The organism is Bacillus sp. IT-79MI2, from assembly GCF_949768135.1.
Taxonomy (GTDB): domain Bacteria; phylum Bacillota; class Bacilli; order Bacillales; family Bacillaceae_G; genus Bacillus_A; species Bacillus_A pseudomycoides.
Map to the genome: position 1 here is coordinate 1 of NZ_CATKPV010000073.1, position 57,671 is coordinate 57,671.

Here is a 57,671-nt window from a genome sequence, read left to right on the forward strand (position 1 = left end):
TGGCGCTGCCCCAAGAAGGGACTCGCTTTTCGCGATCCCCTTCCACTGTGCTTTATAAGCTCAAAGTCGAGCATATCTTTTTAGAAGTCCAATTTATCCAATAAAAAAAGCACTCATTAAAGAGTACTTTTAAACGCATTATCAATAAAATGATATCTAAAATAAATAATTACTTTAATGAATAAGTACAAGAATTACCATTATTCACAAGGCGTAACCTATTATTATCTCTTATCATTTTAACAGTAGTTTTTTCTTCTTCACTGCTTTCTGTTGTTTTTCCATTAATCTTAAGATCAGTAAGTTTTACTTGGAATTCATCCTCAAATATTCTTGTATATTGTAACTCCGCAGTTTTCTTATCTCCTTCTTTAGTGAGTCCTTTCCATACCATCTTATCTTTCCCTGAAAACACGATTGTAGGTGGACATTTTGTATTAGCCTTGTCTATCAATTCCCAGGTACCATTAAACCTATACCCATTTTTACTAGATTCATTATTATTTCCACATGCACTTAAGATTAAAATATAACCAACTGATATAGCAATTAGTTTCTTTTTCATAATACGCCTCCAAATATAAATTTGTACCAATTATGAAAATAACTATTCACTTAAGAACATATTATTATATTTATTCTTCCATTTATCTATTTATTCCCCTATATAGTTTGTCCATAGTGGACAACGTCCTATAAGAAACTCTATTTATTTTTAACGAAACTAACAGAAATATGATCAAAAATTAGTTTCCAAACCCATTACTTAAAAACAAAGTACTATAACAAGCATTAGATACTGTCTATATAACATCCTTAACGTACGAAATTGTTCACTGTTTATTCAAACTACAGTGAACAAAAAAATGAACCAAAACAATCTTATTCTTCAAGACTTTAGGACAACTTATTTTCGAAAAGGTACAATACCACATTTTAAAACAAAAAATAGTTATATATTGGAATTCCCATCATATATCTGTCTTATGCTCTATATAGGAGGGACTGTTGAAAAATGGGGAATAATCACTTTCATAATGTGTTTACTGTGAAACAAGAACATTTGGGACAAGTTCTTAAATTAAAGAAATTCTTTGAAGAATTGGATATGGATTTTAATGATTTCACTGATCCTCGCACTCTAGTCAACGTGCTAGAATCAAATCGTGATATAAACTTTTTGAAGTCGTCACAGGAAGCAATCATCGGAGGAGAAGCACTTCAAATTTCAGAATTGATTGAGAAAATTAGTAATCTGATTATTAAAGATATTTTAGCATTTCCTACTTATCATTGGGGAGAAAGTATAAACCAAGATATTGTAAGTCAGGTGACCGATGCTATTACTAACATGTTTATTAATTTAAATAAGCAAGATGCTGAACCATGGATCTTCTGGTATAACACTGGAAGTGTTTTTCCAAGATATACTTATAATATTTTAATCGCTATAGATACTCAGGACAAAGACTATCTTACAGACGTTTTAGCCATTAGTTTTGATGTTTTGGTTGTAAAAAAAACTAAACAGGAAGTTTGTTCTTTCACAGTTAATGATAGTGCACAATGCCTTATAATGATGAAACATATGCTTGTTGGGATTAAATTTGAAGATGTTTATCCCTCGTAACCCCCACCCCTCTACTTATAAATAGAGGGGCGGTTTTTTTTTGCTACACTCTTATATATTTTGAATCACATAGACCTTCATATATATAGCTCTTCCTGGAATGGATGGTAAATGCTCTAATCCGGACTGATCAATTACAACTTCTGACGCTGTAGGTGTAGGCAAACGGAATCCCAACTTAGCATTGGCCATTTGTTTTACAACTCTCGGTAATGTATCACCAGTTGGATATTGTGTACAAAAGACGATGCGGAAACCAAGTGCTCCCCCAACTCGTGCGATATGACTGAGCATATATTGACATTTCTCTAACATTTGGTTTTGTCCTCTTGGTAACCCTTTTGAAGGCGCAAGTACTGCTCCTTCGTCTACTACAATGAAATACCGGTCTTTTTCTTTTGTATGGACAATGTTCTTGATTCCTCGTTCTTTCATATATTTACCATGCTCACTCATCTTCTCCATAACTTTTATCAGCATAGCATGAGCTTGTTCAGGTGTTTCCGCAATGGATTCGACTTGTTGTAATTTCTTGTATTCGCTAAATTCTAGCCCTTCTTCCTTCAAATCGATGAGATAGAAATGAGCATGATTCGGATTCGCTGATGATAAGGAAGCAAAAGTTGTTGAGGATGCAAAATTACTTGAGTCTGGGGCAAGAAGTTATATAACCCAATATGATGACGGACTTGTGCATGTAGAAAAAATGTATAATGAAATTAGAGCTTCAACTTCTGATGTTTCAGGAATTGTTAAAAATACCGGTTGGAAAGAAGCAAGAATCAATCGTATTAAAGAACATCTTTTATGAAAGAACATGATCTTGATCGAGGATTAGATAGGTTTGACCCTGATTTTGGAATTGCAAGAGCTTGGCAACGGTTAGAAAAAGGTATTCATCATGAAAATGACATAGAATTACCTAAACATGAATACTTTGAATCTCGATTTGAAGGAATTTTTAAAACTAATTATAGAACAGCGCATGATAGAACAGTTGATTCTGGAAGACCATGGGAGTCCCCAGAAACTGAACCTATGGTACCTTTTGATGAGCATTTAAAAATTCCTCTTGATAAAGCATTTGATTAAGGAGTGTTAAAAACAATGGGAAGATATCCAACAATTGTAGTAACTAAAGAAAATGAAGATAAAGAAAGTGTAATTTATAGTTTTGGCCCACATATTGAATCTTGTAAGAATTATCCAGATCGTTATAGCAGATGGAATTTTAAAGTTTTAAAGAATGAAACTAACCCCGATGAAGCATTTGTTTTACTAGATGATATACCGGAGAAACATATTTCTCTGTTGTATAAATGTGTTCATAAAGTATATACTCATGTACTAGAAAATGGTGGTATAGAAAATATGAATAACATTGACTTTCCGGAAAATTTTGAGTTTATCGTGTAATATTTATAATCATTAAACATTTGGCATAATAATTCTAAGAAACCGACTCTTTAATAGGAATCGGTTTCTTTTTCATGCCGTTGCTAGGTTAATAGACGTTTACATAGGCTTCGTTTGCAGTAACATAGTATGTTTTGCCCTTACTGTTGTGTACTTTGTATTGTGGTGAACCATTAATAGTTACCTTTGCATCGATTATAAATACTATACCCACCTCTACTATTTAAGCCATATCTAATCTCTTTATCTATCATTTCATTCCTGGCAAAGCCCTTTCTCTCATTATGAACTCTCCCCCACCGACTGAAGACTGTAAAAACACACATGTTATAAAAAGGAATTTTCCAAGGAAAACATAGCCAATTATTGCTATAATTAAATTCGCAATATTTTCCCAGGAGTGTTCCTATGAAGAACATTAGGATAATAGACATACATACTAGGCACTCCCCTTCCTTAATACGTTCATAGAAATATAGAAAGGGTTTATGCGATGGGACAATTTCAAAGTAATTTTCAAGAGGCACAACAAATCGCTACGCAGATGAGAGCAGCTTCGAATACGATCCAAAGTGCGATAAATCGTTCTATAACAAAGGCGACGCGTACTACGCTATCTGTTAATTCCAAAGCACAAGAAGCGAACCAACAAGCTTTAGATTTAACGAAACATTTTTGTGCCGCCTTTCAACAAGCGGTCGATAATATTCATTCGGTAGCCAAAGAGTTCGAGAGAATGGATAACGAACTTCACAACACTTTTCGCTAATGTGACAACCTACGTAAAGGTAAAACGGTAGGAGGAAAAAAATGAGTCAAGATATCGAAAAACAAATCAATCAATTAAATCAAAAGTAAGTCATAGAAGATTTATTGAAAATGGAATTGTTACAGGGAAACCAAATCAAGTTCCAAAAAAGTAAAAGGAGAATTATATGGATTTAATAGATTTTAAGGACAAAGGTCTTAAGTATGATTGGAAAACTATTTATACTGGTGTAAATAAAAAATATTTTGAACCGAATGTCATTTCTGTTTATGCGGTGGAACTAATGGAAGCTGGTGATGATGATGCTTTTGTTAATGAACTAGCTTGGGGAATAGATTCTAATGATTTAGATAAAATTTTGTTTGAAATTAAAGATTCCTATTTTCCTAATTTAGAAGAAAATAGTGAAGAATTACAGAATGAGAATAGGAAACCAAGATTTGTTTACTTATCTAAGTTAAAAGAAAAGATTACTGATGAAGATGAACTATTAAATAGAATTGCAGAGTTTTATGATAGACATGATTATCCTGAAGATATGACAAGTTTTATTACTTATATGCCCCAAGATACCCCAACTACGAAGAAAGATTTACTAAATAGGTTTTATAAATTTTTAGATTCAGAGAAAAAATTTATTGACTAACTATTTTGCTAGATTCTGAGGGCAAGAAAAGAACTTTTTGAAGAACAAGTCTTCTTTAGGATTGGATATTTCAATGAACCATGTTACCTGGCTTGGAGTAAGTGAAGAGAAAGTTACAAATGGACAATAATAGTAGACATTGGTCCCGATCCTGAAACGGGCAAAAGACGCCAGAAATGGTTTTCAGGATATAAAACGAAAAAAGAAGCACAAACCGATATGGCTAAAAGAATCGTAGAAATAGAAGAAGGCTCGTATATCGAGCCCACAAAAATGAGAGTACGTGAATTCTTTATTCAATATCTTGAAGCTAGGAAGATAAATCTTAGAGAAACCACGTACTATAACTCTAGTAAACATATTAATAATCGTAATATACCAAAACTCAGTAACATTCCAATGCAAAAATTAAAGGGTATAGATCTTGAAAAATTTTATAGTGATCTATCAGAAAGTATGAAGCCCACTACGGTACGAAGTATACATCAGATTATTCGTACTGCCCTTTCTTATGCAATGAGACATAAAATTGTTTAAAAAAATGTTGTGGATGTTGTAAGTCCACCTAAAGGGGTAGAAAAAACAGTAAACACTTGGTCTGAGGAAGATGTACTGCGTTTTTTAAAAAATGCTCAGGATAGTCGTTATTATGTAGCTTATCTTCTTGCAATCACTTGTGGAATGCGTAAAGGTGAAATACTAGGTCTACAATGGAAAGACATTGATTTTGAAAGAAGAACATCATGAACGAATAAATGTAGAAAAAGAACGGCACGGAAGTGAATATAACGACTATGATTTAGTCTGCCCTACCATTAACGGAAATCCTTGCAATTTCAGAAGTTTGACACAGCTCTGGAAAAAGCTTATAAAGAAAAGTGAGGTTCCTGATATTCGGTTCCATGATCTAAGGCATACTCATGCAACTCTAATGTTGAAACAAGGTATTCATCCGAAGATTGTAAGTGAACGTTTAGGACATAAAAGAGTAGGCATCACATTAGACACCTACTCACATGTCGTACCAGGACTTCAAGAAACTGCGGTGGACCAATTTGCAAACGAATTGTTCGGAAATAAAACCGTTCGTTAGAAATTCGTTAGAAGTTTCGATTTTTTAATGAAATTACCACCTAAAAAAATACAAAATAAAACAATTGTAAAGGGAGCGAAAAACATGAAAGAAATCAAGTCTGAAAAGGAATTCAAGGACATTATCGCAAGCGAGGAGCCGGTAGTAGTTAAGTTCTTCACTACATGGTGCCCAGATTGTGTACGTATGGACAACTTTATCGGAGATGTAATGGAAGAGTTCCAGAAATTCGAATGGTATTCTATTAATAAAGATGAGTTCCCAAGTATTGCAGAAGAGTATCAAGTAATGGGAATTCCTAGCTTATTAGTGTATCAAAATGGTGAAAAACTTGGTCATTTACATAGTGCGAACGCAAAAACAGAAGAGCAAGTTACTGAGTTTTTAGAAGCATACTAAAATAGAAGAAGTGCCTCTGAAATATATTCTTTCAGAGGCACTTTTTCTATTTTAATGATTTTCTTTCGTAATTACTTAGTCATTTCTTCAGAAGTGTAATAGGTTATTTCCTCCTGACCAATATACATTAGGGTACTTCTTTCTCCTTCATCTCCAAGATACATCTCCATTTTTATATGTAATTAACAAATCATATAGCAGATTACTAATCCCCTTTAATTTTTGTTCATCTTCATTCAATATTCATACAATAATCTTCATTTAAACCGCCAAATCCTTTCGAAATAGATATCGATAGCATAGAAATATCTTGCTTCCTCATTGGACGACTTACACCCTGTGATACTAAGGATCGTAAAAAGCAGATAATATTTTTCGCATCTCCCCCCTTCCTTATATCGTAAAGGAAATCCGATGAAATTTTCACCTTTTCTCCCTTTGCACTTTGCACTTTGCAACATATTTTTCCTTTACGAAACTTTGTTATCCTCTACTTAAAAAGCTATAAAGCGTCAACAATGTTTGTATAGACCCACACGAGTTTCGTTTGATACTCTATTAATAGAAAGAATTTCCTAACAGAAAGGTGAGTGATCGTTATGAATTCACTTTCTAATAAAGAAGCTGATAAAGGAGCTATTGTCAGCATTATCGCCTACATATTTTTATCATCACTGAAAATCGTAATTAGCTACATTGCCCTTTCCAGTGCATTACGGGCGGATGGTTTAAATAACTTAACAGATATTGGTGCTTCTTTAGCTGTATTAATTGGTCTTAAAATTTCTCGTAAGCCCCGTGATCCAGATCATCCATATGGACATTCACGTGCAGAACAAATCGCTTCACTTGTTGCCTCTTTTATTATGGCAACGGTTGGTTTAGAAGTTATCGTAAGTGCAATTCAATCGTTTTTCAATCCGCAAAAAACCGCACCAAATGTACTTGCAGCATGGGTTGCCTTATTTTGTGCTGTCGTCATGTACGTCGTGTACAAATATAATAATAAAATTGCGCAGCGAACAAAAAGTAAAGCATTAGAAGCCGCTGCAAAAGATAATTTATCAGATGCTCTCGTGAGTATAGGTACAGTTGTCGGCATTGTAGCATCACAGTTCCACCTGTCTATCCTCGATCCAATTGCGGCGTTAATCGTTGGCCTTATTATTTGCAAAACTGCGTGGGACATCTTTACAGAAGCTTCTCATATGTTAACTGACGGCATTGATCCGGATAAAATGGAGGAATATTCACAAGCTGTCAGACTCGTTTCTGGTGTTGAACATATTGTTGATATTCGCGCACGTATGTATGGAAACCAAACCTATGTGGATATTACGATTGAAGTAGATGCCCATATGGACGTGAGTAAAAGCCATCATATTACCGATACAATTGAAGAAATGTTAGAACGAAAATTTGGAATTTTACACACTCATATTCATGTTGAACCTATGCAAAAAGAACCTATGATGACATAGGTTCTTTTTTGATGAATGCTTGATGAAACATAATACATAAAACAAGCCAACTTCCACCCGCTGCCCAACCCGCTAATATATCGGATGGATAATGGACACCGAGATATACACGGCTAACAGAAATAGAAAATATAACAAAACATGTAATAAAAATAAGCAACAACTTTTTATGCAGTGTAATACGATGTTCTGTGATTGTTACATAGGCGATAAACCCTAAAAATGCTGTAGCATTCATCGTATGGCCGCTCGGAAAACTATACCCTGTAGCTGTAACAAGCTGCGTGACATCCGGTCTTGGGCGTTCGTACCATAATTTTAAGAGGCTGTTAAGATAACGGGATCCATAATAATTAACGATTAAAAATAACGCACTTAACAACTTTTTTCGAATGAGAAAGTACATTACAACTATGATTAATAATGGAAAATATATTTTTTTTGAACCAATATAAGACATCCAGGTAAAATAAGCTGTCAAATAATCGTTCCGAAAACCTTGAATAAATTTGGAAATAACATCATCAAATCTCTCAACACAAGCGGTATGATACGAAAGTGATAATCCGACAAAACAAATGAGTAACGTACTTAACAAGTATACATGTCGATATCGTTTCACATACATAACCTCACTATATAAAAATAAGAAATGGAGCGGTTGTTTTAGTTTTCCTCTCCATTTCTTTTTTATGCATCATTTATTAAGAAATATAACTGTTAATTTTTTGCTGCATCGTTGGAATGTCTTCACGTGTTACAGTAAAACGAACAACTCTTTCATCTAAGTCTAATGCTTCTGAAAATAAACCTGCTAACCCACGTGCTTTTCTATCAACTTCCATAACAATATCCAGTCGATCATAAGCACTTGGTAAAATTAATAATTCCAATTCATCCAATTTGCCATAATATTGTCCGGAAACTGGAATGAACTCAAACTCTTGCGCAAATGGAATATTGGCACGTAAATGACGTGGTAATTCTTCACACTCCGCTTGACGAAGCCTAAATCCTAATTGTTTTACGCTATCTAAAACACTGTTTAATAACACATTCGGTAGCACCTGAATGTAATCACGATTACTCGGGTCAATACTGTGCTTAATATCAAGACCTGTATGAACCCAAACCGTTTTCATTCCAAATGTAAGTGGCGCTTCAATTGGCATTGAGAATGAAAATGGAATTTCTACTTTTTCATTTGGAGATATCGCAATAGGTTCGGTTAAACGTACTCGTTCTAGATCGAATGTAGCACTTACTTTTTTATCATCTACTTCTCGTATATACGATGTCGATAGTGTTAAATAAATGCTTTCAATTTGTTGATTGACTGATCCACCCGTAATATGAACCACACCTACAATTTCTTCTCCTACTAGATATTCATCTTTCTCAAGAACTGTATCCACTTTTGCATTTCCTATTCCAACGCTTGCTAAAAACTTTTGAAACATGTATCCCCCATCCTTTCTAATACATGGCGTACATCTTCTCTAACTTCTTGTATATTTTCATAATAAGGAGGCTTCATCCGTAGCATTCGCATAATAATCTCACAGTTTTCTTTCATTAGCTGTAACTCTTCATACCATGGCCTTTCTTCTTTTGCAGTAGATTCATAGCCAGAGTATAATAAAAATAATGTAAAGTGGCCTAGCGCATAAAAATCACTACGATAGTGAATTTCTCGCATATAGGCTTGTTCTCCTTCATAGGTAGATGCTCGTTCATCGATTTCTTCTATAAATCTGGCTAATCCAAAATCGATAATACTAATCTGCCCCTCTTTTATTAAAATGTTAGGAATTCGTAAGTCTCGGTGAATAATACCTTTACTATGAAAATAAGAAACTGGCTCAAGTACTTTATATAAAATCTGAAAAACCTCACGCTCTTCATATACATGTCCATCTTTGAAAATGAAGTCTTCAAAATTCTTACCTGGCATGTACTCCATTACAAAAAACGGCTGTTTTTTCCATATAAAGCCGTCATATAAGCGCGGTATTGCCGGATGATTTAACTGCTCTAAAATCGCTTGCTCCTGTGCGAATGACCTTCTACCTGACATATATTTTTGCTTACTTTGTCTTAACTGTTTCAAAACCCTTTTTTCTTTCGTTTGCAAATCATAAACGATATATGTAAAGCCATAGCTGCCCATTCCAATTACTGATTCAATTTTATAGCGCTGCGAGACAATTGTATCCATACGCAGCGGTCTATCAAACCAAGCGAGTATATCACGCCATTTCATCAACTACTTGAAAAAAAGCTGCGGCTTTTACGCTTTCTTTTATAATGCTGATGTCCATAGCCATGAGAATTTCTCCTCTTGTTATAATCACTACTTGAATACGAACGACCTCTATGACGATAATCACTACTTGAGTAGGAACGATATTTATTCTTCTTTCCTAGTAAAGAATCAATAATTTTTTTGAACATCCCTTCACCTCTTGTTTAAAATTTTCTTTTTATTATATCAATAATTACGTTTTATGTTTGTGACAAGTTTGTAAAGAAAGAATTTTGAAATGTAAAAAACGACGAGTAGATCCCGTCGTTACTTTCACCCTTCATCCTCATCAAACACTTCATCAATCATACATTTTTCTAGTAAATACTCAAATGTAATATCAGCGAGATCTTCAATCTCTTCTCGCTTTGGTACATACCCTCTCTCAATTAGTTGCTCATAAAAAAACTCCGCAATTTCTTCCGTATCAATTACGACTTCAATTTCCTTCATGAGCATCACCCCTTTATTTCTGTTTTATGAAGAAATTTCAAAATTATGTATACGAGATTAGAAAAATAGATTTTCTTTTCCAAATCATACTTGTCTGTCATATCCTTTCACCTTGCAACATACGATGTAGTACAAGCTATTTGAAGGGGGAAATACGAATGGAATACCAATATGAAGTAGAGCAAAGAAAAGAAGAGTTCATGCATGAAGATAAATGGGCAGACTCTATCATTAAAGGGCTTATTATTTTTTTAACTATTGTAGGTATACCGTACACAATATATATTTTTGTTCAATTTCTTCTTGCTTTCTAACTATTTTTTCTCTGTTAATTTAACTAAATAATTATGGACGACATCCATAACAATTTTATATTCTTCATCTTGAAATGTTTCGTATAATAATTGATAGTCATTGTAAATATCTAATAATCCATCAATAATTTCTTGTCTACTCGTTTTAATACTCACCTTTTTTGAGTTGTTTATTGACTTCAATTTTCCTAAATCTAATTTATTCATTCCGGCTTTATCTTGTTTCATTTTTTTCAAGATTGCATTAGCAGTTTGTGCATTCGCAAGCAAAGTTAAATCTGATTCATCAGCCTCTAACCACTCACCATCTGTAATTCTTGATAATTCATATATTGTATCTTCCCAGGCATCATTTTTATACCGCCACACCTCTGTGCGAAACCCAACGATACGAAAAACATCTTTATCATATCCCGTAACTTGCACAAGATCACCGAACGTAAAATGATAGTGTAATTCAATCCATTCTGTTTCACCTTTTTTCATTTCTTGTTCCGTGACATGTTGAAGTGTTTGTTCCACGTAATATCCATCATGATTATTAACTTCATATACATAAACACCATCTAATATTTTCATATTTGTAATTTTACCAACGGTTCCATATAGCGTAATCACGACTATATCTCCTACATTATATTTAGGTTGTTTTTTTCTTGCCATTTATATCTCTCCTTTTTAAAGTCGTGATTTTGATACCAGTATATGCAAACGGCAGAAAAACGCTTATCATATCAGCTTATATTCAAAAAAATTTTCAATAAAAAAATACATCACTTTTTATAGAGTGATGTACCAATACAGATATATTTGTATATGTTTAATCGTTATCTTTCTTGTATGTATAGCTCCCACGCCTCATCAAAAATAGACATACTGCCTAGTAATCCACTTAATTCTAAATACGAACTAATTTCATCGTAATCTTCTGATTGCTTCGGAAAACTTAAATCATCGTACATAGCTTCAGCTAAATCTGATATTTCATTTCTGATTAAAGACGCACGATGCTTCATCATATAGTGATAAAATGACTTTTTCAAAAATATTCCCTACCTTTCTAACTTGGATACATTATACAAGGGTAAAAAGAAAAAAACCAGCATAATCGCTGGTTAAAAGTCGAAATAATTTCTCTTTAGGAGACGTGGACGTTCCATTAATTCTTCATATGTCAATTGTTTTGGTAAATCTTTTGTATAAATTAAAAACAACTGATCTTCTATTTCTTTTACAACATGATCAGGCTGATAGTCCATTCCACATGATGAACAAGAAATACATGGTGTCTTTTGAATTTCAATGGCTTTTGTACCATCTGGCAATTCCCAATATACAGTATTCAGACTATCTCTTGCTTCTGTACTGTCACACCACATACAATTCATACTGCGTCACCCTCAGCTTTTTCGCCATCTTCTAACTTCGACATTTGAGCTTGATACTTTTTATCTTTTAACTGATCACGCTTATCTCGTTTATCTTTTAAAGAAGAATGTGTTTCATTTGTTTCATAATCTTTCCGACGATTCATACGTTGTAAATCATCCGGAACAAGATTAAATTTCTTATCACTCATCAATCCTGCTACACCAATATCCGAACGTTTCTCTTCATATGTTGGATAAATCTCTTTAAAGTAACCTTCCGCTCTTCCTGGTACATAGTTTTCTGGTTCTGGATATGTTGTAATAACACCTTCAAAGTTACGAAGAACAACTTTATCTGCGCTTTGTGAAATTAAATAATTTGGCTGAAGCGCAATTTTCCCGCCGCCTCCTGGTGCATCTACAACGAACGTTGGGACCGCATAACCAGACGTATGTCCACGTAACCCTTCAATAATTTCTAATCCTTTTGAAACCGGAGCGCGGAAATGACCGATACCTTCTGATAAATCACATTGATAAATGTAATACGGACGAACACGAATTTTTACTAAATCGTGCATCAGTTTTTTCATAATCGGAACGCTATCATTAATACCTGCTAAAATAACCGCTTGGTTTCCAATTGGAACACCTGCATTTGCAAGCATTTCACATGCTAGTTTAGACTCTTCCGTGATTTCAATGGAAGTGTTAAAGTGTGTATTTAACCACACTGGATGATATTTTTTAATAATATTACATAGATTTTCTGTAATACGTTGCGGGAATACAACTGGCGCTCTCGTTCCGATACGAATAATTTCCACATGCGGAATTGCGCGTAAATTCTTTAATACGTATTCTAAGATTTTATCATTAATAAGAAGACCATCCCCACCAGAAATTAAAACGTCTCGTACTTGTGGCGTTTCACGAATATAAGCAATTGCATCATCTAATTGTTTTTTCGGAACACCCATTCCAATTTGTCCACTAAAACGACGACGTGTACAATAACGACAGTACATAGAACATTGATTTGTTACTAGAAATAAAACGCGGTCTGGATAACGATGTGTTAAACCTGGAACTGGTGAATCCTCATCTTCATGAAGCGGATCTTCTAAATCATACTTTGTTTTATATAATTCTTCCGAAATCGGTACAGATTGCATCCGAATCGGACAGCGTGGATCATCAGGATTCATAAGAGAAGCATAGTACGGTGTAATATTTAACGGAATCGTTTTCGTTGAAATTTTAACACCTTCTTCTTCATCTGGTGTTAAATTAATTACTTTCTTTAAATCATCTAACGTTTTAATCGTATTCGTTAATTGCCAAACCCAATCATTCCATTGCTCTTCTGTAACATCTTTCCATAATTCGATATCTTTCCAGTGACGATTTGGTTTGTATACATCATGTAACATTGCTATTCCCCCTTTTTTTACGCTCACCATTTATATAAGCAATAATTATGCCAACTCTACATTTTCAATAAGTGATGACGAAAAATACCCTATTATATAAGGAAAAATATTTTCTCTTATTTTAAATGGCTCCCTATTCAATACAATATTCATTACTTTCTGTATATGTAAACGCTCTTTTATTGGTGCAAACACACAAAAACCGCCGATTATTCGGCGGTTTTGTCATACTTATTTAATTTATATTGCAATGTTTGCCTTGGAATACCTAGTAATTTAGCAGCTTGCAAAATATTCCCATCTGTTTCCATTAGCGCTTGATCAATTAATTCTTTTTCTGTTTGATGAAGTGCTTCACGTAGCGGAAGGATGCTTTTCTTCTGTTTCTTTGAATCTACTTCTTTTCGAAATGTTCGTGGTAAACAACTAACCGTTAATGAACTTCCTTCTGCAATAATTACAGCATGTTCCACCGTATGTTTTAGCTCTCTTACATTTCCGGGCCAATGATATGCTAACAACCTTTCTTTCGTCTCACCATCTATATGAAGCACCTGTTTTTTATATTCTTTATTATAGTCTCTTAAAAAGTAGGATGCTAACAATAATACATCTTCTTTTCGTTCACGAAGCGGTGGAATATATAAAGAAAATACATTTAAACGATAATATAAATCGGTACGAATTTTATTTTCACGTAAACATACTTCTGGAGGTTGATTCATCGCCGTAATCACGCGAACATCTACTTTTCTCGTCTTACTATCACCGATGCGACGAATTACTCCATCTTCTAATGCACGTAGCATTTTCGCCTGCAGATCAAGAGGCATCGAATTTAATTCATCTAAAAATAATGTCCCTCCATCTGCAAGTTCAAATAGCCCCGCACGTTCAATAGCTCCAGTATAACTCCCTTTAGTTGTCCCAAATAATAGACTTTCTAGTAAGGACTCTGGAAGAGCTGCACAATTCTGGGCAATAAACGGTTTGTTTTTACGGTTTGAAGCCTCATGAATCGCTTGTACAAATAGTTCCTTTCCTGTTCCTGTTTCCCCGTATATTAAAACGTTTGCATTTGTTGGAGCTACCTTTTGCGCCAAATCTTTTGTTTGTTTAAAGCGGGAATCATTCGTCACGATTGTATTAAAAGCAACGTGTTTTTTTGTTATCTTCTTCCTAGAGGATCGTTTCATTTTCGATTGTAAATCAACAATTGTATCCGTTAATTTTTGAATCGTCGAGTAATCTTTTGCGATTTCAACAGCACCTGCAATTTCACCTTCTATAAAAATAGGTAATGTGGTATTTACAGTACAAACATCTTCACCATTTAAATTTTGATAACGCTGCACTTGATGTAAAATCGGCTTTTTTGTATTTAAAACTTTCATAAGTGTACTCGTTTCCCTTGATAAAGATGGGAATGCTTCTAATAAATGCTTACCCAATACATTCTCAATCTTTGATCCGTCATGTTTTGCAGCAACAGTATTATAAAAAATTGTAATACCATTCTCATCCACAGCATGAATCGCTTCATCAATACTGCCCAAAATCGCTTCAATGACTTCTTGTGTCGAAACTGCCAGCAATGTCATTCCCCCCTCTTGCTAAAAATCCAGCAATTTATATGCCGAATTTCCGGCACCCCTGTGCGCGATTATAAGCATTGCGATTCCGTTCTACTTTTCTATTTATCTCATATCATTACTTTCCCGCCAACAAGTAATAAAGTGCAACTCTAATCAGCGGGGGCTTCATCCCCCACTGATGATTAGCCCGCAACAATCCGGTATTCTAAACTTTCAAGTAAAGATCTTACTCCCCATTCATGCGGGATAAATCTTTTACCCATACATTCATATCTTCTAATTTATCAAAAATATAACAATTATTTGCTAGCCTTCCTGTGTATGTATATCCTAGCTGATGAAAAGCTGCATTCATGCCAAACGAAAGCGAACGTGCGATTGTGTAAGAACAAAAGATTGCTCTCTCTTGTAGTTCTTCTTCTAACTTAATGAGTAAACTTTTCATAAATCCATGCTTTCGATATTCAGGTAAAGTTGCACAATTCGTTAATTCTGCGTTACCTTCTTTCACATTCATTTCTGCTGAAGCAGTACTAATAATACGCCCCTCTGATTCATACACATAATAAATCGTATCTTCTTTCATCGTCTGAACAATATAGTCTGCTTCATTTAACGGTGTCGGATAAATTTCAAACACTTTTCCAAATACACTTGCCAATTCTTCTGCGTCTGCCTCTGTCGCTTTTCGTAGTACAAATTTCTCTGGAACTTGTTTCTCCTTTACTTCCTTTTCTCTCACACCATCTATAATGCGGTCCTCATCAATCCACTGGATACTATTTCGTCTTTCATCATCACGATATTTTACGAAAAAGTACGCATCATGTCCTTGAAAATAATGTGGAATCGTCGCTTCTAATAAAAAGCCAAAAGAGAGCCACGTCGAAACATGCTCTCCCTTTCCTTTTATAATGCATTTGGTGAAAGAATGCTTCTCTGCTAACTCTTCTATTTTTCGTATAAGACTTTCTACATTTCCTGTATAATGATCTACCCGAATACGTTTATTAAAATAATCTAGCACTCCTTCTATAGTATTGTAGTTTGTCTGTTCTCTGAATGATTCATAATAGTTCATTTTTTCACCTCACACCAGTCTAGTAATGTACATGCAATAATTTTTGCTGCGGCAATCATTTTATCCACTTCAATGTATTCATTTGGATAGTGGGCTACCTTTGTCTCCCCTGGTCCGAATATAATAGTTGGGATTTCTGCGATTTGTGTAAATAAACCACCATCTGTGCCCCATGGTGATGCTTCTATAATTGGACTTCCCCCTTCAATTTGAGCAAAATTATCTTGAAGCGTTGTAATGAGCGCATGCTCCTCATCTAATTCACCTGGGACCCACCTTGCCCCAAACCATTCTACCTCTACTGGATATTCTTCGAACCATGGATCTACATTCTTTAATTGCCCTATCCAATTTTCAAATTCTTCTTTTACCGCCTCCATAGTCTCATTCGGTGCAACTCCACATCTTCCTTCTAAAATCAACGAATCTGGTACGGAGCTTGGCCAGCTACCACCTTCAATTTTCCCAACATTGATTGGAACAGGGATTGGAATTTCTTTATATAACGGGTCTGTAATCCGTTCATTTCTTTCCTGTTCTAATTGTCTCAAATGTTCAACAACAAACACGCTCTTTTCAATTGCACTTACTCCTTCATAACGAGTCCCGCCATGTGCTGCTTTTCCTTTCACATGCAAGCGAAACCACATTGAACCTTGTTGTTTCGGGAAAAACTTCATATTTGTTGGTTCTGGAATGATAACCCCATCTGCCTTATACCCTCGTAAAATTGCTGCTAAAGTACCTGCTCCACCGCTCTCCTCTTCTATTACACTTTGAAAATAAATATCTCCTTTTAATTCAATACCCAGTTCTACAATCGCTTCGATTGCCAGCATAAGCGCCACATTGCCGCCCTTCATATCGGTTGTTCCACGACCATATATGCGATTCCCTACTTTTTCACCACTATATGGATGGTGTTCCCACTGATTCACATCACCTTCTGGTACAACATCGATATGTCCATTTAAAATCATTGATTTTCCATCGCCGCTTCCTTTTAACGTCGCAACAATATTTGGGCTATCTGAAAAATTCGTTCTTGGAGATACAAAATAAGGATGATCTTTCATTTTTGTAAAAGAAGGCTCCCAAATATCGAGATCTAAACCTAATTCACGTAGTTTTTCAATGACAATTGCTTGCGCGCCGCTCTCATCTCCAGATACACTTTTTTCTTGAATTAATCGTTTTAAGAGCTTTACACTTTCTCCTTCATGACTTTCAATATAATCACACACTTGTTTTTTTAATTGCTCCATATTTGTTAGCTCCTCTCATTCAATCACAAGTAAATTAGAACTCACATGAAAAGATGCCTCCGTATTTCGTTTTACATCCTCTACTGTATAAGGGCTCATTAACTCTTGGAGTATTAAACCTTCAGAAGTAACTTCCATTACAGCCATATCTGTAATAATTAAATCCACGCACCTTTTCGACGTTAATGGAAGCGTACATTCTGAAACAATTTTTGCATTTCCATACTTATCAACGTGATTCATCACAACAACGACCCGCTTTGCTTTTTGCGCTAAATCCATCGCTCCGCCAATACCAGGAACACGCTTCCCGGGAACAATCCAATTTGCTAAATCACCTTTTTCACTTACTTGCAGTGAACCAAGTATTGTTACATCAAGCAACCCTTTTCGAATCATTCCAAATGCCGTGCAACTGTCAAAATAACTTGCTCCTGTAATGAGTGACGTCGGCAATCCGGCCGCATTACACAAGTTTTCATCTTCATTTCCTTTACTTGGCGTTGGGCCCATTCCAACGATACCGTTTTCCGCCTGGAACATAACATCTATATCTTCAGGCAAATGGTTAGGTACAAGAGAAGGGATACCAATCCCTAAATTTACAATCATTCCATTTTGAATTTCTTTCGCAGCACGCCTTGCTATCTTATCTCGTATTTCTACTCCCATACCCATTTCCAATTCACTCCTTCCGACGGCACAATATAATTTACAAAAACACCTGGAACAACAATTTCCTCAGGATCTAAACTTCCAAGCGGTACGATTTCTTCTGCCTCAACAATTGTAATATCTCCAGCCATCGCAACGTGTGGATTCATATTGCGAGCACTTTTATCAAACACAAGATTGCCAAACGGATCCGCCTTCTTCGCATATACAATCGATACCTCTGCAGTTAAAGCCGTTTCCACTAAATATGTTTTCCCGTTCATTTCGACTGTTCGTTTTCCTTCCTCTACAATCGTATCCATACCAACATCGACAAGAATTCCGCCTAATCCCATTCCACCTGCACGAATTCGCTCTGCTAGCGTTCCCTGAGGCGAAAACTCAATCCGTAATCGTCCTTCATTTAACTGTCTTCCTGCATTTGGATTTGAACCAATATGAGAAGTAATTAATGATTTCACTCGCTCATTTGTTACCAGGCGGCCAATTCCTACATCTGGAAATCCCGTATCATTTCCGATTAAATGTAAATTTTTAATTCCTTTTTGTGCAATAGCCTGTATTAATGATGGAGGGGATCCAATTCCGCCAAACCCTCCAAACATTAACGTCATATCATCATGAAACAACGACATAATCTCTTCAATTTCTTTTAATTTACCAAATGTATTTGTAATGGTTGTCATACGATACTGTGCCCTCCTTTTTGCATCATCTCTTCCACACTTTTCGCAAAAATCTCAAGTAACTCATCTAATTCAGAATATGTAGTTGTCATCGGCGGTGCAACAAGCAGCGCACTATCCTCTTTTCCTGCCTGCCCTGATACAGCTTGATATAAAAGAAGTCCGTTTTTCGCCGCGACTGAAATGAGCTCAGACGCTTTTGTAAACGATTGCAATTCTACTCCGATCAGGAGTCCTTTTCCGCGCACATCGGCAATAATTGTCGATTGCTGCTGAACTTTCTGCAATCCTTTTATTAAATATTCTCCTTTTTCAGCTGTTTTTTCAGGTAAGTTATGTTTCTCCATATATTCAATAACCGCTAAAGCTGTCGCGGCTGATAACGGGTTAGCACTTAGCGTATGCCCACTCATAACTGATCGCGATCCTCGTAAAATCGGTTCCATCACACGGTCACTCACAACCGTCGCGGCCATCGGTGTATAACCAGCACCTAGTCCCTTTCCTAACGTCATGATGTCCGGCTCCACGCCCCAGTGTTCCATCGCAAACCATGCCCCTGTACGCCCAAGGCCTGTCATCACCTCATCGGCAATAAATAAAATATCATAATGGCTGCAAATATCTTTAATTACCTTATAATATTCTTTCGGTGGTACAACCGCACCGCCTGCCGCACCAATAATCGGTTCAGCTATAAAAGCCGCAATATGTTCTGCACCAATTCGATCAATTGCTCGTTCTAACTCAGTCGCACAAGAAAGCTGACATGTCGGATATACCTTCTGCACCGGACAACGGAAACAATACGGTGCAGGTACAGTTGGATAATCTTCTAAAATAGACACAAATCGCTGACGACGAAGTGGATGCCCTGACATTGATAAAGCTCCCATCGTAATACCGTGATAACTCATCCAGCGTGACAAAATTTTATGTTTCCCTTGAATACCGCGCTCTTGAAAATGTTGAATCGCAATTTTCATAGCCGTTTCATTCGCTTCTGTACCACTATTCACGAAAAAACTCCAGTTCAAATCTCCTACACTTAAATCACTTAACTTCTTTGCTAACTTCTCAGCTGGCTCACTCGTAAATTGTGAGCGATACACAAAAGCAATCTCCTCTGCCTGCTTTTTAATCACTTCCGCAATCTCCGTTACGCCATGTCCGATACCTGCCGTAATCGCTCCTGACGAACCATCAAAATATTTATTACCATTTTGATCATACAAATACACACCTTTTCCATGTGAAATCATCGGATACGGCTGACCAACAAGTGGCTTAATTAAGTAATCGCGCATAGCGCTCCCCCATTTCTCCAATTTGTATATATATATGAAGAAAATTGACGTTTCTTTCATAAAAAAGAATCCTCTGCAAACGCAGTGAATTTATCAAAAAACTATTATAAAATATACAAATGAGTGCTAAAAATCAAAATGAAAATAAAAATTTAGAAATATAATAAAAGACCAAACCCTTTACCCCTCTTAAAAAAATCCTCCCTCCTATAAAAAATAAGCCTAAAAAACATACTACCTAATTATTTTTTCACCATACCATCAGCTTCGCTCAATTGCTGACATTGTGTAAACTTCGACGAAACTCCCGTCAATTTCCTTCCTATTTATTTTGTTTATCTGTCATATTTTTCAACAAATTTAGACAAATCCTTCAAAAAGAAACCTCCTATGATTACTCAATCATAGGGGGTTTCTTTCATATAATTTATTTTTTAAATTTTCGACATCTACTTATTCCTATTAAAAAACATACTTTTATTGCATTTTACAAAATATTTTTTACTGAGAAAAAACAAATGTGCTAATCCTCTGTACGAGGTTTCTCCTCTTACGTAGCACCTTAATCTATCTAACTCTCCCAGCGATTCAACCCTAAATAACAAGCTCCATACACACCAGCATCATTGTGTAACGCTGCTAGAACAATATTCGTTTTTTTTGATAGCTGTTCATCACCGCGTGTTGAAACCTTTCTTGAATTTGTTTCAAAAATGATTCACCTTGTTCAGCGATCCCACCCCCAATAATAATTAATTCAGGATTAAACATATGTGTAATATTCACTAATCCAGTAATGACATACTGTAAAAACTGTTCATATACATCTTTAGCTAATTGCTCTCCGCTATTTATGCGTTCTATAATTTCTTCCCCTGTTATTGTGTCTATATCTATTCCTTGTAATTGAGATGCTTCTTTATATTGGCGAATAAGTGCAGAAGTCGATGCATATCGTTCGTAACATCCTTTTCCACCGCAACTACATTCTTTTTCATGATATATTGATTATATAAATAATAAGTTAAATCATGATATCATGTTGTCATTACCAGTTGTTATGAAGTATACCATTACAACTTTTTCTTTCGTAATACATTTTCTGAATTTTTTATAAAATTTTCCAAACATTTTTATTCATAGCTTAACAATATAATTCTATTTATTGCGCAATAAAAACCATGAATGGAATTACCTGCAAGAGAAAGATTATTTTTATCAAATTGATTCTTCCCGTAAAAATCTGATCGATGAAGGTTAATTACTAATAAAATTCTCCCTCCCTTAAAGTCCGTACAAATGAGAAAGATAGGCATGTGGGATAATTGCCCACAAAAAAATCAATTGGTCTGGCTAAATGAAAGTTTCACTTTATCTCAGAAAAAGGAAAGGAAAAGGAGTGTTCCTATGATTCAACAATTAAAAACATATTACGGTAAAGATATAACGGTTAATGAAACAGTATTGTCTGAGGAGTATAGCTGGTTTTTAGTTGAAGGAAACAAAGTAGGGATTCGCAAATCTCGCTTACACCAAAGGGAACGTCAATTACTTTCATCAATCTTAACGCCCATTCATACTGATACATTTTATGCAACAGAAAAAGAAAAGTCTTGGTATGAAGCGTTATATCAAAATAAAGATATTCCTATCGCATCCGTTCGTTTTTTACATTTTTTCACAAATCACTCTATAGTAGAAAGAGAAGAATTTCAAGATGCTTTACAGTCCATGTTTTCTTTCGCCACTACAACGATATGGGAGACTTCTCAAGCCGGCGTTCTCATCTTAGAAGAAGATATATCGGAATCTATATTACAAACAGCCCTTGATACATTAGAAACAGATTTTTTTATATCTCTATCCTTTTTTATTGGCAGACACTATACCGAAACAAATGGAATTTCTCGTTTGTATCAATGGGAACGAGCATTATTTTCTTTTCTTTCTCCCTATTTATCAAAAAAGATTATACACATTGAACACCTACTCCCTTACCAATTAATGATCTCATTACCAAAAGAAGAAAGAGAAAAATATACAAATCAATTGTTAGCACACATTTCAAATGACAAAGAACTAATCGATAGTGTTAGAGTATTCTTCCAATGTAATTTAAATGTATCACTTGCAGCGAAACAATTATATTTGCATCGCAATACCTTGCAGTATCGAATTGATAGATTCATTGAAAAAACAGGAATTAATATCAAAACATTTGAAGGCGCTGTAGCAGTTTACATGGCATTTCTTTCTTTAGATATCTCGTAAACTTGCATAAAAACCTCTCATTTTTTTGTGCAATCTGCCAATTTACCTATCTTCTAAAAAATCTTATAATTCTATTAATTCAAAGAATAAGGAGTGAGTAATTGTGGCAGAACTCGTATTAGATCATATTTTTAAAGTTTATGATAATAAAACGACTGCTGTTTCTGATTTTAATTTACATATTGAAGATAAAGAGTTTATCGTATTTGTCGGTCCTTCTGGATGTGGAAAATCAACAACTCTACGTATGATTGCGGGTCTAGAAGACATTTCTGATGGTTCATTTTATATTGATGGAGAACGTATGAATGATGTCGCTCCAAAAGATCGCGACATTGCGATGGTATTTCAAAATTACGCACTATACCCACATATGTCTGTTTATGATAATATGGCGTTTGGCTTGAAACTACGCAAATTTCCAAAAGATGAAATTAATCGCCGCGTAACAGAGGCTGCGAAAATCTTAGGACTTGAAGATTACTTAAAACGAAAACCAAAGGCATTATCAGGTGGACAACGCCAACGTGTTGCGCTAGGAAGAGCTATCGTTCGCGACGCAAAAGTGTTTTTAATGGACGAGCCTCTATCCAATTTAGACGCAAAATTACGCGTAAGTATGCGCTCTGAAATCTCTAAACTTCATCGCCGTTTAAACACGACCACTATATATGTGACACATGATCAAACAGAAGCAATGACAATGGCATCACGCCTTGTTGTTATGAAAGATGGTGTCATCCAGCAAGTTGGTACGCCAAAAGAAGTATACGATGCTCCTAAAAACATTTTTGTTGGCGGATTCATTGGTTCTCCAGCTATGAATTTCTTTACCGGAACATTACAAGATAACTATTTTCATATAGAAAATATTCGTTTCAAAGTACCAGATGGCCAACTAAAAGCATTAAAGAAAAAAGAATATAATGGAAAAGAAATCATACTCGGTATTCGTCCTGAAGACATTCATGATGAACCAATTGTTCTTCAATCTTCTCCTGAATCAACTGTCGAAATTACAGTTGATGTCGCTGAATTATTAGGTGCTGAAACGATGATTCATGGAAAACTTGCGAGCCAAAACTTTGTTGCACGAATCAACGCTCATTCAGAAATTAAAGCTACCGATAAACTTCCGTTAGCTTTTAGTTTAACTAAAGCGCACTTTTTCGATATTGATACAGAACAACGTATACGTAATGAATAGACATACTTGAGTGAATGCCCCCTCTTTAACACTCTTACGAGTCGTTTGAAGAAGGGGCTTCCTGTTTCATAGAGGTTGCTGCTTGAGGAAGGGGGCTTCTGTTGGAGTACTGTTAAAATAAAAAAGAAAGAACCGATTAACTATATTAACCAGTTCAGCATGACGCTCTTTATCAGTTATTAACGAACCAAACATGCCCCGATGATAATTAGTAAAATAAACAATACAACGATCAACGCAAATCCAGAACCTGTACCGCACCCTCCGCCGCCATAACCATATCCGCAATAACTACTAGGATATCCGTAACCCCACATGATTTGCTCCACTCCCTCCGCTACTTAAAAATTAATTTTCCTTAATAAATTATGTGGGACAACTCCCACTTTGTATGTGCGTTTGCCTATAAATTAAAAAATCCATAACTCCGCTAACGATTTTATAGTTTGCACCAGATCGAGCAACTTGTATATGTATAAAATTTGTGGCATTAAATACAGTTAAACTTTAATCAGTGCGGGTTCCTTCATCCCCCACTGATTATTAGCCCTCACCAATCGGGCTTTTACAGGCAGTTGATCCCCTACCTACCTTCCTTGTTTCTCCCTGAATCTTGAGGTGGGAGTCTTACTGCCCGCCCGTTAATGCGGGATAAACTATCTATTATCATTTTTATATTTTGAAGCATTTTTTGCATAAGCCCTTTTCCGAGATGCATATAGTTATAGTGATGACAAAGGAGGAATTTTACATGGCTCAATCTGAAATTGAAAAATATGGACAAGAAGCAGCCCTGTATGAACAACTTGCCCGTTACTATCAATATACAAATCCCAAAAAATATATGGAATTATATATGAAATATCATAGTGCGATTACCAAACTTGTACATGTGTATGAAAAACGCGGCTCTCAAGAAGCAACATTGCCATCCTATATGAGAATATTCCACGCATCCCCTCATACACCAGTTATTGATTTTTTAGTTAACGGACAAAAGGTAATTAAAAACATTTCTTTTAAGCAACACAGTCCTTATTTATCCTTAACTCAAGGGCAGTACCGGGTTGATATCGTTCCAGTCGGTAATGAAACACCTATTTTTTCAGCACTTGTTCCCATGATGGGTAACCACTCTTATACACTTGCAGCAATTGGTACCGATACACATATACAATTACAACCAATGCTTGATAATACTCCTTTGCAATCTGGTCAAGCAAAAATAAGATTTTTACATTTTTCCTCTGATACCCCTGCTGTTCATGTATCCATAAAAGGTGGCGACTATTTATTCGAAAATGTCTTATTTAAACAAGTAACAGATTATTTACAGGTAAGCCCTGGAACAGCTGATATTGAAATTTCTCTTGCCGATACAAAAAATATACTTGTAACCATCCCTAATGTAAAAGTAGAACCAAATACAATTTACACATTTGCATTAGTAGGCTATTCTAATCAATCCCCAAAATTAGAAGCCGTGGTTCTTACAAATTAAAAAATCTACACCATTCTCTTGGTGTAGATTTTTTTCTCTTTATTTTTGAAATGAAATATGAAATTCTGTCCATTCTGAATCAGAGCGACACGTAATCGATCCATTATGCTTTTCAACAATTTGTTTACATACAAACAAACCGATGCCAGTTCCTAATTTCTTAGTCGTGACAAATGGTTCAAAAATCGTTTCAATACTTTCTGCCGGAATCATCGGTCCATTATTTTTAATAACAATATGAATCCTTTCTTCCTCTTCACATGTATCGATAATAATTTTACGATCTTCTTTAATCACTTCGAGAGCATCGATTGAGTTCATTAAAATATTTAAAAAAACTTGTCTCACTTCACTACGGTATCCTACAAATGAGATAGGATACGGTAAAATCTTTTCAATTGAAACATTTGCATTAACTAGACTTGGATATAAGAAATGAATAATATCATGAAACAAATCATTTAGCCAAAATCGTTCAGACTCATTCCACATTTCTTTTTTTGAAACAAGTAAAAATTGCGAAATACGAAAGTTTAATTGGTCCAATTCATGTGAAATAATATCTAAATATGATAAATTCGGATGATCTAATTTCAATAATTTCACAAACCCCATAATGGAGGTTAATGGATTTCGAAACTCGTGAACAAAACTAGCTGACATTTGTCCTAAAATCGTCAATCTTTCTTTATGTGTTTCATTTATATATTGCTGTTTTTCTTCTAAATTTCTCGATATAATTTCCGAATATTTTAAAACCGTATAATAAATTAATTTGTCAAAACAAGTATGTATTTTTGTTATAATTGGTTTTAATTCACGAGCTTTAACATCTAATTCGCACATTGCTTCAAATAGTTCATTTCTTCCTACATTCGCGTTATAGACAAAATCTCCAATATTAGCGTCCGCTCCTGCTCGCTCAATTGCAATTTTTTCACATAACGGCTGTAGAGGAGCTACATCCTTATTTTCCATAATAAGTTCAATGATTAACTCTAATAGATCCTCTCCATTCTGAGCTACTTCTTGCTTAAATGGATCTTTCTCGGAAATTATCATTTTGTTTTTCCAGTTCTCTACGAATTGGTGCCCGTTGTTTTGCAAGTGCGAACAAAATACTTCTTTAATATCCTTATCGATTGGAAAAACCCCCATTCCCTCCATTTCCATGCGACGAATACCCTATATATTTTGAATATTAACACAAAAAATACGTTTCGTTAAGAGATTGTTGTCACATTTTGTTAATTTCTGTTGATAAAATTAATTTGAATATGGTATTTGAAATGACTTTTTTTGCATCCTTTTCATTTCTTGCGTACAATAAGATATGAAAGGTGTGAAAAATATGGTAAATAAAAATGTGGAAGATTATCTCCAAGAAGGCATTCATGGCCAAAAGCAAAACAAACCAGAAGAACGCAATATGTACTTAGGCACATTGCGTGAGCGTGTGGAAATCGCTTTAACAATCGGTCAAGTGATGCAAAGCAATGTTTACACAGAAGTAGCTAATAGCATGCGCACTTCTCAATCATTACAACTATATGTAAACGGCAGCATCTCTTACCCACATTTATCAAAATACATTAAATTAGCAAACGAAAAAAATGTACCTTTTACAATCGTTCAAAATAAAGGTACACAAACACCAATTGGTTTAGTTCTTGCGCATAACACAGCGGTAGATAAAGAACAAGTTTATGTTGAAGATACGATTTTTAAACAAGAGATGAAATAATACACGATAATGTGACACTTCCATCACCAATCGGGCTTTTACAGGCAGTTCCTTGCTCCTCTCTGAATCTTGAGATGGGCGTCTTACTGCACGCAAATAGCGAGATAAATAAAAGGTACAGATTAGATAATAAATGTACCTTTTATTTGTATTTATTTTTTTATAAAGATTAGTTTCATCTCTGTCATTTCTTCAATCGCATATTTAATTCCTTCACGACCTGTACTACTTTCTTTGACACCGCATATAGCATGTGATCTACTCGAAAAGTTGAAATGTCTTTAATCATGAAACTGCCCATATAAATCCATTTTGATTTTTCGACATATAAGCCGCGGCTATGAATAACAAAATGGGGGGGCTGCACTCGTTTTCTCTCTTTGTTTTCACTCGGCATGGGGCAGAAAAAGGGTCTAACCGCTTCTATGCATGGCCGGATGCTCTCTCCCACCTAAAAATTAAGTTTTATGTCGGTCTTTTAATTTGTATTTATCTAATTCTAGTTCATCAATTCCACGCATTGCTTTCGTTAAACGTCTAACTTATTTTATCATTTTAACCGAGAAGACCGCCTCCTCTAAACGAAGTGAAGGTGAGGGTAGTTCAATGTAGCATTGTCCCATTACATAAAAAATATTTTCCCTACTAAAAAAAACTCTGCTAAATGCAGAGTTTACGAGCTTACTTGTTCTTGTAATGTTATTGGTTTTTCAGTTTCTGAAATTAAAATGGGAGCTGCTCGCTTTGTTACTTCTATCTGCTTGATATAGTGGCCATCCAATTCCTTAACGCAAAAATTATAATCTTCAATTTCAACAATATCACCTTCTGTAATTTCTAGGTGCTTTGTTAAAATCCATCCACCAATTGTATCAATATCATCATCATCAATAGATAAACCTAACAATACATTTACTTCGCTAACAAGTACTTTTCCTTCTAAAATTGTCTTTGTTTCACTTATGTGTTGGATTTCCGGTTTCTCATCTATATCAAATTCATCTTGAATATCGCCAACAATTTCTTCTAATATATCTTCAACTGTTACAAGACCTGCTGTTCCACCATATTCATCAATTAATATAGCGATATGTGTACGCTCTCGTTGCATTTTTAAAAACAAATCATGAATTGCAATCGATTCAATGACAAGTATAATGGGACGAATATACTGCTGCACCGTTTCTTTGCTAAAGGCACCATGTTTCACAAAATCTGTGAAAATATCTTTAAAGTTTACAAAACCGATAACATGATCCTTATCCCCATCAACAACTGGGTATCTTGTATATTTCTCATTGGACATTTTTTGCAATGCTTCTTTAACAGAAGTATCTTTATCTAAAATGTTCATCTCTGTCCGTGGGACCATAATTTCTTTTGCAATACGATCATCAAATTCAAAGATTTTATTTACATATTTAAATTCAGATTGATTAATTTCACCATTTTTATAACTTTCTGACACTAACAACCGTAATTCTTCTTCCGAATGGACTTCCTCGTGCTCTTTCGCAGTTTGTAAACCAAACATTCTTGTTACATATCGAGCAGATCCATTTAAAAGCCATATAAACGGAAAAGTAATTCGATAAAAGAAAATAAGCGGTTTAGCAACGAGTAAACTCACTTGTTCTGCCTTTTGAATCGCCAATGTTTTTGGTGCTAATTCTCCCACAACAACATGGAAAAAAGTAATGAACATAAACACTAGAATCACAGCCAAAATATCAGCAACCTGGGGAGACACTTCCCATCTTGCGAAAAGCGAATCAAACATGTGCTTTATCGCTGGCTTTCCTAACCATCCGAGTCCAAGAGCCGTAACTGTAATTCCTAATTGACAAGCTGATAAATACTCGTCTAAGTTTGTAATGACTGTTTTCACAGGAATTGCACGTTTATTTCCCTCTGCAATTAAAAAATCGATGCGTGAACTTCTTACTTTCACAATTGCAAACTCGGCCGCAACGAAAAATGCAGTTAAGGCAATTAAAACAATCACCATACTTATACTATATATGTCCAAATACGTTTCCTTACTTACGCTGTAAGCAAGGAAGCCACCTCCTAATTAATTTATTCAAGCGAAAAAGACTTTTCTTATCATCTTACAAGTTTCTACATTCGCCATCACCTTTTTATACATTATATGCATACATAAAGAGGATATTTATATTTATGATAATCTAAATATCTTCTTTCAGTCAAACTAGAATAATTGAAAAAAATAGACATTTTCCTCTCTTTTTAGAAGAATCTATATGCTCAAAAACTAATTCTCGTGAAAAAACACTTTCTTTGCCGATTCCTCACTTCTTTTGTCACCCATGCAGGGAAGAAGCTTAATACCTCGAAATAATTCAACAGGATATATATAGGAGGGATTTACCTTGGAATATAAAACACCCATTATTGCGAAAAAGTTAGGTGTTAGCCCAAAGGCAGTAGTTCGGATTGCACAACAATTGAATCTCAATATAGAAAAAAACAAATACGGTCATTTCATTTTCACTCAAGACGACTTAGATAAAATGTTAGAATATCATCGTTCTCATATAGAACAAACCTTATCTCCAGCTATAATTTCACAAGTAGAACCATCAACTGATTTTGAACAATTTGTTACACAATTAAATACAATTACACACCGTTTAAATCGTATAGAGGAAAAAATGCAAGATAAAGCAGATGATGTCGTCAATTACCAATTGCTACAACATCGCAGAGAAATGGAAGAAATGATGGATAGAATTCAAAAATTAGAAGCTGCTCTTGAGAAAAAAGAACCAATTTACATCACACCTGATATCACGCCAACATATGAACGAGAAGAAAAACCGAAACGTCGTAAAATGATTTTAAGTATATTCGGATTTTAGTTCTTTTCCAATCGTTTGTTCGCGTATGATAATTGACTCCCCCCTAGTCAATTATCATACGCTTTTTTATTTATATAAAAAGGATGTCTCATTACAAGACATCCTTTTTGTTACGATAACATCATATTCATATCTTCTGCTGCAGTTGTAATAAGTTTTAAACCAAATGTTTCTTGTAATACATCAAGCACACCAGGTGAAATAAATTCAGGGGCCTTTGGACCGATACGAATATCTTGAATCCCAAGACTAAATAGCCCAAGTAAAATGGCAACCGCTTTTTGTTCAAACCAAGATAGGACAATACTAACTGGCAATTCGTTCACTTCACATTGAAAAGCATCTGCTAAAGCTGCCGCTATTTTTATTGTAGAAATTGAATTATTACATTGCCCTAAGTCAATGTAACGTGGAATTTCCGTACCGGGTACAACACCATAATTCACATCATTAAAGCGGAATTTCCCACAAGAAGTTGTTAAAATAACCGTTTCTTGCGGAAGTGACGTTGCTAATTCACGATAGTATTCTCCGCCTTTTCCTGGGGCATCACAACCTGCGATGACAAAGAAGCGCTTAATTTTCCCTCCCTTTACTGCCTCAATAATTTCTGGAGCTAATGATAATACTGTGTTATGATGAAAACCTGTTACTAACTGTTCATCCGACTCCATATGTACCTCGGGAAGTTCTAGCGCTTTTTTAATCAATGGTGCAAAATCATCATTTTCAATTTTCCGTACACCCTCCAGGCCGGCAATATCATATGAAAAGAAGCGATCAGAGTATGATCCTTTAATTGGCATAACACAGTTCGTTGTAGCCAATATCGCACCGGTAAACTTTTCAAAAAGACGTCGTTGATCATACCATGCCTTACCAATGTTTCCTTTTAAATGTTTATATTTTTTCAGCTGTGGATATCCGTGCGCTGGTAGCATTTCAGAATGCGTATAAATATTAATTTCTTTGCCTTCTGTTTGCTTTAATAATTCCTCTAATGCAAATAAATTATGACCAGTAACAACAATTGCCTTACCTTCTACATGATTTTGTGTAATTTGAACAGGCTCTGGAACACCAAAATGATTCGTATGTGCCTCATCTAACAACTCCATCACCCGTAAAGCTGATTTCCCAACTTTCATAGCCATATCAATATGTTCTTGTTCATTAAAGTTAGAATTTGTTAATGTCATATATAACGCTTCTTGAGTTGTAGCATCTACAAATGGATCTGTATACCCATGCTGCGCAGCATGGGTACGATAAGCAGCAATTCCTTTTAACCCAAACACAATCGTATCTTGTAAACTTGCAATTGTTTCATTCTTACCGCAAACACCCATTACTTTACATCCGCCTGTTGGCGTTTGTTCACATTGATAGCAAAACATATCATCCCACCCTTTCCCAATCATTCATTACAAACTAAGCGTAATATACATTGAGAAAAAGGGATGTGATATCAATCACAATAATTTATAAAAATTTGTGACACTTCATCTTGTTAACATAATATTTTTACTGTTCTCTTTGATTAGTGCCTGCGCATGAGCATTTCCTTGAATAATATCCCGAAATTCTTTTAAGGAATACAAATGTGTTAATCCTTTCCGAGCATGAATGCGAACAGGTACCCCTTGCAATGTATCATGAAAATAAAACGGATCATCAATTGGTTCAATTGGAAAACCAAGTGTAAGTAAATACATATACATTCTTTTTGTAACAACAGCAATATACCACTCAGCTTTCATTTCTAAAGCATGAATAAATAAAATAGCTGTTAACCTTTTGAAATGTCCTCTCCCGCGCGATGTTTTCGTAATACTTAACTTTCCTATTTCATAAACATTCTTTAAACCTTTCACTAACTCATTTTCAGAAAACGGATAGAAAAACTCAGAATTAGATTGTTCAGGTGTCGTATATCGAATACACTCTACTGTACCAATAGAATGTCCTCCTTCTATTAATAAAAATCGTGATGGATTTAAATTACGCTCTACAAACATTAAATCTCTCTCTTCACAAAAATCTCCCCACAGTTGCTCGAACCAAAAATGTTCTTCCTTTGTTTGAACACGCTGGAACATATTTCCCCGCCTTTCCCATCGCCGTCCTATATTTTGATAACGCTTTCACCATCTATCATATAAGAACAAATCTGCGCATGCAACTAAAAGGTATTTACTACATTATACATTCTATAAAAATTAACCATTTCCTATTCATTTTTTATATTTATATAAGGTGACAATTCCATTGTATATAATTAGAAATTACCTTTATTGTTTTATCACCTCTATGGGTATTTGATTCTACAGTACCATAAATTCACAATTATACTCCCTTCAACAATTCAATTTACTTACACAAAAAGAAACCTTTTCCATAAAGAAAGGTTTCTTTTCATGTTACAATATTTTTTAACCATTTCTCGAAAATCTGTACAAGACCATGCTTTCCAGCTAACTTTTCTTCTCCCTGCTTCGTTTTATATGGATATAATTGCAAAAAGACTCCGCAACCTGCTTCTATTTTCTTCCCATGCATATGACTGCCTGGGTATACACAAATCACTTCATGAATCGCCCTTCGGTGAAAAATACGTTTTCCATCTTGTTCTTCTACATATTTAATGGACCAATATTTGTACATTTGCTCTGTTGCTTTTGTATTTCCAACAGACTGAAAAATATTAAACATAGGACTATATTTCACCTCAACAATAATAGACGACTGGTACTCATAACGTTCCCCTTGCTTCACATAACAATCTAAACGAATGTCTGGCTTTTTCGTATCTTCTCCATTATAGAAATGACTTCCTTTACTAAGTGCAATGAGTGGGTGCGTTTCAATAAGGTCATTAAACACTACATGGATTTGAATATTTTCACGATTTAAAACAATTGTCGTACCATCCTGTAAACCATCTAAGTAAAAATAAGTTTGAATTTGTTCGCGTAATGGAATTTCATCTTTAAATTCTAACTGTTGCAATATAGAAATAATGATAAAAAATGTATAATACTCATACACTAAAAACGTTGGTTTATACACAAATAATAAAGCTGGAGATTGTTGATTATAACGTGGTAGAAACTCTAAATGATATAATAGTTGCCGATGAGTAACAGGTAAAGCATGTATAGTTATATTTGTCTTTTCAGAAATCCCTCTCCAGAATGGAGAATTTAACAAATTTTGAAAGTACAGTATAGCTTGGTGGACAATATGATTTAAAATTTTATACTCTTGTATTTTCATAGATGCTTTCCGCAAGTCTGCTTCTTTTAACAAATGAATATTTCGATATTTTTGCTTCTCCCTATCTGTTACAGACCCGTTTCTTTCAATGGTTTGCATAATTGTTTTTACTGCTTGTTGTTCCTCTTTTTTTGTATGTGTTGCTCTTTCTAATATTTCGATTGTCTTTTGTAAGAAAGCCTGTGCTTCAAGTAAATATTGATAAAATTGTTTCGTTGTAAATTTTAGAAAAGCATTCTCCAAACTATCTGTTTGTTCTATAAATCTGCGATTATAATACTTAGCGTGAGGATTTTTCTCGTTCATTATCACACTTTTCATCGTCGCTTTTCGTTCCCGTATTTCCCACTCATATCTATCGATATATCTTGTGTTCTCTTCAACTTTTTTATAAAGCTGCTTTATTTTTTTCATTTTTTGTGGCAGCATTCGAAGTAGCATTAAATAGGAAGAATCTTCAATGTCAATTAGCGTTGAGAATGTCTTTTTATAATAACCACGATCTAGCATAATTTCATTCAAAATTGATTTTACATAATTTCGAATCGTTTCAAATTGATCATCAAAAAAATTTTTAGGAACAATTTGAAATGCCCCATAGTATACCTCTTCTTCCACTTGCACCTCGAAATGATACAAACCACAACGCCAAGGATAAAAAAAATCAGTTTTTCCATGTTCATATAATAATACCTTTTGTCTTTTTTCATGCAATTCATATTGCCATTCTTTCTTATCTTTTTGCCCTTCATACACTTTATTCCACATAAAAGTAACACGGATTGGCTTTTCACAATGTAAAGTCAAACGTAATGCTTTTAATTCTTGTACTTTATAAACGCAATGAGCCATTGTGGTAGTGTGTTTACAAAGACGATTCAAAAATATAAAATCTCCTTTTCCTTCTGTTCCAATAATTAATTTTAATACGAACGGGAGCTTATCTTTTGTATCTACAATTTCCGTCTCGTGCTGCTCCTCATTTCGCATACCCATACAACTCCAATTCACGCCGTTTTTGTCTAATATAAGCTAGAGAATGTTCGAATGCGGAGACACAATTCGCAAGTGGAGATTGTAATAATGATACTAGCGATAGCCCTTTCTTTTCATCCTCACGAAGAAGTGGACCAATTGTCATTTCCGTACCACGTAATTTTGTTAAAATACGCTGTTTTACTTGTAAATCAAAGCCCTCTTCTCGGCTAATCATATAAGATTGATTATCTTTTGGAGGGATATTTTGCAAATAAGTCGCAATCGCAGCAGCGCATCGAAAAGAAACGCCTTTCGATGCGTCATGTGATGATAATACGCCATGTAATTTATCTAATAATTCTAATTCCTCTTCAAAAAACACATCAATTATCTCTTTATTTCGTAACCAATTCATACGAAACTCTCCTGTTGTTACTTGTAGGGGCGGGATTTGTATCCCTTTATTTTGCTGCATATTGATTTCACAAAATGGAATCTTTTGAAGTGTAATAAGATTTGTTCGATCCAATAAGCGATCAGATAATTCTTTCGTTGTTTCATCAAAATTCACAGTTCCGATAAAAATAATATTTTCACCAATTTCAATTTTAGGTGGAATTATATTTTCTATTTCATTTCCTTCCTCATATAAAGAAAGAATACGATTTTTCTTTTCTAATTGAAGAATAGATAAAAATGGTGTAAACCAATGTTCAATATGTGACATATTCATTTCATCAAATACAATCATATAAAGCTGATTCGGATTTTCATATGCTTTTAATAATGTCCGAATTAACTTCGTTTCACTTTCGATATATGTTCCATTTGGATGAAGGTAACCTATTATATCGTGTGGTTCTTGATAAGATGGAGAAATTGGAATCCATAACAATTCTTCTCCATACGTTAACCCTAACGCTTCTGCATATACTTGCACAAAACGTGATTTCCCGATTCCTGGGATACCAGCAAGAATCGTTAACATATTTGTTTTTACACTAATATGAAAGTTAAAAATATCCGTTGCATCTAAATACAAACCTTTATTATTGATTAAGTCCTGTACATACTGTATAAATGTAGATTCACGCTCATTCCATTCTTGGTCTTCTTTTTTCCCTTTTATGTCTACTACTTCCACCCGTTTTCCCTCTTCTGCGATTTGCTTTAGAAGTTGATCATACATATTTTCTCGTACAAAATACAAATGATCATCCGCTTTCACTTCTATATACTTGGTCCAATTATCAATTTCGATATATTTGCATTCCTTTTTTTGTTCGCAATATGCAATTGAACTAATGGATGATTTTAATGATAAATTTCCATATAATCTACCTTCATACCATAACAACTGTGGTACTTCGAAATCGTGTGGGAATTTAGGAATAAGAAAAGATAAGTACCCATTACCTAGCTTTCGCTCTAAAGATTCTCTCTTTTTATATCCTACTAATCTTGGCGAAGGGATAATCTTATATGCATCCGCGATTTCCCGTTGTTCTGTACATATTAATTCAACATACAAGTTCCCTCTTTCATAATAAAGGCGAAACAATACCAATTGTTTTTCTAACTTTTTTTTCTTTAAATCCGCAAATATTCTCTCATTTTTTTTGTTAGTATATAGTCCTTCAAACAAATATACTTCACCTTCAAATTGCGATTTCAAAATAGAAGGAATTTGTGAAAGACATTGTACAGAAAAAGTATTCTTTTTTTCCTCCTCACCTCCAACGAACTTTCCAAGAAATCTCATGTGATACATCCGCTTTATAAAACTTGGATGGAGAGCTTTATGTAGCTTCAATATACTCACCTTCTTTTTTTCATACTGTTCTTATTATATGAACTGTAAAAGAAAACTAGAAACAAAAAAACCTGACGTATACCGTCAGGTTACAAAAGTAAAACTTATATTAGTGAGAAGGGAAAGCTTTTTTCTCTTGCATAATCGCATTGTGAGCAATTTTCATTTTAGCAAGTACGTATCGTAGTTTATCCTCGGCATTTTCATCTTTATTATGTTGCAGGCCTGCTAAAGTCTCCACAGAACCAGCTAAATTCTCAATCGCTCCACGTAGTTCGGGATGATGATTAAAAAATAATTCTTGTACTAATACTTTTCGTAAATCACTTGCCAATTCCATAATTCTTAAGAGTTGTTCTTTTTCTTCCATTCTCATCCCCCCTAAACATCTTATATATTAGATATTCTGTAAATAAAATAAAATTCCTTGTATGCAAAGAAAAAAGTCCTTCAGGAGGACTTTTTTACATTTTTATATTACCTGTTACAAGCATATAAAGCGATATTACTGCTGCAACCACGATTACAACCATGACATATCTCTCCATGCCAGAAAAACAGCGATTTCCTTTTTCTTTTCGAGCAAACATATAAACAACAAGTCCAATACCATATACGATTGAAACAAGTAATAAGTTTTTTAAGCCTGCTGCATAAATCAACCATACGGAATACAATGAGGCAATTAAAGCAAGCATTCCATTTTTTAGCCTCGCACGTTTCAGTTCCTTCGTTACAACTAATTTCAACTGATAAAGTGCTGATAATAAGTACGGAAGTAAAATAGATGTAGACGCGATAAAATACATCATTTGATACGTTGATTCCGAAAACAAAACGATAATAAACAACGTTTGTGCGACACCATTTGAAATCCATAATGCAATATGTGGTGTCTGCTTTTTATTTGTCTTCGTAAAGGCTTTCGGAAATACGCCATCTTTCCCTGCTACGTGAGAAATTTCAGAAACGAGTAAGAACCATCCAATTAATGTCCCAATAAGTGAAGCAACCAATCCAATATTAATGGCAAATGCTCCCCATGGTCCAACAACATGCTCTAATACATGGCCCATTGACGGCGTTTCTAACAGAGAAAGCTCTTGTCTTGTCATAGCCCCCATAGAAAGGACTGAGATTAAAATATAGATGGACATAACTAAAATTAATCCAACAACCGTTGCTTTTCCAACATCACGGCTGTTTTTTGCTCTTCCAGATAATACAACTGCTCCTTCCACACCGATAAATACCCAAAGTGTAACAAGCATTGTATTTTTCACTTGACCAAGGACAGAAGAAATAGAAACGGTTCCCTCACCCCAAAAATCATGTGTAAATGTATCCCAGCGAAACGCTGTAACCATAACTGCAATAAATAATAAAATCGGAACTAGTTTTCCAATTGTTGCAACAAAGTTCATAATAGACGCTTCACGAATTCCAATTAAAATAAGGAAGTGCAGCGTCCATAATAAAAGAGATGCACCAACGATGGAGGCAACGTTGTTTCCTCCTTTAAAAATAGGGAAAAAATATCCAAGTGTACTAAACAATAACATAATCGTAGCTACGTTTCCTAAAATCCCTGCAAGCCAATATCCCCATGCACTGTTAAAACCAACATATTCACCAAATCCTGTGCGCGCGTAACTATAAATTCCGCCTTCAAGCTCTGGTTTTTGTCTTGCTAACGTTTGGTATACAAGTGCAAGTGGAATCATTCCCATTGCTGTAATACACCATCCGATTATCGTTGCGCCACTATTTGCGCCTACTGCTAAATCATGCGGTAAACTAAAAACACCACCGCCAACCATTGTTCCTACTACTAATGCGATTAATGGAAAAAATCCTAATTTCTTTTCTATCGGTACCACCCCATCTGTCATTCTAGGTGTTATGTTTATCCGTTCAACTATTAAAGTCACCTTTTTCTCTAATAGATGTTTCTATTATATTTTTTCAGGAAAACATTACTTATTCTAAAAGAAAATGAGCAAAAAGGGAATACTTTTTTGAAAAAATGTATAAGTATGCACAAAAAAACCGTTCATTTTATTATGAACGGTCGATTTCCAGTCATTAAATTGTATATTTTTTTGCAAATATTAATGAATCAATCCCTCTTTTTCTAAAAATTGTTTCGCTACTCTTTCTGCACTTTTACCATTTACATTTACTTCATAATTCATTTTTCTCATATCTTCATCTGATATTTTCCCAGCAAGTTTATTTAATGTCTTTTCAAGTTCAGGATATTTATCAAGCGTTTCTTTTCTTAATAAAGGAGCTCCTTGGTAAGGTGGGAATAACCCTTTATCATCTTCTAGTACTTGGAGGCCATATTGTTCAAGTTCGCTGTCAGTAGAATAAGCATCAATAACAGTAACCTCCCCCGACTCAATTGCACCATATCGTAACTTCGGCTCCATTGTTGTTACGTTTGCAATCTGGAAATTATACAATTTTTGCATCCCTTTATAGCCGTCTTCCCGATCTGCAAACTCTAACGTAAATCCAGCCTTAACATTTGCTGCAACATTTCGTAAATCTGAGATTGTTTTCACATTATACTGCTCTGCAACTTTTCTTGGCATTGCAAGTGCATATGTATTGTTATATTCCATCGGCTTTAGCATCACCATATGATATTTCTTTTCCATCCCTAGGCGTGCTTGTTCATATACTTCTTTACGATTTGTACTTTTTGGGTCTTCTTTTACAAAAGTAGATAAAGCAGTACCTGAAAATTCAGGATACATATCAATTTCCCCTGATTTTAAAGCTTCAAAAACAAATGCTGTTTTCCCAAGTCCTGGTTTCAATTCTACATCTAAATCAGTATCTTGCTCGATCAGCTGCTTATACATTTGAATTAAAATTTCTGGTTCAGCTCCAAGCTTTCCAGCAATCACAATATCTTTCTTTTGCGTATTCCATAGAAATGGTGCAGCTATAACAACTACAATGATACATATTGCCGATATAATTCGCTTAGGAGAGCGTCCAGTGCTTTCAAACATCCGAAGTACTCCGTCAAAGAATAAAGCTAACAATGCGGCTGGTACAGCCCCTAATACGATAAGAGCATGGTCATTTCGATCTATACCGAGTAAAATAAGTTTTCCTAGCCCTCCAGCTCCTATTAAAGCAGCTAACGTAGCTGTTCCGACAATCAATACCATTGCCGTACGAATTCCAGCCATTATAATTGGCAATGCAAGAGGAAGTTCTACTCTCCATAATCTTCTAAAGCTATTCATTCCCATCGCTCTTGCTGCTTCAATAAGCGATGCATCTAACTTATGGATTCCCGTATATGTATTTCGTAAAATTGGCAATAACGCATACACAACTAGCGCGATAATTGCTGGCACCTTTCCAATACCAACAAGCGGAATTAAAAGCCCTAGTAAAGCCAATGAAGGAATTGTTTGCATAACAGCAGATGTGCCTATAATAAACTCAGCAATTCGCTCTCTTCTCGTTAACAAAATACCGAGTGGAACTGCAATCATCACCGCAAAGAATAAAGAAATAAGTGAAATTTGTAAGTGCTCAATCAGCGCACTAAGTAATTCTAATTTTCGTTCTTGAAACGTTTGTAATAATGCAGACACAGTTTACCCCCTCTCCTTCATTTGTCCAGCCAAATATGCCACAATATGACGGCTCGTTAATGTCCCCACGTATTGCCCCTCTCTTTCAATTGGGATTGCCTCTTCTGCTTCCAAACGAATCAACGCCTCTTGTAGTGAAGCATGCAGAGATAGAGATAAAACATCATTGTCTACTTTTCTATCACTCGCAAGTGACAACACATCTTCAATGCTCTTCCCTTCATACCAAGGGCGAACACGATTTCCAATAAATTCTTCTACAAAATCATTTACTGGGTTATGTATGATTCCTTCCGGTGTATCTAATTGAACGATTTTCCCTTTTCTCATCACACAAATACGATCACCAAGTGTTAACGCTTCTTGCATATCATGTGTCACGAACACAATTGTTTTTTGAATTTTTTTCTGTAATTCTACAATATCCTTTTGCAACTGTTCTCGGCTTAATGGATCTAGCGCACTAAATGGTTCATCCATAAGAACGATTTTCGGATTAGCAGCCAGTGCCCTTACCACTCCCACACGTTGCTTCTGTCCACCAGATAATTCATCAGGCATACGATTTCGATATACATCTGGATCTAATCCAACCATATCAAGTAACTCATCCACACGCTCTCGAACTTTTTCTTTACTCCATTTTCTCATTTCAGGTACAATCGCAATATTTTCAGCAATTGTCATATGAGGAAACAATGCAATTTGTTGCAAAACGTACCCGATATCCCAACGCAGTTCATGAATATTGTAATCTTGGATGTCTTTTCCATCGATAGAGATGGAACCTTCTGTCGTTTCAATTAAACGATTAATCATTTTCATCGTTGTTGTTTTTCCGCAACCACTCGGACCGATAAGGACAAAAAACTCTCCTTTTTTAATTTCTAAATGTAATGAATCTACTGCTTTTGTACCATCTTCATATGCTTTTGACACATGATTAAATCGAATCACAAATACAACTCCCTTATTATTGTTTCTTTCATTCTGATAGAATCTTTCCTTCTTTTCAAATGATACGCTTTTTATTCACGAAAAAAGAGCCCTTACTTGAGCTCTAATGATCGAATAATACCGTTTTAATAATTGCTGCATATTCACGTATATATGCTTTCTTCTCTGAACGCCTTGGTGTTGGTGCCGCGAGTGACTCCATCTGCATTCCTAAACGCTTAGCAATAATTTTTGTTCGATATAGATGATATGTATTACTCACAACTACCGCGTGCATTACATGATATAAATCCATGCTAAACTTTAGATTTTCATAAGTACTTGTCGAACGATCCTCAATGAAAATACGATTCTCTTCAATTCCATGTTTTATTAAATAATTTCGCATGCTATGGGCTTCAGGGATGTCCTCATCTTCACCTTGTCCTCCAGATACAATTACTTTTGTTTCCGGATGAGAATTTAAATACATTAAGGCTACATCCAGTCGATTTTGAAGAGATAAAGAAGGTTTATCCCCAAATAATTTTGCACCTAAAATTAATACATATGGAGCGTTATCACTTAACTTTTCATAAGCAACTTTTTTCATTCGATATGTCATATACATTATGCATAATGGTGGAAATAATAAGATAACAAGTAGTATCCATTTGTTCATATATAAGCTTACACTCCCTTTCTTTATATTATATAGAAAAAGAAAGGGAGACAGAAGTATTTTTTAATGACTACGTTGTCCTGCGTTTTGAGCATTACGCCCTTTTTTAGAAGATGTATGACACTGAGTTTGATTTCCTTTATGTTTCGCTGATCCTAACGCTTTCGTTTTTCCCATTTTGTTTCACACCCTCTTTTTATATGGTTCCTTTATAGATTTTGTATTTTCTCTCTCGTCATACAATGGATTTATTGGAAGTTTCTCCTTATTTCAAGAGTATTTTTTATTTTTGGGATATCAAGATAAAGTGAAACTTTAATCAGTGGGGTTTTCTTTCCCACACTGATTATTAGCCCTCACTAATCGGACTTTTACGGGCAGCTAATCTCCCACCTAACTTCCTTGTTTCTCTCTGAATCTTGAGGTGGGGGTCTCACTGCCCTAAAATAGCGGATAAAGTTAATAATTATGGAGATCTGAATGTAAATTAATAATAAAAGGTTACATTTAGTGTATTTATTACATGCGTATAATTTAATATATATATATATATTAAATGTATTAAGAATATTGTAGTATAGTTAAAAGGAGATGATTTTATGTTGAAAATAGAACAAAACAAAGTACGTTTAATTTCAGGAATTAGCTTATTAATATTGGTTTTGACTAATTCTTTTATAAAAAGTGATTCTTGGGTCATTTGTATAGATGTCATTTTAGTTTTGGTTAACTTATTTTTATTTATAATCTCTAGAGATATAACAAAAACCAATTTACTTAGAAAAAAAGATAAGCTAGATGAAATAAAATAATTTTGTATTATTTATAAGGATGCAAGACGATTAATGTGAAATCGTCTTTTATTTTTTGATGAAAAAAGAAAGTAAACTTTTATTCAAAAGTTTTTATTTCTTTTAAGCATACATGAGATTCTGTAACTTTGATTCAAACTATGTATTATAATGAAATATGTGATAAAACTTATATCTAAAAAAGTGGGGACAATTCTATTATGTATAAACTCAAAACAACAGAAACCAACAATAGTGTAATCGAGTTTATTGAAAATGTTGACAGCCTAAAAAAACGAGAAGACGCATATCAGTTATTAGATATCTTTACTGAAACAACAGGTTATCCAGCAAAGATGTGGGGACCTAGCATTATTGGATTTGGTACATACCACTATAAATATACATCTGGTCATGAAGGAGATGCTCCATTAGTAGGCTTTTCCCCTCGCAAGGCCAAAATTAGTTTATATTTTGCAACTGGTGATCCTAAGCGAGAAGAACTATTAAAAGACTTTGGAAAACACACATCTGGAAAGGCGTGTATATACATTAATAAATTAGCAGATATTGATATTAATGTTCTAAAAGCGCTAATTAAACAATCTGTCAGTTTTTTGCAAGAAATGTATCCAAATCATTAACGTGTATATGACAATCAAATGAAGTAAGTAACAGGTGTTTTGAACACACGTCAAAATACCTGTTTTTAGAATACTTCCTTTTAAATATATGTCATGATTTTCTAACTATTTATTAAAATCACATCCAATAATAACAACTCAAAAAATATTACTTAAATAGAAAGTGGTAAGTTCAACTTTTTGGGAATATCAGCTTTAAAATGCGGAGTATGTTGTATAGAAAAAGAATACCCTTCTTGAACGAACGATATTTCATTATTATGAAAATGAAATGGTACATCGTTTTGTCTTATATGTTTCTGAACCCTTTGAATGAACTCAAGACTCGACGTCCCAAATGAAATATGCATTTTCGGCGGCAAAGCTTTCATTGCAATCGGAATCCAAGGCCTTCTCTTCCAGCTTGCAACAACATGAGCCGTTCCACCAACTACAAAGTTAAAAATTTCACCAACTCCAAATGTTTTCATGTATAAATTGGATTTTAACCACTCTCTAAATGTAGGTACACTTTCAACTGGGCAACCTACTTCCCTTATATATAGAATATTTAAAGGTGTATACGGAACTAAAATACCTTCATCAATATATTTATGTGCAATAATTTCAAGAAGATTTCCATCTCCATCACGAAAATATAAATTTAACCGACTATCCTCTTCATCAATTTCATGACCATCTTCCCACCTTACAACAAGCAAACCCGATTCTTGAATCCATTTTGCTGTTTCGTAGAACTTTGAGAATGGTACTTGAAAAGCAAAATGAGCAGGCGAAATTGGTTCATATGCTTCTTCAAAAACTAATGTAACATATGGAGTTAATTTAAAACTTATTTGTTTATTCGTTTTTGATAAAATTGGAATCCCAAGACGCTTTGCATACACTTGTTCTACCCCTTGAATAGATACTGTTTGTAATTTCAACTCTGAAAAATGTGTAATCAACCTTATTCACCACCTTAATTTCCGTACATATAATCATTTTTATTAAAATCACTCCTATTTACATTACTATTCTACGAACTACTATTGTTCGAAAGCGTTTTCGTAAAGGTGCTAGAGGCAATGAATAATAGAACATTGCCCTCTAAAAAATTATCACTCAACCCCTAATTGCTTCTTCACTTCTTTATAGACACCCATATATGCTTTTAACTCTTTGAAAAGATCATGAATTAATGGTTTTGCATCCTCACTAAGCTCACCATCTTGCACGTATAACCCGTCTAATACAACTTGTTTTGGGATTGTATTCGCATATACGCCTCGCGCGACAATACGCATGCTATTAAGCGCGTTTATACCGCCTTTTCCGCCGCCTGCAACCGCCAATAGTGCAACTGGTTTATGGACAAATTCACTGCTGCTTAAGAAATCTAATGCGTTTTTGAGCGCACCGCTCATTGCATTATGATATTCAGGTGTGCAAAGGACAACACCATCAGCTTCTTTCACTAATGTTTTTAATTTTGTTACCGCTTCTAATTCACGTTGTGATTCTTCTCCGTTATATAAAGGCAATTGTTCTGTTGCTAAATCATATAACTCTCCTTCAAATTGTTCAGCAATATATTTTGCAATGACACGTGTTCTACCAAATTTACGTGGTGTTCCGTTAATTACAACTAATTTCATGTTTATTTCGCCCCTTTGTTTTAAGTTCTACCTCTATACTATCAGAAAATTCTATACAAAAAACAATAAAAAGAGGGAAAAGCTTTGAGAAAATAGTATGAGAAATACAAAAAGAACTCATACTTTCGTATGAGTTCCTGATATATCAATTAATTATTCTTTACAACAGCGTGTCCGCCGAACTGATTTCGAAGTGCTGAAACCACTTTTCCAATGTGAAATTTGCCATACCAAATGCATCACTTAGTAACACTTCATCATTTCTTGCAACAAGTATAGCTCCATTGGAATAACCAGATTTCGACAGTTTTGACCTATACTATTGTAATTTAACTTTGTCCCCCATAACCCGTTTCCTACACAACATTATTTTTCACAGCATACAAAGCCGCTTGCGTCCGATCATCTACTTCTAATTTAGCAAGTACATTTGAAACATGTGTTTTAACTGTCTGTTCTGTAATATGAAGCTCTGCTGCTATTTCTTTATTACTTCTTCCTTTCGCAATTTCACACAGTACTTCTTTTTCCCTTTTTGTCAGCATAGAAAAACTATCTTTTTTCTCCTCTTTCACTGCCGGTCGTCCTAACAAAGCAGGCGTTACTTTCGGATGGAAATTTGCATTGCCTTGATATACAGCAATAATAGAAGCAACAAGTTGATCTGGCTGTACTTCTTTTAGTTGATAACCATCCGCACCAGCTTCCAGCGCTGGAAGAACGTAATCTTGCTCTGAAAAACTGCTTAACATAAGGATTTTAATTGTCGCATCATATTGCTTCAATCTTTTCGTCGCTTCAATTCCATCCATTTTCGGCATTGATAAATCCATTAATACTACATCTGGTCTTTCTTTTCGAACAAATTCTAACGCTTCTTCTCCATTCTCTGCTTCCCCTATAATTTCAAACTCCTCTTTCGTTTTTAAGAAAAATACGAGTCCCCTCCGCACAATATGATGATCCTCTACAAGTAATAGTTTAATTTTCAATGTGTTACTCCCTTTCAAACTGGTAATTGAATCTCAATCTTTGTTCCTTGTCCCGGTTTCGTTCTTATTCGAAATGTTCCTTTCATCAATTCAATTCGTTCTTTCATACTTTTCAAACCAAGTGCTGAATCTCTTACTGTTTCTCTAACGAACCCAATGCCGTCATCTTCAATTTGAAAGTGCAACTTATTATTTTCTATTTTCAAGCTAACAGATACCCTCTCACATGAAGCATGTTTTTTACAATTATGTAACGCTTCCTGGCTCACACGCCACAGCACTTCTTCTATTTCATCACCAATTGAAATAACCCCATCAATTCGAATTGTTACTTGAATACCTAACAGCTTTCCATAATTCTGCACTGCTTCTGCAAGCCCTTTTTCTAATCCTTCTGGCCGTAATTGCCAAATTAATAATGTCATCTCTTGCAGTGCTTCTTGTGATAATTCTCCTATATAACTTAGCATCTCTTGCAGTTCTTTGTTCTTTGTCATGTCAAGAGTACCTCTAGCGGTTAACATAATTGAAAATAGTAATTGTTTTACAGAATCATGTAAATCACGAGCGAGTCGATTCCTTTCCGCTACAACTACATATTTGCGTTCTTTCTCAACTAGCTTAATTCGTTGTATTGTTGTTCCAATTTGAAATGCAATTGCTTCTAATAATGCTAGTTCTTCCTCTAAAAAATGCGTTTTATGAGGTGAAGCAACATTTAATAAACCAAACTTCTCTGCCCCAGCCCGAAGAGGAATCGTCGCATGGTGTGTAATCTCTTCCGTCTCTCCCCAATTATATTCAATAGCATCTTCAATTCGTTTACACTCAATGATATTTGTCGCCTTTTCTAAACGTCCATTTACGAATCGATTCACGCACCAACAATCTCCTTCACACATCGGTTTCTTTTCCCGCCATGTGAGTGCTGGTGGCAAATTCCTATCAACAAGCATACGATGTGTTCCTTTTTCATCAATAAAAAAGATCCAGCCTGTTTGTAAATTCATAACTTGCAATAATGTATGTAATACTTTTTCTAACATTTCCTGTAAATCAGTTACCTCATTTAACAACTCTGCAATTTCTTTTAACGCCTCTAACCGTCGCATTTGCTTTTCATCATAGTTCATGTTCATCACCAACTACCATTATAACATTGAGAAATTTCTAAAAACTATAAATTTAAAAAAGAAGCTGAATGTATCAGCTTCTTTACTCTATATCAATCACTTTTCGATTTATGTTTTCTTCTTCTAGTTTAGGCAATGTGACAGTAAGAACACCGTCTTTAAATGCTGCCACAACGTTTTCTTGATCCACATTATTTAATGTGAAACAGTGAATGAATGAAAGATTCTCTCTTTCTGTCTTTATTATATCAAATAGTCAGTGAAATTTTCATTTCTGCAATATTAATATCCAATAAAAAACAAGGAGAATATCTATACAGGATGGAATACATAATTTGGAATATAAAACTCTTATTACTTTTGGAGGTTACTATGGGATATATTGAAGATTTACGAAAAATCATCGGTCCACGACCACTTAATTTAGCAGGTGTTGCAGTAGCCGTTTTAAATGATCAGGGACAAATTTTACTTCAAAAAAGACGAAATGGTATTTGGGGAGTTCCTGGCGGATGTATTGAATTAGGTGAATCAACAGAAGATGCAGGAAGACGAGAAGTCCTCGAAGAAACAGGCATTGAAATTGGAAAGCTTAACTTAGTAGGTGTTTTTTCCGGAAAAGAATTTTTTGTAAAATTACCGAACGGGGATGAGTTTTATCCCATCACAATCGCTTATATGTGTAAAGAGATAAAAGGCGGAACTTTACAAGCTGATGGCACTGAATCTTTAGAAGTAAAATTCTTCAACTTGAATCAATTACCAGAAAGTATTAGTCCTTTCATTAAGAAACTAATTCAGCAATAAGTTGTATCCATATAAAATGAAACTTTAATCAGTGGGGGTTTTCTTCATCCCCCACTGATTATTAGCCCTCACCAAACGGGCTTTTACGGACAGTTGATCCCCCGCCTATCTTCCTCGTTTCTCTCTGAATCTTGAGGTGGGGGTCTTACTGCCCGTTAATGCGGGATAAAGTACCAGAACATATAAAAAAAGACCTTTTATTTTAAGAAGGCACTGAAAAAGTGTTTGCTTTGAAAAAATAACACGCATTTTATCAATATGTTGAAAAAAAGGAGTCCATCACCTGTATATAGTAGGTGATGGACTCCTTTTTCTTATGAAGTGGACTTTTTCAGTGGCCTCTATTTTAAAGGTCTCTTTTTACATCACTCTCATTTTTTGTTTCTCTTCACTGCACTTCAGCATGTAAACAAGACTTAAAGTGTCCAATCGCAAACTCATGTCCTTGTTCATTAAAAGAGGCCACTGCTTTTTCATGTACAACTATATGAAATCCTTTATTATAAGCATCCACGGCTGTATGGAGAACACAAATATCCGTACATACGCCAACAAGATGAACCTCTTGTACGCCACGTTCTCTTAGTTTCATTTCTAAGTCCGTTCCAGCAAAAGCACTATAACGTGTTTTGTCCATATAGTATACATTCTCATTATCTTGATATTTTTCATACACCTTTTGTAACTCTCCGTATAAATCTCTTCCTTTTGTTCCCGCTATATTATGTGGCGGAAATAATTGTGTCTCAGGATGATAGGAATCATTTTTTTCATGTTTATCAATGGCAAACACAACATAATCTCCGTTTTCAATATACTGCTTCGTAATCGCTACAAGATGCTGTTCAATATCTTGTCCCGGCTTTCCACACGTTAAAGCACCATCTTCGGCTACAAAATCATATGTATAATCAATATTTATAAGACCACGTTTCATCACTCATTCTCCTCCCCACTCGTTTCACGCTAAACAATAGAAAACGTGTTTTTACGACGCAATATATTTTATTCGACATTTTCAAACAAATCCCTACGAAACATTTATATTTAAAGTATAGGTATATATATTATCACTTTCATTTGATTTGGATATATTGATTGCAATACATCGGTAATTTCAAAATCTGGTCCTTCTCTTCTTTCATAATTCGAGTTTGGTAACCATGTGCCATAAATATATCTTCTCGTATTTTGAACTAAATCAGCCGAGCCATTTATTTTAAATTCAGCATATTTACCTTCCGGAATTTCAAAATTGACAAATCCATTGTCTAATTCCGCAGCACTCCCCTGTACCTCTTCTCCAATAATGAATGAAAAGTTACCATCATCATGAAAATTACATGCGATACCATATGACATATTAGGTGCAATTTTCTCTGGAATTCTTAAATAATATTCATTACTTCCAAAATCAAAATAAAATTTTGGAATTTCCTCAAAGTATTTTTCATTGTTTAGATTGGTTTTATATTCAACACCGATAATATTCCTTTTATTTAATTGTACAATAGTAGGTTTATTCATAATCAAGTCTCCCTTCCTCTCCTTTTTATGGTCAAACAAATTCAGTTTAGCTTGTAAATGTAAAGCGATTTCTGACTTTCGATATTTAGCAGGAGTCATTCCAAAATAATTTACAAATGCACGTGTAAATGCCTCTTGGGAGTTATATTGAAAATTAATCGCAATTTCTAATATATTCTTTTTTGTTTCCCTCAATAAAATAGCAGCTTCAGATAACCTTCTGTTTCTTATATATTCTTGTACAGAAAAACCTGTGATTGCTTGAAAAAGCCTTTGAAAATGAAATGGAGAAAAACAAGATTGCGAAGAAACTTTAACAACATTAAGTCTGTCCTGTAGGTTGCCTTCAATAAATTCAATAGAATTTTGTATTCTTTCAAAGTAATCCATTTCCACTTCCCCTCCCTTATAAGAATATTTTATACATTCACCAATAATTTTTTTGATAATTTGTGCTAATTCTTCTTTCTATTATAATTCAGTAGAGCCTTTTCGCCTGACAATCAATTCATTTATTTCATGAAAAACATACAAAACAAAAAAGTACATTACTTTTTCAGTAATGTACTTTTTGTTACATATAACGTGTTAGCTATTTTAAGATGCAGGTTTATTTTCAAATTTAGCCTGTACAAAGTTAATAACTTTTCCCGCTGGATCATTATTTTGAAATTGAATTGCAGTTATTGTATGATACCCTGTCTCTAACGTTTTTTGTTTTAATTCTACTGTTGTCTGCGTCATGCTAGTAACATGATGTTTATCTTCAAATATACGATCTACGAATACGAATGTTTCTTTATCATTTTGAAAATCGACAAGTTCTAATTCAACTTGCTGAATTAGAGTGTCCTTCTTTACAAATACAGTTGGTATCTTACCATTTTCAGAAGTACCATCTGGTGTGATTACCTTTACTTTCCCTTCACCAATTGGAGTTGCCCCTTCAGGAAAAGGAGTTACACTCTCATCACTTGCATTAACAACTTGTTCTTCTTGTTGAGACTCTATTTCTTCTTTTGCTTTTGGTACACTACACCCTACTAATAACAAAGCAGACAATCCAGCGATTATGAATTTCTTCAAAATTCATCCCCCCTGTACATTTATTCTTTATTTATTATACAGAAATAACTATCTGTTCTAAGCTCAGTTTTTTTAAACTTCCGTGAACAAACATTCTGCTCATCATTACTGTACCATACTTTCTTTTTTAACATCATTAATTTTTTCAAGAGATAATTAGAAATTTCTTCTTATTCTCCATTTTAACCCATTATCACTAAAAATTATTCCAGTCTAGAAAAAATTCTTGTCACAGAAGAAAATCTTAAATTGTAGTGAATCTAGTACAAAGGTTCTTTTCATAACAAATCATATTGTGAGAAGGTTCATGTTGAATAATTATAGATGTTTCATACTGTGTATTAGATTCTAATCTGTTGAAAGGTTTAATCGATAGCAAGAAACAAATCGTGTATGGTTTAAAAGATTACAATCAGTATAAAATCAAATTTGATTATTTTGTTGAACAATAAAAGCCTAAAAATTAATTAACAAATCTACTTCATAAAAAAGACATCGGTACATCCGATGTCTTTTTTACATAGCATCCTACAAAATAAACTTTGTAATATCTTTTACTTCTTTTCGAGCAAGTTTCTTCGGTTTATCTTTTGGATACCCTAGCGAAATTACCATATTAATTTGTTTCTCAGGCTCAATTTGTAAATATTGTCGCAGTTCATTTTGAGCTAATAACACCGGCCCTGTCATCGGGCAAGTCCCAAGACCTCTTGCATATGCTGCTAACATTAAATTTTGCGCAGCTAAACAACTACTCTTAATCCCCTCTTCTTCCCATACTGAATCTGGAACGAAGTCAATTGGATCAAATATTTTTTCACGAAACTTTGACTCATATGGTGTAGCTAAACATACGATTAAAACCGGTGCATCAGAAAAAGCAGTTGCATACGGTCCAAACGAACGCGTAAGTAATTTTCCTGCTTTTTCTTCTCCTTTTCCCGTTGCTTTTTCAGCCAATTTATGTAAAGCATCCCATGTCATTTGCTCAATTTCTTTAATTTTATCCCGATTCATAATAACAATAAATTCCCACGTTTGCGAGTTCGTATCGCTTGGAGCATAACGAGCACAATCAATAATTTCCTCTATGTCACCAACAGATACTTCTTGTTCTGTAAACTTCCGAACACTGCGTCGTCCGTGAATTACTTCTTTAAATGCTTCATAATTCATATACATAAAATCCCCTTTTATAGCGTTTTCAAAAATTGTCCTATGCTTGATTATATCACGAAAAAAAGCTGGAGGAATACCAGCTTCATTTTTCTTGCGCATTCAATTTATTACTTTAAAGGTAGCGATGCTTTCTTCATAAGCTTCTTGTAACTTCCTTGTGACAGGTCCCCGTTCACCATTACCGAATGATCCGTCTCCAATTTGAATGACAGGGAGTATTTCAAGGGGCGTTGCTGTAAAGAAGCACTCATCTGCCTCGTAAACTTCTTGTAATGAAAACTCTCGCTCTTCTACTTCAATATGTAGAGCTGTTGCTAATGAAATGACATGATGACGAGTAATTCCATGTAAAATAAGTTGATCCGCTGGGTGCGTAATCACTTTATTATTTTTTATAATAAAGAAATTCGAATGGCATCCTTCTGTTACAATTCCATCTCGAACTAATATCGCTTCTTGATACCCTTCTTCATTAATTTTATTCTTAATCATAATATTAGGAAGAAGATTTAAAGATTTGATATGGCAAAACTTCCAGCGAATATCCTCTTCCACTGTTACTTTTATTCCCTTTTCCAATAGAGATAGCGGTCTCGGGAATGAAACAATGTTTGCAAAATAAGTTGGCTCTAGATTTGATTCATATACATGATTTCGTGGCTGCATGCCTCTTGAAATTTGAATATACACATTCCCATCTTCTTGAAATTGATTTTTCTCAATTAATTGCTGAAGTTGTTCAATTAATTCTTCTTTTGTAAAAGGTGGAACAAGATGAATTTCCTTCATAGATTTAAAGAATCTTTCTAAGTGTAAATCTAGTAGGTGAGGTTTCCCATTATATAAACGAAACACTTCATATATACCATCACCAAATTGTAAACCTCGCTCTTCTAATGCAACCATTGGCTGTTCTTTCTTCGTATTCACAATTCTTCCATTAAACAAAATCCAATCTTTATGAACACCTGTTGCCATATTACCACTCCTTTCCTAATAATTATTTTCATTTTACAACTTATTCGCATTAAATATAAAGAATTTTCTGTTTTAACAAAAGTAATTGTCACTTCAATCAATACATAATGTGCATAACACATGTTTTGACTTGCCCTTTTCAACACGAATTGCATAGCTATTACAATGATAAGTCCAATTAGCACGTCTATAATTTTAATATATTATTTTCTCACAAAAAGCCCTCCCTCTAAGTTCTTCTGTTTGCAAGACATTCAAGGCAGGGTGTCATTCAATTCTATTGATAATCTTTTATATTTTAATATTGATCATATTTGATATAAGATGAATCATTATATATCCACTGATTTCCTCCTAGATTTAGCCAACCGTTTTCATTTGCGTATACTAAATAGGATTCTGGAGAATTTAACTTTCTAATAACTGAAGACGATGTTGATGGACCGCTTCTTAAATTCACATTCGTCCCTCGAATATTCGCCACTCCAATCGGACTTCCATCACTATTTCCGTATTTCACATAATCAATATACGATGGATCATTATATATCCATTGGCCTGTCCCTAAATCTAGCCAACCGTTACTTTCCTGATAAACTACATACGATTCTGGAGAATTCAACTGACGAATCACTGAGGATGATGTTGATGGGCCGCTTCTTAAATTCACGTTCTTTCCTCGAATATAGGCTATTCCTATCGTTTGAGGAGCTGGACTTGGCGGTTCTGGATTTGGTGGGTTTGGATTTGCCGTTAATCCTAAGATTACAGCAATTCCTCTTGCATATGCTTGGCATAAATCTTCTATAAACTGCGGATTTTTTAATAAATTTGCATCAAATGTTGTATCAATAAAAGCTGTTTCTGTTAATAAAGCATCCATAGCTGTTTCCCTTAGTACTGCATAATTGGCCTTTTTTGCACCACGATCACGCAAACCGTATTTCGTTAAAACAGGATTAACTGCTGCATGCATCTTTTGTTGCTTGGCTGCTGCAGAACTGCTATCTGATAGTCCATTATAAATATAACTTTCAAAACCTGTTCCACCGCCACTATTAATATGAAATGAGATGAAAAAATCTGCTCCGAAAGAATTAGCAATATTTGCACGTTCTGATAATGAGATAAAGACATCACTATCGCGCGTCATCTTAATATTAATTGCATAATTTGCAAGTAAAATATCTCGAACACGCTTAGCAATTTGAAGTGTTAGATTTTTTTCAACCAAACCGTTTCCAACAGCACCGGAATCGTATCCACCATGACCTGCATCTATAACTAGCTTCATATACCATTTCCTTTCTATATTTAATAGAGCTTATATTTATGCTCGTCCTATTTTATGTACAACATAAAAATTTGGTTACAAAACAAACAAAAAAACCACCTTATGTAAGGCGGTTTCCATCATCTCGATTGAGCCAATTTAAAATAAATATGTACGACTGATAATGAACATGCCGTATACAAAACAAACAAAATAGAATAGCCATTCCACTGCCACTATATATTAAGCCAAACTTCAAAAAAATGTTCAATATCGGTGGAAAGTGGATTGCATTTTGTAATACATACAAAGTAAAAAACAGAATAAAAAATACCGGAATGTATTGCCATTCATACGGTTTACGCTTTTTACGCATCATTTTCCGGATGAAAATTTGGCATAGTTCTGCTCCTATAAAACAACTCCCTATTAGTAAAAAACCAGACGTCATCGTCATACATCCACCTGCCTTATATTCATTTCTTTCCTTAGTTAACTTCTTTCCTTTTAGAAGCGTTTTATGTACATTTCACCGTTCCATATAAAGCCGAGTCCCTCTATAAAAGATTTAGCTTGTTTAGTTAGATCCCCTTGTAACACCTTGATATCTTTCATATCTCTACTCTTCATCATTTCTTCAAATGTAAAATAAGTGTTCGTTCCATATCCGTAACCTTGATAATCAAAATGAATTATTAAATTAGATAATATAGCACGCTCACCTTGAACGGTATAATCAATTACACCAATATATGTATCATCAATTTTTATACAATATTGAACTTCCTTTATATTCAAACCATGAGAAGCAAACATTTCTTCAACAACTTTTTTTGTTTCTGTACTCACTTTTTCAAACGTAATCATATTTTGTCCATCCTTTTATTATTATTGTATCAACTACAATACGTATTTATGAAAAAAACCTTAAGATCGTATGCAATCTTAAGGTTTTCTTATTTATCCCACTATTGGTGGGCTAATAATCAGTGGCGGATGCCAGTTTCACTTTATACTAAGCTATACGCACGCTTTGTTTCTTCATGAAACTCATTTGTATCATATTTATGCTCAACATAAATTTGGTGCCATACCATAAATGCAAGTACTGTCCAAATTTTACGGCTATAATCGCCTTTATCTGCACAATGTGCTTCCAGTAAGTTTAATACATACTGTTTGTCGATTAAATGCTCTGTTTTGCTTTCTTTAATAATATTAACAGCCCAGTCATGCATTTCATCTTTTAACCAATGACGAATTGGTACAGGGAATCCAAGCTTTTTACGATCTAACACGTGATCTGGAACGATTCCGCGCACTGCTTCACGTAAAATTGCTTTTGTTGTTCCATTTGCGATTTTTAATTCTGTTGGAATTTTAGACGCAACGTCAAACACTTCTTTATCTAAGAATGGCACACGAAGTTCTAATGAATTTGCCATCGTCATTTTATCAGCTTTTAATAAAATGTCGCCGCGTAGCCATGTGAACATATCGATGTATTGCATTTTGCTTACATCATCATAATCTTTAATTTCATTATACAATGGCTTCGTGATATCCATATAGTTAACACTTTCATTGTAATACTTCATTAACTCAGCTTTTTCTTCTTCACGGAAGATTTTCGCATTACCATAGTAGCGTTCTTCAATTGGTGTACATCCACGTTCTAAGAAGCTTTTCCCTTTAAATCCTTCTTTTAATGCTCCACTTAATGCTTTTAAGACACTTTTTCCTGGAGTAGGAATATAAGAGAACATTTTTAACGAGTTTGGTTCACGATAAATATTATATCCACCAAATAGCTCGTCCGCACCTTCACCAGAAAGAACTACTGTTACATGCTTACGCGCTTCTTTTGCTACAAAGTACAACGGTACAGCAGCTGGATCAGCTAAAGGATCATCCATATGCCAAATAATTTTTGGGAATTCGTTCATGAATTCTTTCGCTGTAATGAAGACACTATGGTTTGTAACGCCTAACTTTTCTGCCGTTTCTTTTGCTACATCAACTTCACTAAAGCCGCGGCGTTCGAAACCAACAGAGAATGTTAGAAGATTTGGATTCATTTCTCTTGCGATAGACGCAATGATAGATGAATCGATACCACCAGATAAGAATGAACCTACTGGTACATCACTACGCATATGAACTTTTACAGAATCATACAATACGTCGCGAATCGCTTGAATGTGCTCCTCTTTTGTCGCACTTGAAGCATTGAAATATGGTTTCCAGTAGCGATGAATTTCCATCTCTTTACCGATTTCTTTTACGAAATAATGACCAGGTTCGATTTTATTAATATCAACAGTTAATGTTTCTGGTTCTGGTCCATATTGATACGTAAAGTAATGTTGCAGAGAAGTTGGATTTACCCCTTTATCTTGCATAACATGCATGATACTTTTCTTTTCAGATGCAAAGAATGTTGTATCACCTTGCTGCGCGATATATAGCGGCTTAATACCGAAGTGGTCACGTGCACCGAAAAGTTTCTTTTCTTCACGATCCCAAATCATAAATGCAAACATACCACGTAGGTAATCTACACATTTCTCTTTCATGTGTGCATACAATGCGATAATAACTTCTGTATCAGATTGCGTTGCAAATGTTGCACCTTTTTCAAGTAGCATTTCACGTAATTCTACATAGTTGTAAATTTCACCATTAAAAATAATTACATATCGATCATTTTCATAAGTTAGCGGCTGATGTCCTGCCTCTAAGTCAATGATACTTAAACGGCGGAAGCCAAATTGTACATGTTCATCACGAAAATATCCCTCGTCATCTGGACCACGGTGGAAAATAATCGTATTCATATTTTCAAATTGATGTTTTTCTGTTTCTGAAAACTCTCTAGGGTTTTCACATAAACATCCTACAAAACCACACATACTTCTTACCCTCTTTCAGTTTTCATTCTGTTTCTATACTACTATATCAACCCTATTTATACTAGCATAATCAACTCGATATGGCGATAAAAACTATAAAAAAATCACTCTATTTCACATTTTACCCAATTTTTTTGTGTAAACATGAAAAATAGGCACTCACATTTGCGCACATTTGTCATATGATATTGCAAATTGATTTCTAGGAGGCAAAAACATGAGTGATGAAAAAAAAGAATCTTCGTCTCGTCCACCAATTCGTAGTTACTTAAAACAAATTGATGATTTTTTTGAACAAACGCCATTACGTGATGTAATTGCGGATATGAATCACTTTTTTCAAAAAGGAAACCGCTTATTAACATTCCCTGTCGACCTATATGAAACTGGAGAAGAACTGGTCATAAAAGCAGAACTCCCGGGCGTTCAAAAGGAACAAATCCAAATAGAAATTCAAAGTGAATACTTAAAAATCTCTGTTACTGAAGAAATCATGGAAGAAACAAAAGATGAAGTTTCACATAATTACTATCGCCGTGAGCGATCCATGTCAGGAGCTTCTCGCATGATTAAGCTTCCATATTTAATTAAGAAAAAAAGTACAAAAGCTTCCTATCAAAATGGCATTTTAGAAATCCGCGCTCCAAAACTTCCACAACAGCACGATATTTTATCCATAGATTAACCATTATATATATATTTTCCATATACAAAAAGAAGGATGCTGGGCATCCTTCTTTTATTTCAAGAGTCGCTCCATATCACGTAAAATGTCCTCATACGGTGTTTTGCTAATTCCATTATACTTTTTCATTACCTTGCCTTCTTGATCGACTAAGTAAAACGATGTTCCGTGGATAACTTGCCCATTCTCTGGTTTATCTACAAGCGATTGGAAATTATCCTTTGAAAATTTCGTGATATCCTCCAATGAGTAACCAGTTAACAAGTTCCAATTACTTGTATCCTCTGTGAACTTTTGTATAAATGCTTTCAAATTCTCTGGCTTATCAAGTTCAGGATCTACACTAAACGAAACGAATTGAACATCTAACTTTTTCTCTTTTGCCATCTTCTGCAACTTTGCCATATTCGCAGTCATCGGAGGACAAACCGTTTGACAATTGGTAAACATAAAATCAGCTACCCATACTTTCCCTTTTAAATCTTTTGTACCAAACTTCTTACCATCTTGATTTATGTATTGAAAAGTTTCTAAATCCCAATTTAATGGTTTACGGAGTTTTGATCCTGAGCCGCATCCTGCAAGTATAAAGAAGCAAAAAACAACTATGAGACCAATCAGCTTTTGATAACGCTTCATTTTCAAACCTCTCTTCTCTTTCCTAAATTTATGTATGACATGTTTATCATAACAAAAGTAAACACTATGCGAAAATTGTTTAGCCCATTTGTTCACGAAATCGTACGAATTTAGGTATGTTACTTCCTATTTTCGAGCGAATTACTAGACAACTGTTTCATTGTTTACTAAAATTATCTCCTTCCTGTCTCTTTACACAATAATTTTCAATAAGTCACTCGCTTTGTAAAGATATCCACACTATTTTTTACAATTTTTTAATCGTTAATCAATTTCCCTCACTTTTTTCCTTTACAACATTTCGATACAATACAACTACAAAGATTTTAAATGAGGTGATGTTCATGGCAAACCGCTATGAAAACATGGATAATGTTAGTACAAAAAAACCACTTCGTTCTTTTTTACGTTGGCGTAAAGAACGAAAACAAAACAAAAAAGATTTTTCTTATCTAGTAGAACAATCACCTGTAAAGAGTAGCCAGTTTTTACGAACGAACACTGAAAAAACAACAATTACATGGATAGGTCACTCAACATTCCTTATACAAACAAAC

Annotated in this window: 62 protein-coding genes and 6 pseudogenes (1 of these 68 running past the window's edge); 21 read left to right on the forward strand and 47 right to left on the reverse strand. The window is 34.6% G+C overall.

Translation table 11 applies throughout. The features are described 5' to 3' along the window. Positions 1–169: 169 nt before the first annotated feature. Entirely contained in the window at positions 170–565 is a 396-nt protein-coding gene (locus ACM6HU_RS18350; protein ID WP_016114770.1) for a hypothetical protein, read from the reverse strand. Between the two features lie 450 nt (positions 566–1,015). Between ACM6HU_RS18350 and ACM6HU_RS18355 the strand changes: the two genes are divergently transcribed. Continuing rightward, on the forward strand, positions 1,016–1,630 hold the full coding sequence (locus ACM6HU_RS18355; RefSeq protein WP_016114769.1) for a hypothetical protein: 615 nt from the start codon (positions 1,016–1,018) through the stop codon (positions 1,628–1,630). Positions 1,631–1,681: 51 nt separating this feature from the next. Here ACM6HU_RS18355 and ACM6HU_RS18360 read toward each other — a convergent pair. Continuing rightward, positions 1,682–2,251, reverse strand: a pseudogene (locus tag ACM6HU_RS18360) (FtsK/SpoIIIE domain-containing protein); the annotation flags it as partial. Positions 2,252–2,437: 186 nt separating this feature from the next. On the opposite strand from ACM6HU_RS18360, the gene ACM6HU_RS18365 reads away from it, so the two are divergent. Together ACM6HU_RS18365 and ACM6HU_RS18370 are read left to right on the forward strand one after the other, a co-directional pair. After that, positions 2,438–2,722: a hypothetical protein gene (locus tag ACM6HU_RS18365; RefSeq protein ID WP_016114767.1), complete on the forward strand. Its 285-nt coding sequence runs from the start codon at positions 2,438–2,440 to the stop codon at positions 2,720–2,722. Between the two features lie 15 nt (positions 2,723–2,737). After that, positions 2,738–3,046, forward strand: a complete 309-nt coding sequence (locus ACM6HU_RS18370; protein WP_016114766.1) for a hypothetical protein — start codon at positions 2,738–2,740, stop codon at positions 3,044–3,046. An 88-nt stretch (positions 3,047–3,134) separates the two neighbouring features. On the opposite strand, the pseudogene ACM6HU_RS18375 reads toward ACM6HU_RS18370, so the two are convergent. Then, positions 3,135–3,251: pseudogene (locus tag ACM6HU_RS18375) on the reverse strand (N-acetylmuramoyl-L-alanine amidase); the annotation flags it as partial. A 288-nt stretch (positions 3,252–3,539) separates the two neighbouring features. Between ACM6HU_RS18375 and ACM6HU_RS18380 the strand changes: the two are divergent. The 7 genes and pseudogenes from ACM6HU_RS18380 (at position 3,540) to ACM6HU_RS18410 (ending at position 7,434) form a co-directional block, all read left to right on the forward strand. Next, complete coding sequence (locus ACM6HU_RS18380; protein WP_016114765.1) at positions 3,540–3,815, forward strand: TIGR04197 family type VII secretion effector; 276 nt, start codon at positions 3,540–3,542, stop codon at positions 3,813–3,815. Between the two features lie 166 nt (positions 3,816–3,981). Then, on the forward strand, positions 3,982–4,461 hold the full coding sequence (locus tag ACM6HU_RS18385) for a DUF2247 family protein (RefSeq protein ID WP_016114764.1): 480 nt from the start codon (positions 3,982–3,984) through the stop codon (positions 4,459–4,461). Between the two features lie 138 nt (positions 4,462–4,599). After that, a pseudogene (locus ACM6HU_RS18390) lies at positions 4,600–4,656 on the forward strand (hypothetical protein); the annotation flags it as partial. A gap of 24 nt (positions 4,657–4,680) precedes the next feature. Then, on the forward strand, positions 4,681–4,998 hold the full coding sequence (locus ACM6HU_RS18395; RefSeq protein ID WP_016114763.1) for an N-terminal phage integrase SAM-like domain-containing protein: 318 nt from the start codon (positions 4,681–4,683) through the stop codon (positions 4,996–4,998). A gap of 9 nt (positions 4,999–5,007) precedes the next feature. Continuing rightward, positions 5,008–5,554: pseudogene (locus tag ACM6HU_RS18400) on the forward strand (site-specific integrase). An 84-nt stretch (positions 5,555–5,638) separates the two neighbouring features. Beyond that, positions 5,639–5,953: a thioredoxin family protein gene (locus tag ACM6HU_RS18405; protein ID WP_016114761.1), complete on the forward strand. Its 315-nt coding sequence runs from the start codon at positions 5,639–5,641 to the stop codon at positions 5,951–5,953. A 599-nt stretch (positions 5,954–6,552) separates the two neighbouring features. After that, a complete protein-coding gene (locus ACM6HU_RS18410; protein WP_016114759.1) occupies positions 6,553–7,434 on the forward strand; it encodes a cation diffusion facilitator family transporter in 882 nt (293 codons plus the stop codon). On the opposite strand, the gene ACM6HU_RS18415 is transcribed toward ACM6HU_RS18410, so the two are convergent. From ACM6HU_RS18415 to ACM6HU_RS18435, 5 genes are all read right to left on the reverse strand, one after another. After that, positions 7,421–8,056 carry a phosphatase PAP2 family protein gene (locus ACM6HU_RS18415; protein WP_016114758.1) on the reverse strand — a complete coding sequence of 212 codons (636 nt, stop codon included), beginning with the start codon at positions 8,054–8,056 and terminating at the stop codon, positions 7,421–7,423. The genes ACM6HU_RS18410 and ACM6HU_RS18415 overlap by 14 nt on opposite strands. An 82-nt stretch (positions 8,057–8,138) precedes the next feature. Then, positions 8,139–8,894: a sporulation protein gene (locus tag ACM6HU_RS18420; protein WP_016114757.1), complete on the reverse strand. Its 756-nt coding sequence runs from the start codon at positions 8,892–8,894 to the stop codon at positions 8,139–8,141. Next, a complete protein-coding gene (locus tag ACM6HU_RS18425) occupies positions 8,876–9,697 on the reverse strand; it encodes a serine/threonine protein kinase (RefSeq protein WP_016132764.1) in 822 nt (273 codons plus the stop codon). The genes ACM6HU_RS18420 and ACM6HU_RS18425 overlap by 19 nt, the downstream gene beginning before the upstream one ends. Further along, complete coding sequence (locus tag ACM6HU_RS18430; protein WP_016114755.1) at positions 9,697–9,888, reverse strand: hypothetical protein; 192 nt, start codon at positions 9,886–9,888, stop codon at positions 9,697–9,699. Before ACM6HU_RS18430 ends, ACM6HU_RS18425 begins: the two co-directional genes overlap by 1 nt. Positions 9,889–10,012: 124 nt before the next feature. Continuing rightward, positions 10,013–10,192: a YozD family protein gene (locus ACM6HU_RS18435; protein ID WP_003197525.1), complete on the reverse strand. Its 180-nt coding sequence runs from the start codon at positions 10,190–10,192 to the stop codon at positions 10,013–10,015. A gap of 158 nt (positions 10,193–10,350) precedes the next feature. Between ACM6HU_RS18435 and ACM6HU_RS18440 the strand changes: the two genes are divergently transcribed. Next, complete coding sequence (locus ACM6HU_RS18440) at positions 10,351–10,506, forward strand: DUF3930 family protein (protein ID WP_016114754.1); 156 nt, start codon at positions 10,351–10,353, stop codon at positions 10,504–10,506. Here the strand turns inward: ACM6HU_RS18440 and ACM6HU_RS18445 are convergent, their stop codons facing one another. The 11 genes and pseudogenes from ACM6HU_RS18445 to ACM6HU_RS18495 all read right to left on the reverse strand — a co-directional run. Further along, the gene (locus ACM6HU_RS18445) at positions 10,507–11,169 is read right to left on the reverse strand and encodes a hypothetical protein (protein ID WP_016114753.1); all 663 of its coding nucleotides are present in this window, start codon (positions 11,167–11,169) and stop codon (positions 10,507–10,509) included. Between the two features lie 164 nt (positions 11,170–11,333). Beyond that, positions 11,334–11,549: a YozE family protein gene (locus ACM6HU_RS18450; RefSeq protein ID WP_016114752.1), complete on the reverse strand. Its 216-nt coding sequence runs from the start codon at positions 11,547–11,549 to the stop codon at positions 11,334–11,336. A gap of 72 nt (positions 11,550–11,621) precedes the next feature. Next, positions 11,622–11,894, reverse strand: a complete 273-nt coding sequence (locus tag ACM6HU_RS18455; protein WP_016114751.1) for a YokU family protein — start codon at positions 11,892–11,894, stop codon at positions 11,622–11,624. Beyond that, positions 11,891–13,309 (reverse strand): lysine 2,3-aminomutase, encoded by a 1,419-nt coding sequence (gene ablA / locus ACM6HU_RS18460; RefSeq protein WP_016114750.1) that lies wholly within the window; start codon positions 13,307–13,309, stop codon positions 11,891–11,893. Before ablA ends, ACM6HU_RS18455 begins: the two co-directional genes overlap by 4 nt. Positions 13,310–13,518: 209 nt before the next feature. Continuing rightward, positions 13,519–14,910, reverse strand: a complete 1,392-nt coding sequence (locus tag ACM6HU_RS18465; protein WP_016114748.1) for a sigma-54 interaction domain-containing protein — start codon at positions 14,908–14,910, stop codon at positions 13,519–13,521. Positions 14,911–15,130: 220 nt separating this feature from the next. Next, positions 15,131–15,985 (reverse strand): putative beta-lysine N-acetyltransferase, encoded by an 855-nt coding sequence (gene ablB, locus ACM6HU_RS18470; protein ID WP_016114747.1) that lies wholly within the window; start codon positions 15,983–15,985, stop codon positions 15,131–15,133. Beyond that, a complete protein-coding gene (locus ACM6HU_RS18475) occupies positions 15,982–17,250 on the reverse strand; it encodes a peptidase (protein ID WP_016114746.1) in 1,269 nt (422 codons plus the stop codon). The genes ablB and ACM6HU_RS18475 overlap by 4 nt, the downstream gene beginning before the upstream one ends. 15 nt (positions 17,251–17,265) lie before the next feature. After that, the gene (locus ACM6HU_RS18480) at positions 17,266–17,928 is read right to left on the reverse strand and encodes a CoA transferase subunit B (RefSeq protein WP_016114745.1); all 663 of its coding nucleotides are present in this window, start codon (positions 17,926–17,928) and stop codon (positions 17,266–17,268) included. Continuing rightward, complete coding sequence (gene atoD / locus ACM6HU_RS18485) at positions 17,913–18,611, reverse strand: acetate CoA-transferase subunit alpha (RefSeq protein ID WP_016114744.1); 699 nt, start codon at positions 18,609–18,611, stop codon at positions 17,913–17,915. Before atoD ends, ACM6HU_RS18480 begins: the two co-directional genes overlap by 16 nt. Next, a complete protein-coding gene (locus tag ACM6HU_RS18490; RefSeq protein ID WP_016114743.1) occupies positions 18,608–19,918 on the reverse strand; it encodes an aspartate aminotransferase family protein in 1,311 nt (436 codons plus the stop codon). Before ACM6HU_RS18490 ends, atoD begins: the two co-directional genes overlap by 4 nt. Before the next feature lie 571 nt (positions 19,919–20,489). Beyond that, positions 20,490–20,908: pseudogene (locus tag ACM6HU_RS18495) on the reverse strand (ROK family protein); the annotation flags it as partial. Between the two features lie 417 nt (positions 20,909–21,325). On the opposite strand from ACM6HU_RS18495, the gene ACM6HU_RS18500 reads away from it, so the two are divergent. Both ACM6HU_RS18500 and ACM6HU_RS18505 read left to right on the forward strand, forming a co-directional pair. Further along, positions 21,326–22,189, forward strand: a complete 864-nt coding sequence (locus ACM6HU_RS18500; protein WP_016114742.1) for a PucR family transcriptional regulator — start codon at positions 21,326–21,328, stop codon at positions 22,187–22,189. A gap of 103 nt (positions 22,190–22,292) precedes the next feature. Beyond that, positions 22,293–23,396 (forward strand): ABC transporter ATP-binding protein, encoded by a 1,104-nt coding sequence (locus ACM6HU_RS18505; protein WP_016114741.1) that lies wholly within the window; start codon positions 22,293–22,295, stop codon positions 23,394–23,396. 179 nt (positions 23,397–23,575) lie between these two features. Here the strand turns inward: ACM6HU_RS18505 and ACM6HU_RS18510 are convergent, their stop codons facing one another. Next, a complete protein-coding gene (locus ACM6HU_RS18510; protein WP_016114740.1) occupies positions 23,576–23,713 on the reverse strand; it encodes a YjcZ family sporulation protein in 138 nt (45 codons plus the stop codon). Positions 23,714–24,147: 434 nt separating this feature from the next. On the opposite strand from ACM6HU_RS18510, the gene ACM6HU_RS18515 reads away from it, so the two are divergent. After that, positions 24,148–24,897 (forward strand): DUF4397 domain-containing protein, encoded by a 750-nt coding sequence (locus ACM6HU_RS18515; RefSeq protein ID WP_016114739.1) that lies wholly within the window; start codon positions 24,148–24,150, stop codon positions 24,895–24,897. Positions 24,898–24,936: 39 nt separating this feature from the next. On the opposite strand, the gene ACM6HU_RS18520 is transcribed toward ACM6HU_RS18515, so the two are convergent. After that, positions 24,937–26,070 (reverse strand): BA2291 family sporulation histidine kinase, encoded by a 1,134-nt coding sequence (locus ACM6HU_RS18520; RefSeq protein ID WP_033671144.1) that lies wholly within the window; start codon positions 26,068–26,070, stop codon positions 24,937–24,939. A 178-nt stretch (positions 26,071–26,248) separates the two neighbouring features. Between ACM6HU_RS18520 and ACM6HU_RS18525 the strand changes: the two genes are divergently transcribed. Beyond that, positions 26,249–26,641 (forward strand): YueI family protein, encoded by a 393-nt coding sequence (locus tag ACM6HU_RS18525; RefSeq protein ID WP_016132763.1) that lies wholly within the window; start codon positions 26,249–26,251, stop codon positions 26,639–26,641. Between the two features lie 152 nt (positions 26,642–26,793). Here ACM6HU_RS18525 and ACM6HU_RS18530 read toward each other — a convergent pair. After that, positions 26,794–26,942: pseudogene (locus ACM6HU_RS18530) on the reverse strand (aldehyde dehydrogenase family protein); the annotation flags it as partial. A 372-nt stretch (positions 26,943–27,314) separates the two neighbouring features. Continuing rightward, entirely contained in the window at positions 27,315–28,649 is a 1,335-nt protein-coding gene (locus ACM6HU_RS18535; RefSeq protein WP_033671141.1) for a hemolysin family protein, read from the reverse strand. Between the two features lie 385 nt (positions 28,650–29,034). On the opposite strand from ACM6HU_RS18535, the gene ACM6HU_RS18540 reads away from it, so the two are divergent. Then, entirely contained in the window at positions 29,035–29,523 is a 489-nt protein-coding gene (locus ACM6HU_RS18540) for a polar chromosome segregation protein (protein WP_016114735.1), read from the forward strand. Positions 29,524–29,633: 110 nt separating this feature from the next. On the opposite strand, the gene hcp is transcribed toward ACM6HU_RS18540, so the two are convergent. From hcp to ACM6HU_RS18585, 9 genes are all read right to left on the reverse strand, one after another. Continuing rightward, entirely contained in the window at positions 29,634–30,920 is a 1,287-nt protein-coding gene (gene hcp, locus ACM6HU_RS18545; protein ID WP_016114734.1) for a hydroxylamine reductase, read from the reverse strand. Between the two features lie 105 nt (positions 30,921–31,025). Beyond that, positions 31,026–31,622 (reverse strand): hypothetical protein, encoded by a 597-nt coding sequence (locus tag ACM6HU_RS18550; protein WP_016114733.1) that lies wholly within the window; start codon positions 31,620–31,622, stop codon positions 31,026–31,028. A gap of 316 nt (positions 31,623–31,938) precedes the next feature. Then, positions 31,939–33,789 carry a hypothetical protein gene (locus ACM6HU_RS18555; RefSeq protein ID WP_016114732.1) on the reverse strand — a complete coding sequence of 617 codons (1,851 nt, stop codon included), beginning with the start codon at positions 33,787–33,789 and terminating at the stop codon, positions 31,939–31,941. Beyond that, the gene (locus tag ACM6HU_RS18560) at positions 33,779–35,590 is read right to left on the reverse strand and encodes an AAA family ATPase (protein ID WP_016114731.1); all 1,812 of its coding nucleotides are present in this window, start codon (positions 35,588–35,590) and stop codon (positions 33,779–33,781) included. Before ACM6HU_RS18560 ends, ACM6HU_RS18555 begins: the two co-directional genes overlap by 11 nt. A 109-nt stretch (positions 35,591–35,699) precedes the next feature. Beyond that, positions 35,700–35,960 carry a hypothetical protein gene (locus ACM6HU_RS18565; protein ID WP_016114730.1) on the reverse strand — a complete coding sequence of 87 codons (261 nt, stop codon included), beginning with the start codon at positions 35,958–35,960 and terminating at the stop codon, positions 35,700–35,702. Between the two features lie 94 nt (positions 35,961–36,054). Further along, on the reverse strand, positions 36,055–37,482 hold the full coding sequence (gene arcD, locus ACM6HU_RS18570) for an arginine-ornithine antiporter (protein ID WP_033671139.1): 1,428 nt from the start codon (positions 37,480–37,482) through the stop codon (positions 36,055–36,057). Between the two features lie 219 nt (positions 37,483–37,701). Next, on the reverse strand, positions 37,702–39,213 hold the full coding sequence (locus ACM6HU_RS18575; protein WP_016114728.1) for an ABC transporter permease/substrate-binding protein: 1,512 nt from the start codon (positions 39,211–39,213) through the stop codon (positions 37,702–37,704). 3 nt (positions 39,214–39,216) lie between these two features. Continuing rightward, entirely contained in the window at positions 39,217–40,170 is a 954-nt protein-coding gene (locus ACM6HU_RS18580) for an ABC transporter ATP-binding protein (protein ID WP_016114727.1), read from the reverse strand. 103 nt (positions 40,171–40,273) lie between these two features. Continuing rightward, positions 40,274–40,831 carry a YdcF family protein gene (locus ACM6HU_RS18585; RefSeq protein WP_016114726.1) on the reverse strand — a complete coding sequence of 186 codons (558 nt, stop codon included), beginning with the start codon at positions 40,829–40,831 and terminating at the stop codon, positions 40,274–40,276. Positions 40,832–41,430: 599 nt separating this feature from the next. Between ACM6HU_RS18585 and ACM6HU_RS18590 the strand changes: the two genes are divergently transcribed. Together ACM6HU_RS18590 and ACM6HU_RS18595 are read left to right on the forward strand one after the other, a co-directional pair. Next, the gene (locus tag ACM6HU_RS18590) at positions 41,431–41,643 is read left to right on the forward strand and encodes a hypothetical protein (RefSeq protein ID WP_016114725.1); all 213 of its coding nucleotides are present in this window, start codon (positions 41,431–41,433) and stop codon (positions 41,641–41,643) included. 200 nt (positions 41,644–41,843) lie between these two features. Then, positions 41,844–42,266, forward strand: coding sequence for a DUF1801 domain-containing protein (locus tag ACM6HU_RS18595; RefSeq protein WP_016114724.1), 423 nt, complete (start codon positions 41,844–41,846; stop codon positions 42,264–42,266). A gap of 152 nt (positions 42,267–42,418) precedes the next feature. Here ACM6HU_RS18595 and ACM6HU_RS18600 read toward each other — a convergent pair whose 3' ends face one another. The 5 genes from ACM6HU_RS18600 to ACM6HU_RS18620 all read right to left on the reverse strand — a co-directional run bounded on the left by ACM6HU_RS18600 (position 42,419) and on the right by ACM6HU_RS18620 (position 46,275). Then, positions 42,419–43,213, reverse strand: coding sequence for a VOC family protein (locus ACM6HU_RS18600; RefSeq protein WP_016114723.1), 795 nt, complete (start codon positions 43,211–43,213; stop codon positions 42,419–42,421). 153 nt (positions 43,214–43,366) lie between these two features. After that, entirely contained in the window at positions 43,367–43,903 is a 537-nt protein-coding gene (locus ACM6HU_RS18605; protein ID WP_016114722.1) for an NADPH-dependent FMN reductase, read from the reverse strand. 356 nt (positions 43,904–44,259) lie between these two features. Then, positions 44,260–44,895 carry a response regulator gene (locus tag ACM6HU_RS18610; RefSeq protein ID WP_016114721.1) on the reverse strand — a complete coding sequence of 212 codons (636 nt, stop codon included), beginning with the start codon at positions 44,893–44,895 and terminating at the stop codon, positions 44,260–44,262. Between the two features lie 14 nt (positions 44,896–44,909). Then, positions 44,910–46,028, reverse strand: coding sequence for a GAF domain-containing sensor histidine kinase (locus ACM6HU_RS18615; protein ID WP_016131398.1), 1,119 nt, complete (start codon positions 46,026–46,028; stop codon positions 44,910–44,912). 82 nt (positions 46,029–46,110) lie between these two features. Further along, entirely contained in the window at positions 46,111–46,275 is a 165-nt protein-coding gene (locus ACM6HU_RS18620; protein WP_077294336.1) for an Hsp20 family protein, read from the reverse strand. A gap of 125 nt (positions 46,276–46,400) precedes the next feature. Between ACM6HU_RS18620 and ACM6HU_RS18625 the strand changes: the two genes are divergently transcribed. Continuing rightward, positions 46,401–46,835: an NUDIX hydrolase gene (locus ACM6HU_RS18625; protein WP_016132760.1), complete on the forward strand. Its 435-nt coding sequence runs from the start codon at positions 46,401–46,403 to the stop codon at positions 46,833–46,835. Positions 46,836–47,223: 388 nt separating this feature from the next. Here ACM6HU_RS18625 and ACM6HU_RS18630 read toward each other — a convergent pair whose 3' ends face one another. The 9 genes from ACM6HU_RS18630 to asnB form a co-directional block, all read right to left on the reverse strand. Beyond that, the gene (locus tag ACM6HU_RS18630; protein ID WP_016114718.1) at positions 47,224–47,772 is read right to left on the reverse strand and encodes a cysteine hydrolase family protein; all 549 of its coding nucleotides are present in this window, start codon (positions 47,770–47,772) and stop codon (positions 47,224–47,226) included. Positions 47,773–47,882: 110 nt separating this feature from the next. Continuing rightward, positions 47,883–48,752, reverse strand: coding sequence for an AraC family transcriptional regulator (locus ACM6HU_RS18635; RefSeq protein ID WP_016114717.1), 870 nt, complete (start codon positions 48,750–48,752; stop codon positions 47,883–47,885). Between the two features lie 207 nt (positions 48,753–48,959). After that, on the reverse strand, positions 48,960–49,448 hold the full coding sequence (locus ACM6HU_RS18640; RefSeq protein WP_016131397.1) for a hypothetical protein: 489 nt from the start codon (positions 49,446–49,448) through the stop codon (positions 48,960–48,962). 528 nt (positions 49,449–49,976) lie between these two features. Then, complete coding sequence (locus ACM6HU_RS18645; RefSeq protein ID WP_033671151.1) at positions 49,977–50,624, reverse strand: nitroreductase family protein; 648 nt, start codon at positions 50,622–50,624, stop codon at positions 49,977–49,979. 102 nt (positions 50,625–50,726) lie between these two features. Further along, complete coding sequence (gene dat, locus ACM6HU_RS18650) at positions 50,727–51,605, reverse strand: D-amino-acid transaminase (RefSeq protein ID WP_016131395.1); 879 nt, start codon at positions 51,603–51,605, stop codon at positions 50,727–50,729. A 298-nt stretch (positions 51,606–51,903) separates the two neighbouring features. After that, entirely contained in the window at positions 51,904–52,899 is a 996-nt protein-coding gene (locus ACM6HU_RS18655; RefSeq protein WP_016131394.1) for an N-acetylmuramoyl-L-alanine amidase, read from the reverse strand. 100 nt (positions 52,900–52,999) lie between these two features. Continuing rightward, a complete protein-coding gene (locus ACM6HU_RS18660) occupies positions 53,000–53,329 on the reverse strand; it encodes a hypothetical protein (protein WP_016114711.1) in 330 nt (109 codons plus the stop codon). Between the two features lie 56 nt (positions 53,330–53,385). Next, a complete protein-coding gene (locus ACM6HU_RS18665; protein ID WP_016131393.1) occupies positions 53,386–53,745 on the reverse strand; it encodes a GNAT family N-acetyltransferase in 360 nt (119 codons plus the stop codon). A gap of 143 nt (positions 53,746–53,888) precedes the next feature. Next, entirely contained in the window at positions 53,889–55,790 is a 1,902-nt protein-coding gene (gene asnB / locus ACM6HU_RS18670) for an asparagine synthase (glutamine-hydrolyzing) (protein ID WP_003197399.1), read from the reverse strand. A gap of 217 nt (positions 55,791–56,007) precedes the next feature. Between asnB and ACM6HU_RS18675 the strand changes: the two genes are divergently transcribed. After that, positions 56,008–56,475, forward strand: a complete 468-nt coding sequence (locus tag ACM6HU_RS18675; protein WP_016114708.1) for an Hsp20/alpha crystallin family protein — start codon at positions 56,008–56,010, stop codon at positions 56,473–56,475. A gap of 54 nt (positions 56,476–56,529) precedes the next feature. Here ACM6HU_RS18675 and ACM6HU_RS18680 read toward each other — a convergent pair whose 3' ends face one another. After that, positions 56,530–57,114: an SCO family protein gene (locus tag ACM6HU_RS18680; protein ID WP_016131392.1), complete on the reverse strand. Its 585-nt coding sequence runs from the start codon at positions 57,112–57,114 to the stop codon at positions 56,530–56,532. 344 nt (positions 57,115–57,458) lie between these two features. Here ACM6HU_RS18680 and ACM6HU_RS18685 point away from each other — a divergent pair, with 344 nt between their 5' ends. Further along, on the forward strand, positions 57,459–57,671 hold the 5' end (the start) of the coding sequence (locus ACM6HU_RS18685) for an MBL fold metallo-hydrolase (protein ID WP_016131391.1). It continues 759 nt past the right edge of the window; the window shows 213 of its 972 coding nt (coding positions 1–213); its start codon is at positions 57,459–57,461; the stop codon falls past the right edge of the window.

Excerpts from the sequence above, each read along its gene's own strand:
- ACM6HU_RS18350 (WP_016114770.1), bottom strand. The coding sequence starts at position 565 with ATGAAAAAGAAACTAATTGCTATATCAGTTGGTTATATTTTAATCTTA.
- ACM6HU_RS18355 (WP_016114769.1), top strand. The coding sequence starts at position 1,016 with ATGGGGAATAATCACTTTCATAATGTGTTTACTGTGAAACAAGAACAT.
- ACM6HU_RS18365 (WP_016114767.1), top strand. The coding sequence starts at position 2,438 with ATGAAAGAACATGATCTTGATCGAGGATTAGATAGGTTTGACCCTGAT.
- ACM6HU_RS18370 (WP_016114766.1), top strand. The coding sequence starts at position 2,738 with ATGGGAAGATATCCAACAATTGTAGTAACTAAAGAAAATGAAGATAAA.
- ACM6HU_RS18380 (WP_016114765.1), top strand. The coding sequence starts at position 3,540 with ATGGGACAATTTCAAAGTAATTTTCAAGAGGCACAACAAATCGCTACG.
- ACM6HU_RS18385 (WP_016114764.1), top strand. The coding sequence starts at position 3,982 with ATGGATTTAATAGATTTTAAGGACAAAGGTCTTAAGTATGATTGGAAA.
- ACM6HU_RS18395 (WP_016114763.1), top strand. The coding sequence starts at position 4,681 with ATGGCTAAAAGAATCGTAGAAATAGAAGAAGGCTCGTATATCGAGCCC.
- ACM6HU_RS18405 (WP_016114761.1), top strand. The coding sequence starts at position 5,639 with ATGAAAGAAATCAAGTCTGAAAAGGAATTCAAGGACATTATCGCAAGC.
- ACM6HU_RS18410 (WP_016114759.1), top strand. The coding sequence starts at position 6,553 with ATGAATTCACTTTCTAATAAAGAAGCTGATAAAGGAGCTATTGTCAGC.
- ACM6HU_RS18420 (WP_016114757.1), bottom strand. The coding sequence starts at position 8,894 with ATGTTTCAAAAGTTTTTAGCAAGCGTTGGAATAGGAAATGCAAAAGTG.
- ACM6HU_RS18425 (WP_016132764.1), bottom strand. The coding sequence starts at position 9,697 with ATGAAATGGCGTGATATACTCGCTTGGTTTGATAGACCGCTGCGTATG.
- ACM6HU_RS18430 (WP_016114755.1), bottom strand. The coding sequence starts at position 9,888 with ATGTTCAAAAAAATTATTGATTCTTTACTAGGAAAGAAGAATAAATAT.
- ACM6HU_RS18435 (WP_003197525.1), bottom strand. The coding sequence starts at position 10,192 with ATGAAGGAAATTGAAGTCGTAATTGATACGGAAGAAATTGCGGAGTTT.
- ACM6HU_RS18440 (WP_016114754.1), top strand. The coding sequence starts at position 10,351 with ATGGAATACCAATATGAAGTAGAGCAAAGAAAAGAAGAGTTCATGCAT.
- ACM6HU_RS18445 (WP_016114753.1), bottom strand. The coding sequence starts at position 11,169 with ATGGCAAGAAAAAAACAACCTAAATATAATGTAGGAGATATAGTCGTG.
- ACM6HU_RS18455 (WP_016114751.1), bottom strand. The coding sequence starts at position 11,894 with ATGAATTGTATGTGGTGTGACAGTACAGAAGCAAGAGATAGTCTGAAT.
- ablA (WP_016114750.1), bottom strand. The coding sequence starts at position 13,309 with ATGTTACATGATGTATACAAACCAAATCGTCACTGGAAAGATATCGAA.
- ACM6HU_RS18465 (WP_016114748.1), bottom strand. The coding sequence starts at position 14,910 with ATGACATTGCTGGCAGTTTCGACACAAGAAGTCATTGAAGCGATTTTG.
- ablB (WP_016114747.1), bottom strand. The coding sequence starts at position 15,985 with ATGAACTATTATGAATCATTCAGAGAACAGACAAACTACAATACTATA.
- ACM6HU_RS18475 (WP_016114746.1), bottom strand. The coding sequence starts at position 17,250 with ATGGAGCAATTAAAAAAACAAGTGTGTGATTATATTGAAAGTCATGAA.
- ACM6HU_RS18480 (WP_016114745.1), bottom strand. The coding sequence starts at position 17,928 with ATGGGTATGGGAGTAGAAATACGAGATAAGATAGCAAGGCGTGCTGCG.
- atoD (WP_016114744.1), bottom strand. The coding sequence starts at position 18,611 with ATGACAACCATTACAAATACATTTGGTAAATTAAAAGAAATTGAAGAG.
- ACM6HU_RS18490 (WP_016114743.1), bottom strand. The coding sequence starts at position 19,918 with ATGCGCGATTACTTAATTAAGCCACTTGTTGGTCAGCCGTATCCGATG.
- ACM6HU_RS18500 (WP_016114742.1), top strand. The coding sequence starts at position 21,326 with ATGATTCAACAATTAAAAACATATTACGGTAAAGATATAACGGTTAAT.
- ACM6HU_RS18510 (WP_016114740.1), bottom strand. The coding sequence starts at position 23,713 with ATGTGGGGTTACGGATATCCTAGTAGTTATTGCGGATATGGTTATGGC.
- ACM6HU_RS18515 (WP_016114739.1), top strand. The coding sequence starts at position 24,148 with ATGGCTCAATCTGAAATTGAAAAATATGGACAAGAAGCAGCCCTGTAT.
- ACM6HU_RS18520 (WP_033671144.1), bottom strand. The coding sequence starts at position 26,070 with ATGGAAATGGAGGGAATGGGGGTTTTTCCAATCGATAAGGATATTAAA.
- ACM6HU_RS18525 (WP_016132763.1), top strand. The coding sequence starts at position 26,249 with ATGGTAAATAAAAATGTGGAAGATTATCTCCAAGAAGGCATTCATGGC.
- ACM6HU_RS18535 (WP_033671141.1), bottom strand. The coding sequence starts at position 28,649 with ATGGTGATTGTTTTAATTGCCTTAACTGCATTTTTCGTTGCGGCCGAG.
- hcp (WP_016114734.1), bottom strand. The coding sequence starts at position 30,920 with ATGTTTTGCTATCAATGTGAACAAACGCCAACAGGCGGATGTAAAGTA.
- ACM6HU_RS18550 (WP_016114733.1), bottom strand. The coding sequence starts at position 31,622 with ATGTTCCAGCGTGTTCAAACAAAGGAAGAACATTTTTGGTTCGAGCAA.
- ACM6HU_RS18555 (WP_016114732.1), bottom strand. The coding sequence starts at position 33,789 with ATGCGAAATGAGGAGCAGCACGAGACGGAAATTGTAGATACAAAAGAT.
- ACM6HU_RS18565 (WP_016114730.1), bottom strand. The coding sequence starts at position 35,960 with ATGGAAGAAAAAGAACAACTCTTAAGAATTATGGAATTGGCAAGTGAT.
- arcD (WP_033671139.1), bottom strand. The coding sequence starts at position 37,482 with ATGACAGATGGGGTGGTACCGATAGAAAAGAAATTAGGATTTTTTCCA.
- ACM6HU_RS18585 (WP_016114726.1), bottom strand. The coding sequence starts at position 40,831 with ATGAACAAATGGATACTACTTGTTATCTTATTATTTCCACCATTATGC.
- ACM6HU_RS18590 (WP_016114725.1), top strand. The coding sequence starts at position 41,431 with ATGTTGAAAATAGAACAAAACAAAGTACGTTTAATTTCAGGAATTAGC.
- ACM6HU_RS18595 (WP_016114724.1), top strand. The coding sequence starts at position 41,844 with ATGTATAAACTCAAAACAACAGAAACCAACAATAGTGTAATCGAGTTT.
- ACM6HU_RS18605 (WP_016114722.1), bottom strand. The coding sequence starts at position 43,903 with ATGAAATTAGTTGTAATTAACGGAACACCACGTAAATTTGGTAGAACA.
- ACM6HU_RS18615 (WP_016131398.1), bottom strand. The coding sequence starts at position 46,028 with ATGAACTATGATGAAAAGCAAATGCGACGGTTAGAGGCGTTAAAAGAA.
- ACM6HU_RS18625 (WP_016132760.1), top strand. The coding sequence starts at position 46,401 with ATGGGATATATTGAAGATTTACGAAAAATCATCGGTCCACGACCACTT.
- ACM6HU_RS18630 (WP_016114718.1), bottom strand. The coding sequence starts at position 47,772 with ATGAAACGTGGTCTTATAAATATTGATTATACATATGATTTTGTAGCC.
- ACM6HU_RS18635 (WP_016114717.1), bottom strand. The coding sequence starts at position 48,752 with ATGGATTACTTTGAAAGAATACAAAATTCTATTGAATTTATTGAAGGC.
- ACM6HU_RS18645 (WP_033671151.1), bottom strand. The coding sequence starts at position 50,624 with ATGAATTATGAAGCATTTAAAGAAGTAATTCACGGACGACGCAGTGTT.
- dat (WP_016131395.1), bottom strand. The coding sequence starts at position 51,605 with ATGGCAACAGGTGTTCATAAAGATTGGATTTTGTTTAATGGAAGAATT.
- ACM6HU_RS18655 (WP_016131394.1), bottom strand. The coding sequence starts at position 52,899 with ATGAAGCTAGTTATAGATGCAGGTCATGGTGGATACGATTCCGGTGCT.
- ACM6HU_RS18660 (WP_016114711.1), bottom strand. The coding sequence starts at position 53,329 with ATGACGTCTGGTTTTTTACTAATAGGGAGTTGTTTTATAGGAGCAGAA.
- ACM6HU_RS18665 (WP_016131393.1), bottom strand. The coding sequence starts at position 53,745 with ATGATTACGTTTGAAAAAGTGAGTACAGAAACAAAAAAAGTTGTTGAA.
- asnB (WP_003197399.1), bottom strand. The coding sequence starts at position 55,790 with ATGTGTGGTTTTGTAGGATGTTTATGTGAAAACCCTAGAGAGTTTTCA.
- ACM6HU_RS18675 (WP_016114708.1), top strand. The coding sequence starts at position 56,008 with ATGAGTGATGAAAAAAAAGAATCTTCGTCTCGTCCACCAATTCGTAGT.
- ACM6HU_RS18680 (WP_016131392.1), bottom strand. The coding sequence starts at position 57,114 with ATGAAGCGTTATCAAAAGCTGATTGGTCTCATAGTTGTTTTTTGCTTC.